At 55.4% G+C, this 57,671-nt stretch carries 47 protein-coding genes (2 of these 47 cut by a window edge); 13 read left to right on the forward strand and 34 right to left on the reverse strand.

Annotation, left to right across the window (positions count from 1 at the left end; genetic code table 11):
* Positions 1–562 carry the 5' end (the start) of an ABC transporter ATP-binding protein gene (locus J4772_RS30660; protein ID WP_209072806.1) on the reverse strand. It extends 1,190 nt beyond the left edge of the window, so only the first 562 of its 1,752 coding nucleotides appear in the window; it begins with the start codon at positions 560–562; its stop codon lies off the left edge, out of view.
* 206 nt (positions 563–768) lie between these two features.
* On the opposite strand from J4772_RS30660, the gene J4772_RS30665 reads away from it, so the two are divergent.
* Entirely contained in the window at positions 769–1,422 is a 654-nt protein-coding gene (locus J4772_RS30665) for a peptidylprolyl isomerase (RefSeq protein WP_209072807.1), read from the forward strand.
* A gap of 186 nt (positions 1,423–1,608) precedes the next feature.
* On the opposite strand, the gene J4772_RS30670 is transcribed toward J4772_RS30665, so the two are convergent.
* Both J4772_RS30670 and J4772_RS30675 read right to left on the reverse strand, forming a co-directional pair.
* Positions 1,609–2,256, reverse strand: a complete 648-nt coding sequence (locus J4772_RS30670; RefSeq protein ID WP_209072808.1) for a GntR family transcriptional regulator — start codon at positions 2,254–2,256, stop codon at positions 1,609–1,611.
* 192 nt (positions 2,257–2,448) lie between these two features.
* Positions 2,449–3,513, reverse strand: a complete 1,065-nt coding sequence (locus tag J4772_RS30675) for a stalk domain-containing protein (RefSeq protein ID WP_116065371.1) — start codon at positions 3,511–3,513, stop codon at positions 2,449–2,451.
* Positions 3,514–3,680: 167 nt separating this feature from the next.
* On the opposite strand from J4772_RS30675, the gene J4772_RS30680 reads away from it, so the two are divergent.
* Positions 3,681–4,640 carry a DNA-methyltransferase gene (locus J4772_RS30680; RefSeq protein ID WP_209072809.1) on the forward strand — a complete coding sequence of 320 codons (960 nt, stop codon included), beginning with the start codon at positions 3,681–3,683 and terminating at the stop codon, positions 4,638–4,640.
* 65 nt (positions 4,641–4,705) lie between these two features.
* A complete protein-coding gene (locus tag J4772_RS30685) occupies positions 4,706–4,918 on the forward strand; it encodes a sporulation protein Cse60 (protein WP_116065369.1) in 213 nt (70 codons plus the stop codon).
* A gap of 215 nt (positions 4,919–5,133) precedes the next feature.
* Here J4772_RS30685 and rnhA read toward each other — a convergent pair whose 3' ends face one another.
* The 3 genes from rnhA to J4772_RS30700 form a co-directional block, all read right to left on the reverse strand.
* The gene (gene rnhA, locus J4772_RS30690) at positions 5,134–5,772 is read right to left on the reverse strand and encodes a ribonuclease H (RefSeq protein ID WP_116065368.1); all 639 of its coding nucleotides are present in this window, start codon (positions 5,770–5,772) and stop codon (positions 5,134–5,136) included.
* A gap of 30 nt (positions 5,773–5,802) precedes the next feature.
* The gene (gene map / locus J4772_RS30695) at positions 5,803–6,549 is read right to left on the reverse strand and encodes a type I methionyl aminopeptidase (protein WP_116065367.1); all 747 of its coding nucleotides are present in this window, start codon (positions 6,547–6,549) and stop codon (positions 5,803–5,805) included.
* Positions 6,550–6,640: 91 nt separating this feature from the next.
* On the reverse strand, positions 6,641–7,921 hold the full coding sequence (locus J4772_RS30700; RefSeq protein ID WP_209072810.1) for a multidrug effflux MFS transporter: 1,281 nt from the start codon (positions 7,919–7,921) through the stop codon (positions 6,641–6,643).
* A gap of 114 nt (positions 7,922–8,035) precedes the next feature.
* Here J4772_RS30700 and J4772_RS30705 point away from each other — a divergent pair, with 114 nt between their 5' ends.
* Positions 8,036–9,184, forward strand: coding sequence for a ParB/RepB/Spo0J family partition protein (locus J4772_RS30705; protein WP_209072811.1), 1,149 nt, complete (start codon positions 8,036–8,038; stop codon positions 9,182–9,184).
* Between the two features lie 71 nt (positions 9,185–9,255).
* Here J4772_RS30705 and J4772_RS30710 read toward each other — a convergent pair whose 3' ends face one another.
* Positions 9,256–9,762 carry an alpha-amylase family glycosyl hydrolase gene (locus tag J4772_RS30710; RefSeq protein ID WP_209072812.1) on the reverse strand — a complete coding sequence of 169 codons (507 nt, stop codon included), beginning with the start codon at positions 9,760–9,762 and terminating at the stop codon, positions 9,256–9,258.
* Positions 9,763–9,812: 50 nt separating this feature from the next.
* On the opposite strand from J4772_RS30710, the gene J4772_RS30715 reads away from it, so the two are divergent.
* Positions 9,813–10,631: a helix-turn-helix transcriptional regulator gene (locus J4772_RS30715; protein WP_247740897.1), complete on the forward strand. Its 819-nt coding sequence runs from the start codon at positions 9,813–9,815 to the stop codon at positions 10,629–10,631.
* A gap of 76 nt (positions 10,632–10,707) precedes the next feature.
* Here J4772_RS30715 and J4772_RS30720 read toward each other — a convergent pair whose 3' ends face one another.
* The 4 genes from J4772_RS30720 to J4772_RS30735 form a co-directional block, all read right to left on the reverse strand.
* Positions 10,708–11,706 (reverse strand): hypothetical protein, encoded by a 999-nt coding sequence (locus J4772_RS30720; protein ID WP_209072813.1) that lies wholly within the window; start codon positions 11,704–11,706, stop codon positions 10,708–10,710.
* Positions 11,696–12,277: a sigma-70 family RNA polymerase sigma factor gene (locus J4772_RS30725; protein ID WP_116065357.1), complete on the reverse strand. Its 582-nt coding sequence runs from the start codon at positions 12,275–12,277 to the stop codon at positions 11,696–11,698. The genes J4772_RS30720 and J4772_RS30725 overlap by 11 nt, the downstream gene beginning before the upstream one ends.
* 90 nt (positions 12,278–12,367) lie before the next feature.
* Entirely contained in the window at positions 12,368–13,591 is a 1,224-nt protein-coding gene (locus J4772_RS30730) for an MFS transporter (RefSeq protein WP_209072814.1), read from the reverse strand.
* A 74-nt stretch (positions 13,592–13,665) separates the two neighbouring features.
* Positions 13,666–14,274 carry a TetR/AcrR family transcriptional regulator gene (locus J4772_RS30735; RefSeq protein WP_209072815.1) on the reverse strand — a complete coding sequence of 203 codons (609 nt, stop codon included), beginning with the start codon at positions 14,272–14,274 and terminating at the stop codon, positions 13,666–13,668.
* Between the two features lie 162 nt (positions 14,275–14,436).
* Here J4772_RS30735 and J4772_RS30740 point away from each other — a divergent pair, with 162 nt between their 5' ends.
* Both J4772_RS30740 and J4772_RS30745 read left to right on the forward strand, forming a co-directional pair.
* Positions 14,437–15,120, forward strand: a complete 684-nt coding sequence (locus J4772_RS30740; protein WP_209072816.1) for a Crp/Fnr family transcriptional regulator — start codon at positions 14,437–14,439, stop codon at positions 15,118–15,120.
* 70 nt (positions 15,121–15,190) lie between these two features.
* Entirely contained in the window at positions 15,191–15,604 is a 414-nt protein-coding gene (locus J4772_RS30745) for a carboxymuconolactone decarboxylase family protein (protein ID WP_209072817.1), read from the forward strand.
* A gap of 12 nt (positions 15,605–15,616) precedes the next feature.
* Here the strand turns inward: J4772_RS30745 and J4772_RS30750 are convergent, their stop codons facing one another.
* The 14 genes from J4772_RS30750 to J4772_RS30815 form a co-directional block, all read right to left on the reverse strand.
* On the reverse strand, positions 15,617–15,817 hold the full coding sequence (locus tag J4772_RS30750; protein ID WP_116065352.1) for a hypothetical protein: 201 nt from the start codon (positions 15,815–15,817) through the stop codon (positions 15,617–15,619).
* Between the two features lie 173 nt (positions 15,818–15,990).
* Complete coding sequence (locus J4772_RS30755; RefSeq protein WP_209072818.1) at positions 15,991–19,740, reverse strand: RCC1 domain-containing protein; 3,750 nt, start codon at positions 19,738–19,740, stop codon at positions 15,991–15,993.
* A gap of 817 nt (positions 19,741–20,557) precedes the next feature.
* Positions 20,558–21,820: an IS91 family transposase gene (locus tag J4772_RS30760; protein WP_247740877.1), complete on the reverse strand. Its 1,263-nt coding sequence runs from the start codon at positions 21,818–21,820 to the stop codon at positions 20,558–20,560.
* 122 nt (positions 21,821–21,942) lie between these two features.
* Positions 21,943–23,076 carry a site-2 protease family protein gene (locus J4772_RS30765; protein ID WP_247740898.1) on the reverse strand — a complete coding sequence of 378 codons (1,134 nt, stop codon included), beginning with the start codon at positions 23,074–23,076 and terminating at the stop codon, positions 21,943–21,945.
* Positions 23,077–23,205: 129 nt separating this feature from the next.
* Entirely contained in the window at positions 23,206–24,381 is a 1,176-nt protein-coding gene (locus J4772_RS30770) for an MFS transporter (RefSeq protein WP_209072819.1), read from the reverse strand.
* 12 nt (positions 24,382–24,393) lie between these two features.
* Positions 24,394–25,044: a beta-phosphoglucomutase gene (gene pgmB / locus J4772_RS30775; RefSeq protein WP_209072820.1), complete on the reverse strand. Its 651-nt coding sequence runs from the start codon at positions 25,042–25,044 to the stop codon at positions 24,394–24,396.
* 16 nt (positions 25,045–25,060) lie between these two features.
* Positions 25,061–26,134 (reverse strand): glycoside hydrolase family 172 protein, encoded by a 1,074-nt coding sequence (locus J4772_RS30780; RefSeq protein WP_247740899.1) that lies wholly within the window; start codon positions 26,132–26,134, stop codon positions 25,061–25,063.
* Positions 26,131–28,338, reverse strand: a complete 2,208-nt coding sequence (locus J4772_RS30785) for a glycoside hydrolase family 65 protein (RefSeq protein ID WP_209072821.1) — start codon at positions 28,336–28,338, stop codon at positions 26,131–26,133. Before J4772_RS30785 ends, J4772_RS30780 begins: the two co-directional genes overlap by 4 nt.
* A gap of 2 nt (positions 28,339–28,340) precedes the next feature.
* Positions 28,341–31,022 (reverse strand): glycoside hydrolase family 2 protein, encoded by a 2,682-nt coding sequence (locus J4772_RS30790; RefSeq protein ID WP_209072822.1) that lies wholly within the window; start codon positions 31,020–31,022, stop codon positions 28,341–28,343.
* Positions 31,023–31,033: 11 nt separating this feature from the next.
* Positions 31,034–31,858 carry a carbohydrate ABC transporter permease gene (locus tag J4772_RS30795; protein ID WP_209072823.1) on the reverse strand — a complete coding sequence of 275 codons (825 nt, stop codon included), beginning with the start codon at positions 31,856–31,858 and terminating at the stop codon, positions 31,034–31,036.
* A gap of 12 nt (positions 31,859–31,870) precedes the next feature.
* Entirely contained in the window at positions 31,871–32,743 is an 873-nt protein-coding gene (locus J4772_RS30800) for a carbohydrate ABC transporter permease (RefSeq protein WP_116065346.1), read from the reverse strand.
* Between the two features lie 93 nt (positions 32,744–32,836).
* Positions 32,837–34,117, reverse strand: coding sequence for an ABC transporter substrate-binding protein (locus J4772_RS30805; protein ID WP_209072824.1), 1,281 nt, complete (start codon positions 34,115–34,117; stop codon positions 32,837–32,839).
* 106 nt (positions 34,118–34,223) lie between these two features.
* Positions 34,224–35,867: a response regulator gene (locus J4772_RS30810; RefSeq protein WP_209072825.1), complete on the reverse strand. Its 1,644-nt coding sequence runs from the start codon at positions 35,865–35,867 to the stop codon at positions 34,224–34,226.
* On the reverse strand, positions 35,864–37,570 hold the full coding sequence (locus tag J4772_RS30815) for a sensor histidine kinase (RefSeq protein ID WP_209072826.1): 1,707 nt from the start codon (positions 37,568–37,570) through the stop codon (positions 35,864–35,866). Before J4772_RS30815 ends, J4772_RS30810 begins: the two co-directional genes overlap by 4 nt.
* 518 nt (positions 37,571–38,088) lie before the next feature.
* Here J4772_RS30815 and hflX point away from each other — a divergent pair.
* The 3 genes from hflX to J4772_RS30830 all read left to right on the forward strand — a co-directional run bounded on the left by hflX (position 38,089) and on the right by J4772_RS30830 (position 40,267).
* Entirely contained in the window at positions 38,089–39,375 is a 1,287-nt protein-coding gene (hflX, locus tag J4772_RS30820) for a GTPase HflX (RefSeq protein ID WP_371822785.1), read from the forward strand.
* Between the two features lie 164 nt (positions 39,376–39,539).
* Positions 39,540–39,707, forward strand: coding sequence for a hypothetical protein (locus tag J4772_RS30825; RefSeq protein ID WP_209072827.1), 168 nt, complete (start codon positions 39,540–39,542; stop codon positions 39,705–39,707).
* Positions 39,708–39,919: 212 nt separating this feature from the next.
* On the forward strand, positions 39,920–40,267 hold the full coding sequence (locus tag J4772_RS30830; RefSeq protein WP_209072828.1) for a hypothetical protein: 348 nt from the start codon (positions 39,920–39,922) through the stop codon (positions 40,265–40,267).
* A 272-nt stretch (positions 40,268–40,539) separates the two neighbouring features.
* On the opposite strand, the gene J4772_RS30835 is transcribed toward J4772_RS30830, so the two are convergent.
* Entirely contained in the window at positions 40,540–42,300 is a 1,761-nt protein-coding gene (locus J4772_RS30835; RefSeq protein ID WP_209072829.1) for a methyl-accepting chemotaxis protein, read from the reverse strand.
* A gap of 228 nt (positions 42,301–42,528) precedes the next feature.
* On the opposite strand from J4772_RS30835, the gene J4772_RS30840 reads away from it, so the two are divergent.
* On the forward strand, positions 42,529–44,181 hold the full coding sequence (locus tag J4772_RS30840; RefSeq protein ID WP_209072830.1) for an SWIM zinc finger family protein: 1,653 nt from the start codon (positions 42,529–42,531) through the stop codon (positions 44,179–44,181).
* Positions 44,181–47,165, forward strand: a complete 2,985-nt coding sequence (locus tag J4772_RS30845; protein ID WP_209077548.1) for a DEAD/DEAH box helicase — start codon at positions 44,181–44,183, stop codon at positions 47,163–47,165. The genes J4772_RS30840 and J4772_RS30845 overlap by 1 nt, the downstream gene beginning before the upstream one ends.
* A gap of 11 nt (positions 47,166–47,176) precedes the next feature.
* Here the strand turns inward: J4772_RS30845 and J4772_RS30850 are convergent, their stop codons facing one another.
* Positions 47,177–47,455, reverse strand: coding sequence for a hypothetical protein (locus J4772_RS30850; protein WP_209072831.1), 279 nt, complete (start codon positions 47,453–47,455; stop codon positions 47,177–47,179).
* Between the two features lie 91 nt (positions 47,456–47,546).
* Complete coding sequence (locus tag J4772_RS30855) at positions 47,547–47,903, reverse strand: LytTR family DNA-binding domain-containing protein (protein WP_209072832.1); 357 nt, start codon at positions 47,901–47,903, stop codon at positions 47,547–47,549.
* Positions 47,904–48,188: 285 nt separating this feature from the next.
* Here J4772_RS30855 and J4772_RS30860 point away from each other — a divergent pair, with 285 nt between their 5' ends.
* Complete coding sequence (locus J4772_RS30860) at positions 48,189–48,494, forward strand: helix-turn-helix domain-containing protein (RefSeq protein ID WP_247741246.1); 306 nt, start codon at positions 48,189–48,191, stop codon at positions 48,492–48,494.
* A 6-nt stretch (positions 48,495–48,500) separates the two neighbouring features.
* Here the strand turns inward: J4772_RS30860 and J4772_RS30865 are convergent, their stop codons facing one another.
* The 6 genes from J4772_RS30865 to J4772_RS30890 all read right to left on the reverse strand — a co-directional run.
* Positions 48,501–49,115: a hypothetical protein gene (locus J4772_RS30865; protein WP_209072834.1), complete on the reverse strand. Its 615-nt coding sequence runs from the start codon at positions 49,113–49,115 to the stop codon at positions 48,501–48,503.
* 15 nt (positions 49,116–49,130) lie between these two features.
* On the reverse strand, positions 49,131–49,862 hold the full coding sequence (locus J4772_RS30870; RefSeq protein ID WP_209072835.1) for a ZIP family metal transporter: 732 nt from the start codon (positions 49,860–49,862) through the stop codon (positions 49,131–49,133).
* Between the two features lie 175 nt (positions 49,863–50,037).
* Positions 50,038–52,809 (reverse strand): alpha-mannosidase, encoded by a 2,772-nt coding sequence (locus J4772_RS30875; protein WP_209072836.1) that lies wholly within the window; start codon positions 52,807–52,809, stop codon positions 50,038–50,040.
* A gap of 19 nt (positions 52,810–52,828) precedes the next feature.
* Positions 52,829–55,930, reverse strand: coding sequence for an alpha-amylase family protein (locus J4772_RS30880; protein WP_209072837.1), 3,102 nt, complete (start codon positions 55,928–55,930; stop codon positions 52,829–52,831).
* Entirely contained in the window at positions 55,923–57,248 is a 1,326-nt protein-coding gene (locus tag J4772_RS30885) for a glycoside hydrolase family 125 protein (protein WP_209072838.1), read from the reverse strand. The genes J4772_RS30880 and J4772_RS30885 overlap by 8 nt, the downstream gene beginning before the upstream one ends.
* 48 nt (positions 57,249–57,296) lie before the next feature.
* Positions 57,297–57,671, reverse strand: partial view of a carbohydrate ABC transporter permease gene (locus tag J4772_RS30890; protein WP_116062792.1) — the end only. The gene runs 540 nt beyond the window's last position; 375 of the gene's 915 nt are visible here — the last part of the coding sequence; the start codon falls outside the window, past its right edge — the gene reads right to left on this strand; it ends in the stop codon at positions 57,297–57,299.

The raw sequence follows: 57,671 nt of genomic DNA on the forward strand, positions 1-57,671 counted from the left end.
GACGATTCTGAACTCTGGCGAACATTTCGGCGGCTTTTTTCACCATCCACAAAATAAAAAGAACGAGAATCGGCACGGTCAGCACCAGCAGCGAACCCAGCTCCACCTGCACGATCAGCGCCATGATGACGCTTCCGATTACGACTAGCGGAACGCGCAGCATAAACCTAAGACCCATAAAAACAGTATCCTGTACTTGCGTAACGTCGTTCGTGAGTCTGGTAATCAGCGAAGATGGCGCAAAGCGGTTAAACACCGCGTAAGAGAAAGATTGCACTTTGCCGTATAGCTTCTCGCGAATGTCGTAGCCCAGACTTTGGCTGACATGCGCCGCATAGAAGGAGCTTAAAATTCCGGCGCCGAAGGCAAGCAGAGTTCCTCCTACCAGCACCGCTCCCCATAAAATGACGACCTGTGCGTTGCGCGGTCCGATGCCGTCGTCGATAATTCTGGAGATCAGCATCGGCTGAACCAGCTCGACGGCAAGCTCGACCAACATCAGGAATATCGCCGTAAAGGCGGCAACCCGGTACTTGCCCAACACTTGAAAAACGGATTTCATAGTTCGTTGTCCTCCGACGGACGGAATGCGTCCGCTTCCGTAACCCTATGTCAGCTTCTACATAAGCACTCCCTCCTATTGTACCCCTTCTTGTCCGAGGATGGGAGTCTTCGCGATGGAAAAAACCGCAGCGGCAGAAGTCAACATGATCATCGCTTCCTTAGTGGATTCCTGCTCGCGCAGATGATATGATACGAAAGGATATAATGGACAAGGGGGACTCGAGCTTGAAATCAGGAAGTCATCGATTGTCTGTATCTCTACTTGCGGTATTCGCGCTTCTGTTGATCGCAACGGGATGCGGAGGCAAACAAAAGGAGGATTCTACAATGGGCGGATCAAACAACCCGATCGTTACGATCGAGATGGACAGCGGCAAAACGATTAAAGTCGAGCTCTATCCGGAAATTGCGCCGAACACGGTTAACAACTTTGTTTCCCTCGTGAGCAAAGGCTTCTACGACGGAACGATCTTTCATCGCGTTATTCCCGGATTCATGATTCAGGGCGGAGACCCGGACGGAACCGGCATGGGCGGTCCCGGATATTCGATCGAAGGCGAGTTCTCGCAAAACGGCATCAAGAACGACTTGAAGCATACGACTGGCGTTCTTTCCATGGCTCGCTCGGGCAATCCGAACAGCGCAGGCTCCCAGTTTTTCCTTATGGTCGCCGACGCTCCGCACTTGGACGGCGCATACGCAGCCTTCGGCAAAGTCATCGAAGGCATTGAGGTCGCACAGGAGATCGTCAACACGCCGCGCGGCGCCAACGATCGTCCGAAAACCGATCAGGTGATGAAGAAGGTTACCGTGGACACTCGCGGCGCCGCAATCCCTGAACCTGAAACCATCAAGTAAGAATAAGGAGTATATACCTCCCTCCGATGCTATACGCTCCTGAAACCTGAATGGGTAAACCCGTTACAAGGTAGTTTCAGGAGCGTATGAGGCAGTCTACGGGCGGTGTATACTCCTTGCTTTTTGTTTATCGATCATCTTAATCAGTCCTGCTTAGGGGACAGCCCCTTTTTTCTTGGATATGCCTTAATCCATGCCGCCTCGAATTACTTCGTCCCGCACGTGCCACTTGGAATTCCGAAGCGTCTGTCTCGCCCCTTGAATATCCCCTTCCTTCAGCCGCTCGTAAAGCTCCGTATAGACGACTCTTCCCGTGAACGGCCGATTCGGCCGCTTGTAGGAACGATGAACGACGACGAAAAATAAAATTTTGTCCTTGTAAGCGTCGAAGGTTTGAAGAATATGACGATTATGAATCGTCTCCAGCAGCGTCCGCATAAACAGCAGACCGTTCTCGTAATAATCGCGATATTTTTTAAGGTCGCTGGCTTCGATCAACGCATCCAGATGCGTTTTCATTTTCGGCAGGTTAATCTCGCCGCTATACTGCTCCACGACGTCTAGCGTATACAGATACAGCGCGGTCAGCAGATCGAAAATATCGAACAGTTCCTGAACCTCGATCGCGTTCACGCGAATGCCGCGCTTGGACAATGTCTGCACGAAGCCTTCCTTCTCCAGCAGCCGGATCGCATCGCGGATCGGCGTACGGCTCATATTCAATTGCGCCGCCAGCTCGCTCTCGGATAGCAGCATTCCCGGAGCGTAATCCGCGTTCAGCAGATTGTGACGTATTTGTTCATAAGCGATTTCAACTAGTGGAGAACCGGACATGCGAGAGCTCCTTTTATCGTTATCCTATTAATTATACCGATCAATGTCATCGGAGGATTAACTCGGCGGCGTTTTGCAGTTATCTACTGGAAAAAAAGACTGCCCCTAGCAATCGTCCCATCCGCCCAGCCGGCGGTGAGAGTTTGCTTAGGAGCAGCCTATTCGAAGACCTATATTACGGCGGTCGGTCCGTTATTCAAACGCGGAATAAGGAATTTCGAACTCCGGCATTCCCGCCGCGTAAGGCGTATATTCGTACTGACCGAAATAGACGACGATGCCGTTATGCTTGAGGAAGAAATCGCGATCCGGCTCGATCGTCTTGAACGGAGCCAACAGTTGAAGGCCGCGCGCTTGAATCTGTTTTTGGATGTGAGAATTAATGATCGACACGTATTTGGCCTTGCCTCCGGTCACGTCCGCAAGGGAGAGCAGCTTGCCCGTCTTCAAATCGAACGTGTAGGTGACGCGGGCCGTCGACCCGTGAGCGCCCCCGGTATAGATATAATAATCGACGTACAGGCTCAGCTTGTCTTGCTCGTTGTAGGAAACCGTGTAGGTTCCATCGAAGGTAACCTCGTAAGAGCCGTCGTCTCCTTCAAGCGCATTGGCGAGCGACTCCTTGGCCAGCTCGACGTTCAGCTCGGCGTCCTTCTTCAGCAGTTCGTTGATTTTCTTCTGCGCGTCTTCGTTGGCATAGCCGGCGATTTGCGGATAATGCACCAGGATCGATTGGCGCTTTTTATCCTCCTTGATCGCCTGCGTCTCAATAGTCAGCGAATTTTCCCGGATCTCCTCGATTCCGATTCCTTTGGTCGCGGGGTCGTAGGCAACGCCGTAGCCCATTCGCTCAAGCAGAAATCTGAACGGAACGTAACTCGTGCCGCTCTGAACGATAGCCGGAAGGCCGTAAATTTGCTGATCGTTCAACACTGCGCTGCCGTCGCCCAGATTCAGCACAAGCTCCCGGTCGCGGCCGGTTACGGTGATCGTATTGCTTGTCTTGTTCCATTTCGTCGTCAAGCCGATCTGATTGTTAAGACTGCGCAAGGCGACATAGGTCGTGCCTTCCGAATTAATCGCAGGCAGGGTAACCGCCGTGCCGTTCACGTCGATCGCTTGCTCGATGATCTTGTAACGGCTCGCCGCCGCGTTGGCCGCATCCCCGGACGGGAGCAAAGGGGCGATCGCAATTGCCGCCGCAACGGCCCAGGTCATTGTTTTTCTCGACACTCTCAATATAGAAATAGGCTGCATCGAAATACTTCCTCTCTAAGAAATAAGTTTTCCCTCTTGTTATAGACGCAATTCCTGTCGAAAGGGTTCGGTCTTTCCCGAAAATAAATGCGCGCTGTTGATAACCCGCTCTAGTATCTTATATGATAGGGGAATCTAAGCTTACTAATGTTGGGAGGTGCTGCTCCATGCCCGAGAGTGGAAAAGAACGCGCGAAACGCAATAAAACGATGGCGCTCAGCGAAGCCGAGAGAACGGAATATCGCGCACGGCTGATCTCGTTGGCGGCGCCGATGGAGGCGGAGCAGCTGCTGAACCGCACGGTCTGCCAAAATCTGTTCGAGGCGATCGATTATTTGCCGGACGAGTTCGTAGATTTGCTGTTCATCGATCCTCCGTACAATCTGACGAAAAATTTTAACGGCCAAACCTTTAACCGTATGAATCATCGGGAGTACGCGGAATGGCTGGACGGCTGGTTCGGCAAGCTTATGCGCATTCTGAAGCCCGGCGCGACCGTCTACATATGCGGAGATTGGCGATCCAGCCATTCGATCTTCGAGATCGCTTCCAGCTATCTTAACGTCATTAACCGGATTACATGGGAACGGGAAAAAGGGCGGGGAGCGCTCTCGAACTGGAAGAACGCCTCGGAGGATATTTGGCACTGCACGAAATCGACCGACTACAAGTTCTATGTCGATCGCGTCAAGCTCAAGCGGCGGGTCATCGCCCCTTATCGGACGGCTCATGGCGTGCCGAAGGACTGGGCGGAAGGCGAGGACGGCAAGTACCGCCTTACGCATCCTTCCAATCTGTGGACCGATCTGACGGTGCCCTTCTGGTCCATGGCCGAAAACACGGATCATCCGACACAGAAGCCGGAGAAGCTGCTGGCCAAAATCATTCTAGCCAGCTCGGACGAGCGCGACGTCGTTTTCGATCCTTTCGGTGGAGCGGGCACGACGGCCGTCGTCGCCAAAAAGCTGAACCGGCAGTTCGTCACCGTCGAGATCGACGAATCTTACTGCTGCCTGACGGAGAAGAGACTGCGACTGGCCGAGCAAGACGCCTCTATTCAAGGGTACTCGGACGGCGTATTCTGGGAACGGAATACGCTGTCGCGCAGCGGGCAGCCTCGGCTTTAAAGAAAACGACGGACGTTCTGTCATCAGAGCTGGCTCCGTCAATGCTACGATTGGAGGGATTTCCCATGATTAGAGTCAAAGAATTTGTGGATAGCGACAGCTCCCTGGCCGAGAAAAGAGTGAACGAATTTCTCGCCGAGCTGAAGGACGAGCAAGTGATCAACATCTGCTACAGCTCGATCAGCAAACCGAGCTTGAACAATATCAGCGAGCAGCGCAGCGCGATCTTGGTCGTCTACAGAACGGATTCCGCTCCATCCCCATCCGCCAAACGATAGCGCGGATATCGGCAGCCGCACGGAATTCCGCTCCTAGCGGCAAATCCCCCTTGAGCGAACCGTCGGCGGCGCCGCGGTCATGGCGAGGGGGATTTGTTTTGCGTCTCTGCGATTGGCTATTTACGTTCGCCCACGTAAGATCGGAGCTTTCGTTGCCGCTTTACTCAATGCCTTCAACGCTATACCCCCGAATGCGAATGATGAATTGCCTATTCTTATTTCCGGCCGTAATCCGCTTTGATCTCGCCCCATTGCTTCGTCTGCCATTTGAGTACCTTGTTGGGGTAGCTGTTCGTCTTCAGCCAGCGGACCGCGCGGTCGATCAGATCCCAGATTTCCCGTGTCGTCTCGTCCCTCGGGAGCGTAGTGGATACTTCCTTCTGCTTGACCCATTTCATCGCGTTGACGGAGTCGCTGTAGACCGTTTTGCCGCTGCCGATTTTCTTCAAATAGGCCAGCGCATGCACGATTGCGAGGAACTCTCCGAGATTGTTCGTTCCTTTGGCGATCGGACCTACCGCGAACAGCACCTCCCCCGTCTTCGTGTCCACGCCTTTGTATTCCACCGGTCCCGGATTGCCTCTTGTGCCTACGTCGACGGAGATGCTATCGTAGTCGACCTCCCCCAGGCTCTCTCCTGCCCCGGCTTTGGCGGAGCCGGTCTTTTTGCCGCTGCCCCAATGCTTCTTCCAGCCTTCCCGGTACGCTTGATCCGCGGTCGCCTTGGATTCGTAGGACTTGTATTTCGCCTCGTCGAACTGGTTGATTTGCTTTTGGCACTCCGCCCAGCTATCGTACACCCCGGGCTTGCGTCCGACCCATACGACGTAATGCTTCGTTTTCGTTTTCGACATCTTTCGTTACTCTCCCGTTCCGTCAGCCGTTTAACAAACGGTCGTAATGATCGGATTGCCGTTCGTAATAATGATCGTATGCTCAAACTGCGCGACGCGGCTGCGATCGGGCACTTTAAGCGTCCAGCCGTCCGCCTGCTGGTCGACATAGGTCGCCCCCGTCGAGACGAACGGCTCTATCGTAATGACCTGGCCCGCCTTCAGCACTCTTCGGTCGCGCGGCTCGGAATAGGGCAAAATCTCGAAGGGCTCCTCATGCAAGCTTCTGCCTACGCCGTGGCTGCACAAATTTTCGATAATGCGGTAGCCACCCCGCTTTGCTTCCTCCTGCATCGTTTTGCCGATCTGGTTCAGCTTGACGCCGCCCTTCAAACCGGAGATTACCTTCATCATCGTCGCGTACGTATGTCGGCACAGACGATCCACTTCGGTCTCGACGGGAGCCACCTGAAACGATTGCCCGGCATCGGCGTAATAGCCTTCCAGCTCTGCAGATACGTCGACGTTCACCAGGTCGCCGGCTTGAATGATCCGGTCCCCGGGAATGCCGTGAGCAACCTCTTCGTTAATGCTGATGCACGTATAGCCGGGGAATTGCACGTCCTTCATCGGAGCGGACGCCGCTCCGTGCGACAGCAGTACGTCCCGGCCGATCAAGTCGAGTTGCCTCGTCGTCATTCCGGGCTGCGTCCGCTTTTTCATTTCCTCAATCGTTAGGGCCACGATTTTGCCGATTTTCTTCAATTGGTCGATGTCTTGAGGGGATTGCGCGATCATAGGCCGCTCCTTCCTGTGAAGAGAAGTCCCGTTGCATTCCGAAAGGGATCTAATCATTACAGTATCTCAGTTCATTTAATATATCTTAACCTTACAGCTTTTGACTCTTTTGCTCAACTGCGCGAACCATAAAGAGGTAACAAGCGACTGCGCCGACGTTCGCCGCGGCGATCAGCAGGCCCATAGGCAGTGCGTTCGCGCTTCCCGCTACGCCGACCAGCGGCGCCAGCGCCGCGCCGAACAGAAACGCCAGCAATCCGAGCAGCGCCGAAGCGCTTCCGGCCGCATGCCCATGCTTGCTCATCGCCAGAGTAAAACCGGCCGAGCCGACGAGACCGACGCTGGAGACGACGAAGAAGAGCGGCACGAGCAGCGCGATTAGACCTCCGCCTGCAAGGATGACGGCCAACAGAGCCAAGCCCCCGAGCATAGCGAGCAGCAGACCGGTCACAAACAGCTTCTTCTCCCCTATTCTTCCCGCCAATCTCCCCGCCGTTTGTCCCGCAATTATTATTCCTACGCCGTTAATGGCGAAAAACAAGCTGAACAGCTGCGGAGATACACCGTAAATGTTCTGCAGCACGAACGGCGAGCCCGAGATATAAGCGAACATGGCCGCCGTCACCAGCGCCTGCGACAACGCATACCCCATAAACAGCCGATCTCCGAGCAGGGTGCGGAACGTCGAGAATGTCGTCTTCAGCCCGCCCGTCATCCTTTTTTCCGTCGGCAACGTCTCGCGCAAACCGAAAAAGACGGCGAGCAGCGTGACGACTCCCCAAGCGGCGAGCACGATGAATAGTCCTTCCCATGACGTAAACTTCAGCAGCTGCCCACCGACGACCGGCGACAAGATCGGCGCTGCGCCGTTAACCAGCATGAGCATCGCATAAAATTTCGTCAGCTCGGAGCCGGAATACAGATCCCGGACAATCGCCCGGGAAATGACGATGCCCGCCGATCCTGCCAAGCCTTGCACAAACCGGAGCGCGATCAGTACGCCAATCGACGGACTGAAGGCGCACAGCAACGAAGCGACGGCGTAGACCGCCACTCCGATCAGCAGCGGTCCTCTACGGCCGCGAAAGTCGCTGAGCGCGCCGGCGAACAGTTGGCCGACCGACAGTCCGATCATACAAGCGGTCAAGCTGAGCTGCGCGTAGGACGAACTCGTGTGCAGATTTTCCGCCAATCCCGGCAGCGCCGGCAAGTACAAATCAAGAGATAAAGGTCCGAAGGCCGACAACGATCCGAGCAGCGCCACATACCAGAGCCGTCCGGCGCTGCCGCGCTCTCCCGTCCCAGCCGCAAGTCTGTCTTGATATCTGTTCAAAATAACGATCTCCTTGTCTATTTTGCATCCTCCTATCATAGTACGAGCGATTTTGAAACTTCAAGCTTTATTCCCATCGTCGCGTCGCTGAGCTATAATACAGATGTTCCCACTGGCTCGTCCTTATAAGAATTCATAGACAGGAGACCAAGCATGGACATTATTCCGATTGCTACGCATTTAATCGATGAAGATAAAGAGCAGCCCCGCTACCAGTTCGACGACGAAGCTCTGCAGGAGCTAATGAACAGCATTGGAGAGATGGGGCTGCTATCGCCCATTAAAGTCCGCAAAACCCCGGACGGGCGCTACAAAATCATTTACGGCAACCGGCGTTACAAAGCTTGCACCGCGCTGAGCCTGCCGACGATTCCGTGCATCGTATCCGAAGCGACGGACGAGATGGAAATCTATCTGGAGCAGATCGCGGAAAACTTGACTCGGCAAGGCTTCTCTCCGATCGAGGAAGCCGAAGCTTTCAATAAGCTGCTGACCGATCCGAAGTTCAGCAGCTCGGTCAAGTATTTGTCCAGCAAGCTGGGCAAGCCGGAAAACTATATTAAGAACAAGCTGGAGCTGTTGAAGTTCAGCCCCGCCGTCCGCCAACTGATCTCCGCCGGCACCGAGATTAAGAAGGGACGGCTGACCGAGGATCAAGTGATAGCGCTCAAGGACTTGCCAATGGAATATCGCGATTCTCTGGCGCTTATCATGGCCGAAGACGAGATGCCCGTCACCGATGTGAAGCGGATCGCGCGCTTGTTCAAGGATAAGGAAATTTCCGACGCGACAAAGGGCAAGCTGCTGTTTAAGACGGGATACCAGCTGCTCGAAACCTGGTCGACGTACGAGCACAACCGCAAGGAAAGAGCCAAAAGCGCGATGCCCAAGGAGGGGCCTTACATAGCGCCTCCGGAAAATTCGGTAGTGGAGAATGGCACTCAGGCGCCGGTTCCACCCGCGGCGGAGGAAAGATCGGCTGTCGATCTGCCGAGAGCAAGGGCAAGAGTAACTTCCGAAACCGTTCAGCTCGCCATGCCTATGCTCTCCGGCCTGGCGGAAGAGACGCCTGAATCGGATGAAGACGAGGAGCCTACGTCCGGCAGCTTCGTCGAGGACATGCTGAACCTGCTGCTTGCCACCTTGCCTCCTCCCGGCCCGCTGTCTCCGTCCGACCTGCCGGAGCTGGAAGGCATCGAGCTGCAGCAATTCTCCCGGGACGTGGATACGCTGATCGCCGATCTGGAGAAGCATCTCGCGGAATGGCGCTCGGTAAAGGATATGCTGACCGTCAGAAAATAAAAGAAAAACCCCTTTTGGGTAACGCAGGCGATATAAACGTGTCGCTTCATCGACGCTGTCTGACGATTTAGCTAGTTTACCTGAGCCAGCTCAACCGCAAACGCTTCGAACGGCTGGAGGTCTAGTTGCGCAAAATCCACCAACGTTCTCTCATAGTTGGCAATGATGATCGCTTCGCTGTGACCCAACCAGGGAACGCTAGCCGATATCGCTGCGCCGCCGAAGTTAGCCGCGACCGCCCACGTACGTCCTTCGTACCGACGGAGGTACAGGAATAACTGCTCCGGTCCTTCCTCGATCAACTCGTAGTCGCCCCATACGATAATCGGATTGGCTTTGCGGAGCGCAATCAGTTGTTTATACGTATGGAATATCGAGTTCGAGTCAGCCAACGCGGCAGCCGCGTTTATAGATGCGTAGTTGGAATTCACCCGCAGCCACGGAGTCCCGGTTGTGAATCCGCCGTTCGGCGTATCGTCCCACTGCATCGGGGTGCGCGCATTGTCCCGTCCCTTAGCGTTGATGGAGGCGATGATGTCCTCGCGGTCAAATCCCCAGGAGCCATTCGCCCGATGCATCGACGCTTGAACAATTGTGCGACTCGTTCATTCAACAGGCGAATCAGTCTTTGAAGTGCGATGCTTGCTGCATCGTCGGAGTAGCTGCCGCACTTGAAACCGTCAGCGGCGGCTTCCGCCAACTGCTGCAGTTGAATGAAGGGTTCGCCAAACGTCGCAATCAGATTTTTCTCGTGGAGCGAGGCGACCACCCATCGGAAGAAGTCTATACCCCGCCGGATCTCCCCCGACTCGAGAGTCATTTAGAGCACCACCGGCCCGATGCTTTTCTTCAGGATACAACACTATATCTCAATCAACATTCCAATGAAAATCACGTCTCAACCTCTACGCTCGCTCTGTTCCGGATCGATATCATGCAGCTCGTGTACGCCTTCCTCAAATCCAAAGGCATTCAGGCGCATCAGTTGTACAAGGGCAAGGCCAAAGAGCAGCTGCTGGCCCGCTCCTTGAATTCTATCGAAGATATGGAAGCTTATTTGCAGGATCTTGTCCGGACCGCGATGTCATACCGCGACTTCGCCGACCAGCCCAGAACCGTGGCCGAGGAGATCAAACAATATATTCATTCGCATTACGGGGAAGACTTGACCCGAATCAGCCTGGCCGATGTTTTTTTCCTTCATCCCGACTATTTGGCCCGCCTGTTCAAAAAAGAAACCGGCGTATCGCTCGGGGCATATATCATTGGCGCACGAATCGAAGCCGCCAAAAAGCTGCTCGCCACGACGCAGCTCTCGGTATTCGCCGTGGCCAACAAGGTCGGGTACGCCAACTATTCCTACTTCGCCAAAGTGTTCAAGCAAGAGACCGACCTATCTCCGAGCGAATATAAGCAAGCAGGGAACGCCGGAGCGTGCGAGAACTGACATTAATAAAGAAGATCGCCCTCCGCCTGGCCAAAGGCCAAGTAGAGGGCGATTATGGTTTGAGGCAGCTTCAGCCCTACGCGGCCGGCTTTGCCTTGATTTGTTGGGCAGCCATGGACTCGGCAACAGCGATCAATCGCTCCTTCGTCATCGATAGCGAGAAGCTGCCGAGCGTGTACAGGACGGGAGACTCCGCCTGCGTATCGACCCAGCTCAGGCTGACATACCGGTTCGTATCGCTGTACAGGAACTTGTCGTTAAACGCATACAGCGCTTCACGGCCGTCGCTCAGCTTAAGCTTCTCCGACTGGGCCTGCGTCAGACTGACAAACTTGGAGCCTTCCTTATTAACCTGGACGGTGAATGACAGCTCATCTCCGCTCGCGTCCTTGTAGGACGACGTATACGAGTCAAACAACGACTCGCTTCTCGTGATCTTCTCCCAAGCAAGCGCCGTCCCCTTGTCCGCCACCTCTGTCTGCAACCGCTTGGCGACATCCATTTCGGTCACGAACCCTCCGAAGGCCAGCTCGTCCTTCCCGCTGACAAATACAAGCCCGCTGCTCCGCTCGTCCGGAAGGACAAGCTGCGGCACGAGATCGGCCAACCGTTCCTTCCACTGCCCATAGTCCGTAAACAGATACGGGTTACTCACATATTCCGCATAATATAGATTCTTGCTCCAATAGTCCGGTAGCAGCGACTCCATCTCCCGGGAGTAGACGAGCGCCTTCTCTCCGACCGCCAGTTGGTTCCTTACCGTCTGCAACTGCTGCCGTACAAGATTTGCCGTGTGCGCGTCAAACTTAACTTCGTCGACAATCGCCATCTCCATGCTGAAGCGATCGTCTCCGATCCGCACGAAATATTGCGCAGTAAATCCCATCACCAGCAGGGCAAGCGATCCGGCCAAGGCCCACTTAACCGCTCTGCGGCTCAGCGTCGCGCTTCTTCCCTGCTTCGTCTTGAGCAGCCGTTCGATCCGCGCTCTTGCCCTCTTATCGGCCAAAGCCGGTACGGAAATTGCGCCCGCCTCTTCGCGATAAGCGACTTTTATCCGATCTTCAATCCGCATGAACCGCAGCCTCCCCAAGGAACATGTCTTGTCCGATCCACTGACGCAGCTTGCCGAGCGCCGAATGATGCCTCGACTTGACCGTACCGACCGGAATGCCCAGCGTCTCTGCAATCTCCTCCAGCGAATACTCGCGATAGTGCCGAAGCACGACGACTTCCTTCAGCTTGTAGGGCAGTCTGTCCACCAGCGTCAACAGCTCCAGGCTCGACTCCTTGGCAAGCGTTCGCTCTTCGGTCGGCCAATCCCCCTCGGGGCTGCCGCTTACCGCGCTCACCCGTTCGAACAGGCGCATTCTGCGCCACAGCTTGCGCTTCCAATTGCTCGCCTGACGCACTGCGATACCGTTCAGCCATTTGCGAAACGACTGCTCGGGCCGATAGCCGGACAGCGAACGGTGCAGGCTGAGATATACCTCGCTCATCACATCGCCGGCGTCTTCCCTGTCGTTCAACAGAAAGACGAGCAAGCGATAGACGTCGTCCTTGGTCAGCTCGTAGATGCGGCGAAAAGCATCCCCGTCTCCCTGGATCATCCGTTCGAGCCACGGCTGCAATTCGCTGTCCTGCATAAGGCACCTCCTGATCGGTTCTCGTCTATATTGGTCCGGCGGGCGAAAAAGGTTCGAAGTCGCCGAGCACGGATGTCGGCCAGATAGAGATTAACTTTGGGCGACAGTCCCTTTTTCCTCCTCCACGCCGGGAGACTTCTGCATCAATCTCAGCCCGAAGGTGGGCAAGGCTGACAGCGCGCACAGAACGGCCGCTGCGAAATACGCGATATAGATGCCCGAGTAATGGCTCAAGGGACCGGACATCGTCGTTCCCAGCAGCAGAGCTCCCATCGAGAGCGGAGTGACGATGCCGCTCACCCTTCCGACCATCTCGCCCGGAATTTTCGCGATCACATAGCTGCCAACTGCAGTATTAAGAATCGCCAGCAAAACGCCGTTCGCAAAACGGAATACCCCTGTCAGCACCGGCCAGACCGACAATGCCTCGACGACATAGGTTACGCCTAGAAAAATAATCGCCGTCGGGAGCAGATAACGGGCGTTCAGCAGCTTCGCGAAACCGGCTGCGATCAAAGCCCCGAGCAGCAGGCCGAAGCCGTCCGCAGCCGCGAACCACTGCACGTTGTCGGGAGACAGCCCCAATCTCTCCGTCACGATGAACACTTCCAGCGGCTGTACCAGTCCTGCCCCCAGGCCGATTAACGCGAAGGAAAGAAACAGCTTCTTCAGCCCGCTCTCGGACTTTACGAAGCGAAATCCCTCGCTCATATCGTCGCGAAGCGTGGAATTGGACTTTTCCACAGCGCCGACGTCTCTGGGCAGCAAGGCCAGCACCGCAGCCGACATCAGGAACAGAACGGGCAGGACGATCAAGGACGCCTTTAACCCGGCCCATTGGTAGATCGCGGTCCCCGCAACCGGACCGAGAATTAGGAACAACGAGCTCATGCTTTGCGTCAGCCCGATTGCTGTCGGAACCTGATCTTCGGGGATGCGGGCCTTAAAAATTTTAGCGGAGGATGGCTGTGAAAATTGGCTAAGGATTGCGGATATAAAGACCGCGGCATACAAGGACTGCCAAGCATCTGCGGCGATCAAGGCGATAATGACGAGAATGGACGCCGCGCTGAGCAGGTCGCCCGCGATCATCGTCCGCTTCGGGTTCCATCTGTCGGCGAACAGCCCTCCTACGATGGAGAAAACGAAGATCGGCGCGTATTCGACGATAGACAGCAACGACACAGCGAACTTATCCCCGTTCGTCCGTTCCAGCACAAAATACAGCAAAGCCATATTGCGGATCCAGATGGCCATTTGCTGAAGAAGATCCGATGCGAAAATGAGACGAAACGTGCGATTTTTGATTAGCATAGCTCTCTCCCACCTTTTAGACCGACCATTCGGTCTAGTTAATAGCTATAAAAAAATGCCAAGCTGTCGAATATTTAATTCCGCTTGGCACGAATGCCTTCCAGCAATAGCTTAACCGCATCCCGGTAATACGGTCTGATCTTGTCCTGATCCTTGCCAAAATCGGGCATGTAGATCAGCTTGCCCAATCCCTCCATCATGCTGCTGACCAAGATGACCAAGCGATCAAGATCCCCGTTGGTCAGTTCGCCCTTCTCCATTCCTTCGCGCAATACGCTTCGACATGCCTGAGAATTGCTGTCGGCAATTCTCAGCAGCCTCTCCAGAACTTCATCGGTGATAAGTCGACTCCGGGAATATTCCTCCTGGGCCGTAAGAAGCGGATTCTGAAAGTCGTTGGCATAATGCTCGGCCAACGCATAGAACTGGTCTTCCACGCCGCCCGCCTCTACCCGAAGCCGTTCCCACTCTTGGCTCCACTGCTCCGAATCCTCTTCTAAGACTTGCAGGAACAATTCGTCCTTACTCTTGAAGTGGTGGTACAGGCTGCCTTTGCTGACCTCGGCCGCCTCGCATACTTCGTTCATCGACACCGCTCCGAAGCCTTTACGGATAAATAGCTGCTTCGCTTTATCGGTAATTCTTCTTTTCGTTTCTTCTCCGTCGGACCGTCCTCTGACCATGCTTACAACCCCCTAGACCGACCAGTTGGTCTAATTATAACCGAACGGATGTCAGGAATGCAATGGGCTGAGGTTCGCCTTTTCGGCTAAAAGGATTCGCCGCGCAAAAGTGGAATGTTTTATAGCATGGCGCCATTTATCTCCTAAGGAGTCTCTATTCCTATGATTAGTAACGCACAGCTGTCCCGCATTCGTCTGCTGTTCCCCTGCTTTGCATCCGTTCCCGACGATAAATGGCGACGCTCTGAGCTCGTCTCGATCACGCCCGATACTCCCCACTCCGTTCGGGAAGGCAAGCTGCTGGAGCACGCCCTGTTTATCGTCAGCGGCGGAGTTCGCATCTACAAGTTATGTCCTTCCTCGGGACGGGAAGTCACGCTATATCGCGCTTTCGGCGGAGAATGCTGCCCGCTAATGATGGCCAGCGTGATCGGAGAGACGGAATACGAAGCTTCCGCGGCGATCGAGGTGCCTACGGAGGTCGTCGCCGTTCCGGCTGCGGAGTTTATCTCTTGGATCGACGAATGCAAGCCGATCCGGCAATTCGTCTACAGGCAGCTCGTCGGCCGGATTACCGACGTCGCCTCGCTGCTTGGCAAAATCGCTTTCCAGCCGATTCCGGTCCGTCTGGCCGATTTTCTGCTCGCGCAGGCTCAGCTTCAACATTTCGACGCTCCCTTGCGCCTGACGCACGATCGAATCGCGGCCGAGCTCGGCACCGCCCGGGAAGTCGTCTCCCGTACGTTAAAGGCGTTCCAAAGCCAAGAAGCGATTCAACTGCAGCGGGGGCAAGTCGTCCTGCTGGACCCGGCAAAGCTGCAGCGAATCGCCGATTCGCGAGTGTGACTTAGTCACGGCAATCGATTCTTCCTTGCGATATGATCAAGACGAAATCGATAATCCAAGGAGGATTCATATGGACGCTTATTACAAGCCAGCGAATTTGGAGCGGATTCCGGAGCTGATCGGGCTTGCCCCGAAAGCCGCCGATTCGTTCCTGAAATTCGAGAACGACGTCTATCAGGCCTCGAACGTCGTTCCCTTAAAAACAAAGGAATTAATCGCCGTCGCCGTTGCCCACGTGACCGGCTGTCCCTACTGTATCGATAACCATGTTCGAAAATACCGGAAGCTGGGCGGCACGCGCGAAGAAATCGTCGAGGCCGTGCTCGTCGCAGCTTCCACGCGAGCCGGAGCGGTGCTCAGTCACGCTACGCACGCCTTGATCGCGTATGAACGAAGCGGCGGTTTGCCTGAGAACGCCTCCTCCCCAGTTGAGAGCGAAGCTTCGACGGCTCAGAAGGGCGGCGAACCGGAATGTCTCTGCTGAGCCGGGGCGAGCCTATTTCAGCATCTCTTTAATCCATTTCAAAGGAAGCCCCGTATGCCGGACGACATCCATGAGCGTTGATCCAGGATGATTTTTGACATATTCTTTGACGAGATGCGACTCCGCGAGATAGACCTGCTGGCATTCCTTGCAGAGCATATCCAGTCTTTGCACATGAAGCTTGCCGCATCTGTCGCAATTCATCAGTTCCATCGTAGCCCACCCTGAAGTTAGTCGTGACTTCAACCTGAACCGGCAAGCCATCTCTTACCTTATATAGTATCATCGGCTGAATGAGGGCTCATCTTTAGGCAAAAAGAACGGAAGCCGCCCCCGGGTCTCAAGACCCAAATGAGGCGGCTTCCTTTGTTATATAGCAGATATTGTCAGTCGATAAGGCCGGAACACTGCAGCAATCGGCTGACGATAACCGCCGTTTCCGCACGAGTGATGGCATTCTTGGGCAGCAGAGCCGCCTGGTTTCCTTGCAGCAGACGCTCGTGTACTCCGAGTGCCAGCGCCTGTCGGGCCCACGGGCTAACGTCTCCCGCATCCCGGAATTCGGCCAGCTTCTCTGACACGAACGAGTCCGAGGCTGCGCCTCCGTCGTTCAGTCCTGTCAGCTTCATCGCCCGGGCCAGCATAACGGCCGCCTCCTCCCGCGTGATCGCCGCTGAAGGCCGGAATTTGCCCTGTCCGTCCCCCTCGACGATTCCGTATTTCCGTGCCTGCGCCGCAGCCCCCGCGTACCATGCGTTCGCTGCAACGTCCGAATAACCGGTGGACCCCGCTCCGTGCTCGGGCAGTCCGAGCGCCCTCGTCAAAATCGCCGCGAATTCCGCTCTTGTGACCGAAGCTCCAGGCAGAAACTCTCCGTTATCGTTGCCCCGTACAATCAAACGCGATGCCAAGTCGTTGATTTCGCTTTTTGCCCAATGATTCGCAGCGTCTCGGAACGCTGACGAATGCGAGACAAGCGCGTAAACGCTGTTCGTCAAACTGCCTGCAATCGCTGCCCGCTGCCCCCCAATCGTCTCAATTCGGGTTGGGACATGTCGGATCGTGCCGTCCGGCTCGAGTACGACCGCGGTCGTTACGCTATCCGTTCCCGCCGGAATCGGAAGCACCCGTTCTACATAGCCGGCAAACTCTTCGATCTCGGCATGCGCTCCCGCGTATTCGGCGATAACGGAGAACTCGATCGGATGGCCGACGACATTCGGATGACCGTATTTTGTCCCGTCCGCCTTTGCAATCGAAATACGCACAATGACCTCGTTTAACGCGTTTTGTCCTCCGACCCGCTTAGAGAGCGTCGCGATATCCAGGGCGGCTGCAGGAATGCGATAGCTACCGATCGATGTGCGAACCTCTAGCGTAGCGGAACGGTTCTCCATCGCTTGCACGATGCTGCCGGTCAGCTCGACCAGCAGGTTTGCATTCGTCCCGTCCGCCTCAACGATAATCGAAGGCTTGTCTGTCCCTGCAGCCAATCGCTCCAGGAAAGCTTCCGTGCGGATAGAAACTGCTAAGCCGTTCGGAGTTTCCCGTTCCGTAGCTACTCCCGACAGCGTTTGACCGCTCAACGTGGTCTTGACTCCGGACGTCGACGGCGTCGGCACATCGCCTCCCGCTCCGCCGCCAGCCCCGCTTCCGCCGCCGTTTCCGCCGGAGCCTCCTGATGAAGGACTCTCGCGGAACACGACGAGGTCATAGCCAAGCTCGGTTCCGTCTTCCGCCGTCACGTTCAGTCCGATTCGGTTCAACCCCGTTTGCAGCGGGAGCTGCGGACCGGGAACGCCGCTTGTCAGCGCGACCGGCCCGAATGCCGGAAGACCGTTGCTGCCGTATACGCTTGCGGTCACGCTAGCGTGCGAATCATACGTCGCTGCCGTCACCGTCACCGACGACACGGCATTCGCCACGCTGGCCGAATAAAATTTATTGGCCCTGGTGAACGCAGGACTGATTGGAACGACGGTTCCTCCCGAGCCGGTCAAAGTCAGCGAAGCCAGCGTAGCGTCGCTGCTCAGAGGTTCCGTCGGTTCTCCCTCGGTCGTAAATGTCCATGTGGCGTTATCGAGGATGCCTGCGTAGGCGTTGCCCGAGGCATCCTCGAATGCGCCTGGTTCGATGCTGACGGAATACTCCGCGGAACGATCAAGTTCAACGGAAGGTCGGATCGTCACTCTGGCGCCTGCTACCGTCACTTTGGAGGCATCTGTCACTTCGTAAGTCTCCAGCCAGCTTCCGTCCATTTTAGTTAATGTGATAGTCTTGCCCGCAACGGCCGTGACAAGCTCGTTAAAGCTGATCGTCAGCGGCCCGCTTACGGATACACCGACGGCATTCGGAGCCGGTTCATACGCGGCTACTTTCGGAGCCGTCGTATCGGGTCCGGCGATCCAGCGCGCGTACAGCGTCACATCGGCCGCCGGCATCACAAGCGTATCCCCTGGAGCATAGGCGATTCCATTGCCGTTCGGAAGCGTATTCCAGCCTCCGAACGTAGAATCCGTCTTTTCCAGACCGCCCAGATTGCCCAATACTTCGGCATACTCGTCAACCCAGTATTCATAAGGATCGAGAGGGGGCTCTCCCCCGGTATTGCCGTTGCCTTCGTATATCACGATATAGGTCGGCACGGGCAGCGTTTTGACGGCCTTTTGGGCATAAATGCTCTTCTGGCCGGCTTTATCTTTGACCACCACCGCGTAGTGATAGGTTTTTCCTCCGGACATACCGGTAATCTGCTTGGTCGAAATATCCGCCTCGTAGGGTCCCATCGGCGTTCCGTTTTCGACGGCGGCGACCGTATCCGCGGTATTTCCCCCTATTCTGTAAACCCGGTACTCCAGCTGCGGGGATGGGGTTAGGTTGTCCGCGGCTTTCGTCCAAGACAGCGTCGCATCGGAATGGGTGAGGTCGCTTGCCGTTATTTCGCGATTGGCTAGCGTCGGCGGAGTCACATCCACGATAGCCTTGTTAATTACGGGAATTAGCCGATCCGCGGTCGTACCGTCCCCGAGCTCCCCGCTTGAATTCAGCCCCCATCCCCATACGGTTCCGTCCTTTTGCATCGCGAAACCCGAAAACCCGCCTCCGCTGACGACTTGAACGTCCGTCAAACCCAATATCGGCACGGGGGCGTATCGCGTATTGGTCGTACCGTCCCCGATTTGGCCTCTATTATTCAATCCCCATGCCCACACCGTTCCCGAATCCGTCAACGCGTAGCTGAAATGCGCTCCCCCAACTACGGTCAAAGCATCGTTGATCGAACCGGCCCTAACGGGAAGCGAACGGCCCGTCGAAGTGCCGTCTCCCAGCATCGCCCAACGGTTATCGCCCCAGCTCCACACCGTCCCGTCCCGTTTAACAGCCAAGCTATGCGAGTTTCCGGCGGAGATCGACATCACCTCGGCTATTCCGATAGGCGCTGGAACGGCGCGATTCGTTTTCGTACCGTCTCCGAGCTCTCCGTATTCATTGTTTCCCCATGTCCAGACCGTCCCGTCGGACTTCAGCGCCAAGCTGTGCCAGCCGCCCGCAGCGATCGCGACAACGTCGTCCAACCCCGGCACCTGAACGGGAGAAGTGCGATCGGTCGTCGTCCCGTCTCCGAGCTCTCCGCTGTCGTTGTTCCCCCAAGCCCACACCTTCCCGTCGTCCGTAAGGGCAAGCGTATGGTAACTGACTCCGGTTGACAACGCGATAATATTGCCGGTTACGCCCGTGATCTGCACGGGCAGCAACCTGTCGATTGTCGTCCCGTCCCCCAATTGACCGTCCCCGTTTTGCCCCCAAGCCCACAAAGTCCCGTCGGCCTTGATCGCATAGCTGCTTCGAATACCCGCGGCGACCATTTTCACTCTATCGAGATTTTTGACTTTGACCGGCGCCATCCTTCCCGCGGTTTCCCCGTTTCCCAGCTGTCCTTTCGTGTTCTGTCCCCATGCGTACACCGTTCCGTCAGTGAGCAGCGTAAGACCGTGATAATAGCCCTGAGCAATCTGCGGAGCAACGACATAAGGTTCCGCTGCCTTCGCGGCTTTACTGGGCAGTAACGGAATCATCGCCAGCACCAGCAACAAACTCATACCTATTTGAGCGAATCGCGACATTTTCCCCTTCATTCTTCCTCTCCCTTTCTGTAGCCTGTACATACCTCCTCCCATTGTACGAAGAGAAAATAAGCAATTCGATTGACGAAAGTTAACTCCGCTAATTAATAATCCTGGCTATCTTCGGACAAGCACATTGCCTTAGGCCTCCTTGGACGCTGAAGCAAATTGCTTAGACGATACAGACAAGGATGAGCGTGAAGACCGAGCGTTCTGCTCAAGCTGTGGATCTGTTCAAACTGTGGGTCAGCTCATCCCAATCCCTCAGGGTGTAGATAGCTTGTTAATCTAAGGCGGAAAAGCCTCCTTAAAAGTGCTGCCTCCCCCTTTCGCGGGTCGAATAAGGCGGATTTCCAACCTTAATTTTGAAAATCACCTATATTTTCAAAAATAGCACGGGTTTCCCGCTCTAAATCGATGGTTTTCTCCTATTTGGAGGAAATAAGCCGGGTTTTCCGCTCTAATTCCGTCCTCGCTCGCCCCGCCTGACAACAATCGAAAAAGCTCCCCTCTTAAGCAAAAGCGCCTTCGGCTGAATCGTAAGAAAAACCGTCAGGGAAGTTCACCCTGACGGTCCTTGTCGTTCATACACCGATATTGCACTTATGAGTTACATACATCTTCAATTCGGTACTCGTGCCCGTGGATCCCTTTGTAGTATTCCGGATACATGTTTCCTCCACATTCTTCACACGTGAATTGTGGTGGGTCCAGCGGATCTCCTCCATCCATGGCATCAAAGTTTCTCACCACTTCATAGGGGATCTGTTCTTCGTTTTTACACGTCAAACAGATGTATTTTACCGCTAGCTTGTCCTGTAAGTACTTACTAAGCGGCGCGCTCCCTGCTTTCTTTTTCTTTCCCTGCTTCTTGCGTGACTTCGACACCGGCGACATCCCGAATCATCCTTTCCAACACGGCTTTACTATTCGCACTCAACGCAACCTTCACCACAAGTTGCCCATCCTTAAGACAGGCTTCTCCCTTGTACTCATAATAACATCCACACTTCGGGCAGGTCATCGGATCACTCCCTGTCTTCTGGACGATCCGCTCTCGCCACGTCTTACGTCGTATTAACCGCTTCGCTCTTACAATCCATTTCCGGGCCGTCTTCTGCCACTGGCTCACCATTTTCTTGCATAACCCTTTTAACCGCCTGGAATAGACTCCATAGTATCGGATTGTCTTAAAGTGCTCATCCGGGATATGTCGAATCAAGCGGGATATGAATTCTTCCACCGTGATCCGCTCCGTTTTCTCTTTCCCATCCGTCTTATCCACGTATCGGAATTCCACCGTTTCTCCATCATAATCCACGATCCGACTTAGGGCTATCGCCGGTCTACGAATGTATCTCCCTATGTACCCTAGTTGCACTTTCACATTCCCCTTCTGTTTCGGTGCATACACATAGAAGCCTTCCCCGTTCTTCGAGTAGGCCTGCTGTAGTCTAGCTTGTACAAGCTTCTTTTCCTCTGCACTTAAGTTTTTCCGGATGAGCTTGAGCACCACCGTCTGCCACTGCTTCCGCAACATCTCAAACGGTATGAAGTCGTAACTCTTCCACTCCCCGTCTTGCTTCATACCGCCCATCGTCACAAGCATATGTATGTGCGGATTAAAATTCATTCGTGAACCAAACGTATGGAGTCCGGCGATGATGCCCGGTGTACTCTTATGCTTCTTCTCGAAATATTCCTTTATGATTCGCACCGCTTCGTCCATAAATCCTTTGAGCAAATCACGGTGCTTCAGAAATACGTCTCTTAACCCTTCATCCATCGTCATGATCACATGACGATGATTGACCTGAAATACGTCATGCTCAAGTAGCCGACTCCATTCCTCGGTTTCCCCGCAAGAACATGTCGTACAGAATCGTCCTTTACACCGATAAGGGACTCGCTTTATATCGTGGCATCCTTCGCAAACCAGCAACTTAAAACCATTCTTCGGGTCACCACATCCGCGAAATTTCGAGACTTCCTTCAGCACGTTTGGACGGATCTTCTTTCCGTGCTTCTCAACAAAGCGATCCCAGTGCTGATTTTCATCGAAGAAGATTCGTTTCAGTACATTCGGCTCCATATTCCAACCTTACTCGATAATGTCAGAGAAGTGAACTCCCCTTTACCCCTTGAAACGATATAAATTCTTATATGTCAAAAAAAGACGCCGCCGATCGTTCGGCAAGCGTCCCTCTTATCCTTCTATCTATGCAGTTCCATGATCCGATGCCCGTACAGCATAAACACGGACAACACCCCGGCCAGCAGGAGATAGGCGGCCAGCACCTTCCACTTTACGGAAGCCGGCGCCTCGTAGTACGTACGGTACCGCTGAAGCTCCTCATCGACACCGGCAATCACCTCTTCCGTTTTGCGTACTTCGTCCGTAAGCAGGTGGGACGGAATCGGTTTGTCGGGGTCGCCGTCTTCGTACTGTACCGGCTCGTACTCCCACTCCTGAAGCAAAGCAAGCATCCGCTCGGCAAATTGGCGATCCATGCGAACCTGCTCCCGCGCCAGCTTCTCTTCGTCCTGCAGGAACGGGATCAGCCTTCTACCGCCATTCTCCTCCTCCGAGCGCCTGGCCGTCTCAATCTGCGCGATGAGCGATTGCTTCAAGTCCCAAGTGCTCGTCAGATTCGGCCAACGCAGCAGCTCTCTGCGGAGCTCGGTTAGTTTCCGCTTCTCGTAAGCAAGGAGTCCTCCCCTATAGCTTTCCCTTGCTCGATTCCACCAGCTGAACGCCCCGATAATAAAGATAAATACCACGATCGGGCTATGCGAGATAAAAGCGTAAACTCCAAGCAAGATCAGGCCGATCAGCCAAATCTTCGTCGATAATACGGACACGATGCGGCCCCCGTCCAACGGAGAGACCGGAATCAAGTTAAACAGATTAATCATCGCCCCCAGAAAAACGACCAGCGCCCAGAACGGCTCTCCCGTCCACTCGTACAACGCGACGGCAGGCAAAAAGGAGATCAGCCCGGCCAGCGGCCCTCCGTAAGCCAAATAAGCTTCCGTAGCCGCGTCTCTGGGCATCTGCTTCATCGAGATAAACGCCCCCATAAACGGGATAAAAAACGCGGGCGACACCTCGATCCCCTTGCGTTTAGCCGCCACGACATGTCCCATCTCATGAACAAAAATGAGATAGACAATCGCAACCCCGAATTTCCAGCCGTACAGAGCTGCATACGCCCCCAGGCTCACCATCATCGTGACCAGCGTGCCGCCGAATTTGGTCCACTTGAGCAGGGCAAGCACCCACTTGAATTTCGCCAATAAGAATACGCCGATTCCCATCAGCAATGATCTGCTTTTGGATTTATCCACGTCGGACTCCCTTCACCGCACTTTCGCGAGAACATTCTGAACCCATTATCTCAATAATACGGTTCGGAAGAAAGGCGGGTTTCGAATCCTTTGTGAATAGGCGATCCCACGCTCTGCTGTCGCAGTCGCTTATCCGGATGCAGTCTCTCCCGAGGATTCGACGAACCGGCTCCGCTTTCCAGGAGGAAGCCCGAAAATGCCGATCGCAATGACCGCGACGCTTAAAGCGAAGTTCGTCGTGTACATCGCCCCGTATCCCCCATAGTTTTGAATGGCGGCAAATAGCGGCGGGTACGCAAGGTTCGAGACGCCGAAGACGAGCATCGAGACGATGCCGTAGCAGCTGGGAACGAGTTCGTCCGGAACGAGGCTTCGCAGGTATCGGAACACCGTAACGAGGAACAACGGAAAAGCCAGTCCGTGAAACTGGTCCCCGAGCACCACCAACGGCAGTTCCCCCGTCGACAGGAACAAAAAACGCAATCCGGAAAAAACGAATACGCACACGAACGCCTTTTTTACGTCTACGCGATTAAAATACAGCCCCAGCAGCGTGAAGGTTACGAATTCCAAGAAAACTTTGACCCCCGTGCTCACGCTGAAAATTTGATTGGAAGTTGTCACGCTGCCTGTTAATTCGGTCAAATAGGAAGAGAACGCAAAATCCACGCCGATATAACTGCCAAGACCCAGGAAGCTCATCGCGAAAAGAACGAGCACGCGTTTGTCGGCGAGAGCTTTCCTATAATTCATCTTCGGCCGTTCTGCGGAATCTTCGACGGTTTCGAATTTCCGGTAGACGATCCACGCGCATGCCGCCAGAAAAACCAGACTGATCGCATGAAGCAATTCGAAGCCGGCCAATGCGATCAAGCTGCCCCCGACGAGCGTGACGCTTCCGAGGCCGATCGATCCCCATTTCCGGATTTTCGAATACATATAGCCTCTTGCCGAAGAAATTTTTTCAATATAAATTTCATACGTTCCGATCAAAGGCAGAGCCAGACATCCGTACAGGATCGCGAACAGATATATCCGCTGTTCGTCGACGAACAGCATCGCGACGTTCACAATCGCCAGCAAGCCGAAGTAGACGATCATGAACCTTTTCTTGTTTCGTGATTTCGCGAACAGATGACTAAGGTAGGGCTGCGAGACGAGCGAGAATAACGCTCCGAAAGCGATCGCCTTGCTGACTTCTCCCAAACTCAAGCCCACGTCCTGGGACAAGAAGGGGAAGTAAAACGTCGACAATATGCTCGCCACGCCGAAATAAAGAAAGGTAACCAGGTTATAGCGCAGCAACTCGATGCCTCCTTATGCGAGCTTGTCCAGCAAGGAGAGATCGACGCCGACGAAGCTTGGAATAACCAGATCAGCCGCGCGGAGCAAGTCGGCCCTGCCGACGCCCACGCACTTCATGCGGGCGTTCTTGGCCGCTTCGATTCCTGCGACGGCATCCTCGAACACAATGCAACGGGAAGGCTCCACCCCCACCGCCTTGGCCCCTTCCAGGAAAACCTCGGGATCGGGCTTCGCTTTGGCGATTTTCGTCCCGTCGATGATTGCTTCGAAATAACCCTTGATCCGGAGCCTATCCAGAATCAAATCCGCATTTTTGCTCGCCGAACCCAGCGCGACGCGAATGCCGGCCTTCCGCAGCGATTCCAGAAACGGCTTAACTCCTTCCAATAGCTCCTCTTCTCCGAGTCGGGAAATCGACTCGACGTACCATTCGTTCTTGCGTTCGGCCATCCGGCCCTTCGCCTTCTCGTCTGCGACGACACGTCCGACCTCGAGCACGATATCGAGCGACTCTCGGCGGCTGACGCCTTTGAGCCTTTCGTTGTCCTCTAACGTTAAAACGAAACCCAACTCGTCCGCCAACCGTTTCCAAGCTTGAAAATGGTACTTGGCGGTGTCGCAGATCACGCCGTCCAGATCAAACAGACAGGCTTGTATGCTCATCCCTCTCTCTTCCCTTCTAGATGACTTCCAATCCGTTGCGGTCGGGCAGAGGCTTGAAGGGCCGATGAGGCTCCGTCTGATACCAATAGGCGACCGTGGCAATATCGTCCTGCAGCGGTAAGAATCGTTTTCCGCTTCTCCATCCGAGCGCCTGCATCGTCACCTTCAACTCTGATTCAAAATAAATCGGATCCGGCACATGGAACCGGTACATGCCGAATCGTTGGTTGGCTCGATACAACCCATCCGGCTTCAGCACCTGATGGAGGCCGTGATAGAGGTTGCTGAACTCTCCGTACTGCCCCTTCGATTGTTCGAAATTCCAGGCCCCGCCGAAATAATCCTCGGTTCCGGTTCCGCAGATCGTCGGAAATTCCCGATCCCCGTCCATGTAAAATTTGACTTCCCCTTCGCCCCACCAATCGTTGCTGTTGACCTGCCATGCCGCGTAGGTGCCGACGTATTGCCCCTTGCCCTCGATGCCGTCCACGATCGTGTAAGGCGCCATGTAGCTAACGGGATTTTCCCGGCGGAACGAAGCATGAAAGTAAGCAGCGCTCTCGTCCACCTCGGTCAATACATAATCGATCTGGTAGAAAAACATCCGCTTATCGAAGCCGATGTTCTCGATGACGATTTTAGCCGATTTCCGGAAAGGCATCTGAAAGTAGCAGTTGAATCCCCCGGCAGGATTGACTGAGATCGGCATCGAGCTTACGTTGGCCCGCTCTCCCCACCCGTTGCAGTAGAAATCCCCAATCGGCGCTTCGACGGAGGGTTCCTTTTCCCCATCCCAATACATTCGCAGAATCAAGTGCCGCCACGCCTCCGGAAACGTCGTCATCCACATATGGTTGACGATGCCCGGTCCATCTATCTCCGCGATCACCACTTGCTCCCCGGGTTCGATGTCGATGGATGGCCTGACCTTCCACCCTTGCCCGAGCTCCCTGGCCGGATGGGCCGCGTCGTTCGGATCGACGAGAGCCATGCCGCCCTTCCCGGGCTCTCCAGTGGGGTTTTCGGCTGTGATCGAACGGGATTTAGCCGACGTTAAACGATACAAATTGCCCAGCCCCGGATTAATCAAACCTTCCTCCCCCTCTCTTCAATAAGCTCCTTGACTTGCACTCCCTCATGGGTTGCCGCAACGCGATGCCATTTCCCCCGAACGCAGACGTTGTATTCGAGGGCCCGGATCGAATCGGGCAATCTAGGCTTGACGTCGAGCAGATCGGAATCGGCCAGCCCCCTGAATCCGCCCATCCCCAGGACGACAGCCTGCCAGATCCCTCCGCTATTGGCGATGTGGATGCCCTCCGCCGCCCCCTTGCGGCCTAGATCGAGCTCCAGACTTTTCTCCAGAAAGGCGTAAGCCTTATCCCTATCGTCGATTTCGTTGTACAGCAGCGAGTGGAAAATATACGACAACGACGAATCGTGCGTCGTGATCGGCTCATAATAGGCCAAACAGTTCCTTTTGGTTTCCTCATCGAATCTGTCGCGGAACAGGTAGAGCAGCGCGACGACGTCGGCTTGTTTAAGAGCTTTGCTTCGGTAGTTCCGCTCTTGGGATATAAACTGACCGAAAGGCTTGGAGCGGTCGGTCCATACGACGTCGAAATCCACATCAAGGAAATCCTCGAACCCGGCGCATTGCGCGACGAATTTACGCTCCGCATCTTCGCCAAACGCCAGTTGATTCGCGATCTCCGCGAACATCGTCCTCTCTTCGGCGGTCACGCCGAGCGGTGCTGTGCAGTCCGGCTCCCCCGCCGTTTTCGCAAGCTCAAGAGTTTCCAACGTCTTCCTTAGAGAGAATTTGACCATATAATTCGTAAAAGCATTATCGTGCGTATACGGCAAATATTCGTCCGGGCCCATGACCCCCATCAGTCGGTACTCGCCGTCGATTCGATCGATCCGGCTTACCCAGTAACGCGCCGTTTCGACCATCATCTCCAAGCCAGGACCAAGCAGGAACTCCCGATCTCCCGTCGCCTCGCAGTAGTGAGCCAACCCGTAGACGACATCCGCGGTCACATGGATTTCCAGATCGGCATATTGCCAATTCGAGCATTGCTCCGTTCCGGTAACGCAAGATTCCCAAGGATACCTTGCTCCCGCATAGCCGTAGCGCCTTGCGTTTTCCCGGGCCCCTTGCAGCGTGCGATACCGGTACGCGATCAGTTTCTTGGCATATTCGGGCTGCGTGTAGATGTAGAAAGGAAGCAGGTAGATTTCCGTATCCCAGAAATAATGGCCGAAGTACGCTTCTCCGGCGTATCCCTTGGCGTCGATGGCAACCTTGTCGCTCTCGTTTGCCGACCGGAGCAGGTGGTAGATGCTAAATCTCAAGCTATTCTGAAGCTGCTCGTTCCCTTGGATGACAATATCCGAACGGTTCCATTTGTCCTTCCACAGTTTTTCGTGTACGGAAAAATCCGCCTTATCCGGCGCCGAAGCCCTGACGACCGCAGCCAAATGTTCTTCAATTCCCCCGCGATAGTCTTCGTCCGCGCTTGTAGCGACCCACACGTACTTGCGAATCGCCACCGTCTCTCCGGCCTTCAAGCCGACGCGAAACGTCTCGCGGATTCTGCCGTTTACGTCCATCGGCTCGAAGCGTGCCTCGCCCAGCGCGCGCCCGAAGCAACGGCTCGCCATGCCGATCCGTTGCCCCGAATCCGTACTTGCGTATAGCTCCAAGCCGTCACGATAGGCTCCGCACCGATCCGTAAAGTGCGAGTAACCATTCGTCGTGACGCCCGCGTCCATGAAGCTCTCGAACTCGAGCTCCGCGTTTGACGCCGAGCAAAGCTCGACTTCCTGCACGATCGTATGCTTGTGCTGAAGACTGCAATATCGACGGAACGTCACGGCAATATCGCCTTCCGGACTCCGCCAGACCAACGCTCTCGTAAGCAGGCCGTTCGAGAGATTCAGACTCCGCGAGAAATCTCCGTAATCCGACTCCTCCATATCCAGGCGTTCGTCGCCGCTATAGAGGTTGATGCCGATTCCATACGGCAAGTTCACGATTTCCTCTCCTAGAATCGGATGGACTCCGTATACACCCGGGACGTACAGCCCCCACTTGCTCTTCGGGTGTCGCGCTTTCTCCAAAGTTACGTTCGCGGGCAGCCTCCAATACAGATCGTTCTGCGTCGCTCCGGACAAATCTTCCTCGAACGCCGCCCGGAGGTTCAAATAACCGTTTCCCTGGGTATAAGCCCCCTCATAATGCTTGTTGTCTTCCGCCGAATATTTATTGTTGGTCAGCAGCCGTTCCATGGTCATGCTCCCCCTTGCGCCTCTACTTCCAGGTAACTGACTATCTCATGTAGAAGTCGTATCGCGAATACATTGTGCTTGAAGCTATGCGGTTGGCTTCCCTGGCCTCCATCCAGATTCAGCGTTGTGGCCAGAAAACGTCCCTTACCTTTGCGATACTCCAGCAAATAGTCGCCGGCGGCGAATTTCCTCGCGTCGTATCTCCGCACGATTGGGGTATAGGAGGAACCGATTCTCTTCTCCGCTTCCAGCTTGTCGAAGTATCTGTCCGTCCCGACTCCGTAAAATTGCATGCCTGCATAGCCGAGATGCTTCAAATCCGCCGTTGCCGGGTGGTCGAACACCTTCTTGACGCTTTCCCGGTAGAAAGGATTGTAAGTCAACGGGAAGAAGCCTTCGCCTTTCTGAACGAAGAGGACTCCGATTCCCCGTTCCACGGCCAAGCTCTCGATCTTCTCGTCGAAAGCCGTCGTCAGCAGAATGTCCCCTTCGCCGAGCTGGACGGCTTGTTCAGCCGCAGCCAATCTCTCGATCCGGAACAGGCTGTCGATTCCGGCGAAGCACCCGGCAGGATCGAACAGATGGACCCGCTTGGCGGTCAGCTCTCGCGGATACAACCAGAGGTCCCACTCGTTCGAATACTCCCCATCGGCATAAACCAGCTTAACGGAGAGCTCGCACCGAGCGACTTCGTTAACTGTCGGCAGCTTGATCGCTAATTGGGCGATCTGTCTGACCCGGTGCTTGGGGGCGGAGAAAACGTCCCGGTGACGGAACAACACGCGATCCCCCTCGCGAAGCGTTACCTCGTATTCGCCCTCGAGCGGATCCGCGCCTCGGTTGGATAACGTGATTCGCCCCGCGACCGTATCTTCGGAAAAGTAGTTGTACATGTCCTTGTTAAGAAAACGATCCGCCCCGTTGTCCCATATCCTAGTCAGATCCTTGTTGAACGAGAGAACGATGTCGCCGTTCACTTTGCGCAGGCTCTCGGGGTCGATCTTTGGATTCATCTTGTCGTCGAAGATGCCCGAGGTCGTGATCGGCACGTCTTTGATCGTCGTAATATTGTAGCCTTTGATTTCGTCGTAGCTCCGGGTCAGCTCCAGAATATGCTTGCGAATACTATGCATCTGTCGATAGCTCAGGTCCCGCAATTGGTTCGCCTCTTCGGCGATGCCGTATCGATCCAGGATGGCCTCCTGATGGTAGATCGGCTGATCGGAGCCGAAGCCCTTGTGGACCTGCCGCAACGGATTGACACGTTCGTCTGAATCGACCCACCATGCGTTCGCGAAAGCCTCCCTGGTCTCGCGAGTCAGCCGGTACGTATCGGCGTCATTGTACTCTCCGAACAGCCAAGGCTTGATGTCTCTGTAGCTTCTCGTAAACTCGTTGATCAACCCGTCCAGATGGTAGAGCTCGGCATAGAAATGATAATCATAGATGTCCGAGCTGGAATTGCTTACGCCTTCGAAGCATTCCCCTGAGCCGCTGTTGTCGCAGATGATCATGGCACGATCCTCGGCTTTGACCATGGCGTACAGAGCGTTCAGCGTGTCGCCTTCGATCGTGGCGTCCAGCTCACAGCCCAAACTGACCAGCGACACCGAAGGGTAGTGCATGAACAGCTTTAGCATTTTCGGATACTGCTCGTAAATTCTCGGCAGCATCCTCTCGTTGGCGTATGGAAGCCATAGCGGCAGCTCCTGCCAAGTGACGATGCCCATCTCGTCGCACAGCTCGTAATAATAGGACGGCGGAAAATATAAACAATGCTTGACGGCGTTAAAGCCGGCAGCTTTCAGCTTGATCAGTTCGTCTTTGACTTCGTCGTAGGTCGGGTTCGGAGCGAACTTCTCGGGATAACAGCCCCAATGGATTACCCCTCTCATGTAAAACGGCTCTCCGTTTATCGCAATTTCTCCGTCCCGGACCTCGATCCTTCGGAAGCCGGCTTTAATTCGGTAGACGTCCGCGACATTTTCCCCATCCATCAACCGGACTTCGACTTCGTACAGGGACGGCGACGACGGGGACCAGACGCTAACGTTGTCCACGTCGACCGCTACCAGCTCTTCATGGGGGTGTCTCGTTACGGCAATGTTTCCGTCAGGATCCCTGACGGACACGGAGAGAACGAGCCCGCTCCGGACACCGCTGCCGGCCAGACGGCTTTCCGTGACAATCCGGCCATGCTCAGTATCGAACCGGCACCGGATTTCCTCGAAATACGCCCTTCCTTTGACCTCCAGAAAAACGTCCTTCCAGATGCCCCCGAAAGGAAGCATAACGTCCGGGATGAAGCCGAACAGGACGGAGCGGAAGAAGTACGGGCTTTCCTTGTCGAAATCGGGTTTAATCACCTTAACCGTTAACTCGTTTAATCCTTGCCGGACCAGTCCCGTCACATCTGCCGCGAATCCGTCCCAGATCCCTTCGTGGGAAACCGCCTCTACGCCGTTGCAGATGACTGCGCAAGCGTAACTTACGCCGTCGAAGCGCAGCACGTAGGAGGCTCCTTCCTCAACGTCATCCAGTTCGAAGCTCCTCCGGTATTCGTACGGCCCGGGATAACCGCGGTCCTCCGCCACGCTCTCGACAACGCCCGGCACTTGAATCGGACGCCGCTTCGTATCGCCGAATCCGATCGTCCATTGACCGTTTAACTCGATGGTTCTCATTCTGCTCTCCCCTATCCTTTCACGCCTGAAGAGACGTTTACGTTAAGAATCTGCTTTTGCCCGAAGAAGAAGGCGACGATCGTCGGCAAGGTCATCAGGACGGTAATCGCCATAATCGAAGTAAAGTCCGTCGTATAGGCGCCCTTGAACAAGGACAGTCCGATCGGAAGCGTGAATTTGTCCGAATTCGAGATGTACACCAGCGGACCGAGATAATCGTTCCAAACGACGATCATATACATAATGGCCGCCAAGGCGAGCTGGGGCTTCATCAACGGGAGGAAAATCCTCGCGAAGATCTGCCAATCGTTCGCTCCGTCCAGGTAAGCCGATTCTTCGAAGTCATGGGGAATGCCGCGCAGAAATTGACGCATCAGGAAGATGTAGAAGGCGCCGCCGAAAAAAGCGGGAACGATCAAAGGAAGCAAAGTATCCAGCCAGCCGAACCAATTGAACTGCATGTAGAGAGGTATTACGAGCACGTCCCAGGGCACCATCATCGTCGACAGAAGCAGGAGAAAGAAAAATTCCCTTCCCTTGAAGTTGTACCGCGAGAATCCGTAAGCGACGATCGCGCTGGAGAGAGTCATTCCGCAGACCGATAACGTCGTTACAATAACGGAGTTGCCTAAATAGCGGCTGAACGGCTGCGCTTGCCAAGCCTCCGCGAAATTATCGAATCGCCATTCGTTCGGAAGAAACTTCGGAGGGTAAGCGCCGGCTTCCGCCGCCGACCGTACCGCTGTGAGAAACGCCCAGAGGAGCGGAAAAATAAAAGCGACCGATAGAAGCGCCAGCAGCGCGTAGATGCCGATTTTCACCGTTTTTTGGCTCATCCGGATCACCTCCTATACTTCGTAATAAGTCCATTTCTTGGAGAGATAGAGCACTCCGCCGGTAAGAGCGAGAATGATCAGGAACATGACCCAGGCGCTGGCGGCCGCGTAGCCGAGCTGGAATTTCTTGAACGCATTCTCGTACACGAACAGCGCGTACAAATAAGTCGACTTGAGCGGCCCGCCATTCGTCAGGTTCATTACCACGGTCAATTGCTGGAAAGAAGCGATAATCGCCATAATCAGGTTATAGACGATCGTCGGACTGAGCAGCGGCATCGTAATCGTCCTGAACCTGGTGAAGCCTGTTGCCCCATCGATCATTGCGGCTTCGTTCACTTGGGACGGGATCGCTTTGATTCCGCTCAGAAAAACCATCATCATAGCTCCCTGCGCCCAGATGGTCGTCAGCACGACCGCCCACAGCGCTGCTCCCGGGCTTCTGAGCCACGGCACGGCATCCAGTCCGACCGCGGTCAGCAGATGATTAAGAATGCCCTTGTCCTTCAAGATCCAGGTCCAGATCAGCGCGAGCGCGACTCCCGAGATGATGCTCGGCAAGTAAAACACGGTCTTGAAGAAACCCGCTCCCCGGCGGATCGCGCTCAGAAGGAGCGCCAGCACCAACGCGATTCCGACGTTAAGCGGAACGAGAAGGGCCGAATATTTGAAGGTCACGTTTAACGAATGGGCGAAGTTATCGTCTTGGAACAGCTTCGAAAAGTTGCCGAATCCGACGAACGTTTTCCCCCCCATGATGTTCCAATCGTGGACGCTCATGAATAAAGAGAAGAGCAGCGGAAAAAGCGTGAACACGAACAGTCCGACGAGAAAAGGGGAGATGAATAGATAGGGAACGATCTTGCGTCTGCCCTTGAGTTGCATCGCGATACCTCCGTTCTGGCCTCGATAACGAGAGATGGCCGCCCTTGCGGGAACGCCGGGCAGCCATCTTTCACACTCGTACAGGCGGTATTGTTATTTCATGATGCCTTCGACTTTGCTTTGCGTTTCGTCCAAGATCGCCCCGATATCGGCTTTGTCCTGGGCGAACACCGCTTCTAGAGCCGCTGCCAGCTCCGCGCTGACCTCGGGCCATTTCGCGGTTTTGACCAGCGACGGCCTCTTCGAGACGGAACGCTCCAACATGGTGTAGAACGGTTTGATCTGGGCGTCTTCCAAGTAGCCGAGGTCCTTCGCTACCGCTTCGCGAACCGGCATTTCAATCTGACCCAGCTGTTTGACGGAATCGTAGGACGTGTAGTACTTAATGAATTCCCATGCCGCTTCGGCGTTCTTGCTGCTGTTCGTGACGGACAGGAAGGAGGCGTGAACGACGCTCATGCTCGTGCCGTCCTTGAAGCCTGGCATCGGAGCGATGCCCAGATCGACGCCGGCATCCCTAATGGAAGGAATGAACCATTTGCCCATCTCGCCGAAAGCATATTTGCCCGAGCCCATCGCTTGTCCGAAATCGTCCGAAAGATTGGCAGCGTAGGCGGCTTTATCTTTGTAGATCAAATCGTGCATAAATTGGAACGCTTCCTTGTTTGCTTCGCTGTTAACGACGGGAGCGCCGTTGTCGTCGATCCACTCTCCGCCGTTGGACCACAAGATCGATTCGAACGCATAAGGATCCGGATTGTAATAGAAGTACAAGCCCATCACGTCGTCCTTCGTCGTCGCCTTGGCAGCCTCCCTCAAATTCTCCATCGTCCAGTTTTCTCCGACCGTTACGCCCGCCGCATCGGTCAACGTTTTGTTATAGTGGAGGGCCCGGGTCGAAAAGCCGATCGGCATGCCGTAAATCTTGCCGTCCATGTTGGCGTAGTTGAACAACGTCTCGTAAAAATCCTTCTTGTCTTCGAGTGCGTTAATCTTGTCGTCAAGCGGAACTAGGCTCTGATAGTAAGCCGGGAAGTTCCACATTTTTACGACGTCCGGCGCGTTCTTCGCTCCAAGCGCGGCCGTCAGCTTCTGGTCGAAGGCCGTACCGTAGGTTTCCAGCTTGACTTCGATTTTGTCTTGCGACTCGTTGAAGCTTCTGACGATATCCTCCTGAACCGCAACGGCGGGACCCGAATCTCCCGTAGCATAGCGGATCTTGATCTTCTCGCCCGATGCGTTCCCGCCCGGCGAAGCCGTTCCGGAAGCCGACGGAGCGGCGTTATCCCCGCCGTTACCGCATGCTGCCAAAGCTCCCATCAGCAGTGCCGATGCCAGAGATAGCGATGCGATTTTATAAACTCGATTGTTCATTGTGCATTTCCCCCTCTAATTTCGCGATAGTAGTGTTCCCTTGCGTTGCTTCCCCATTATAAAAAAACGCGAGCCCCTAGAAGGCTACACGTTTTTGGTTTCTACTCTATTTTTTTGTGGTTTGCCGCTCATATTCGGTCGGCGTCAGCCCCGTGACTTGCCGGAATACCTTAAAGAAGTAATTGTACTGGTTAAATCCGACGCGGCCGTAGATTTCTTTGAGCCTGTATTTGCCCGTCTCGATCAACCGTTTGGCTTTGTCGATTCGGTATCCGCTTAGAAATTCCGTAAAGTTGTGCGACGTATCGGCCTTAAACACTTTGCTCAAATAGGTGTGATGAACGCCAAGCTCGTCGGCAACGTCCTGCAGGGAAATCGCCTTCGCGTAATCCCTTTCGATGATTTCGATCGCCCGAATCGTATGCTTATTGTAATTCCGTTCCTGCATCCGCTTATGTTCCAGCGCGGCGTTGGCAATCGCTTCGTAGAAATCGAGAATAATCCGCTTCATCTCTTCGATCGTCTCCGCCGCATGAACTTCCTGGTACAGCAAGTTAAAGCTATATTCCTCCTGCAGCTTAAGAAGCTCCCGGCTTTTGATCGCCTTGAAACCCGCGTTCAGGAGATCGACCAGATGCAATTGAATGATCTGAAGCGGAATCTTCCCCTCGGAGAAGCGTTGGAACAACCCCTCGATCGTATCCCGATAGCCCGTGCTTCCTTCGGTCAATTCCCCGTAAATCTCGTCCTGATTAATCGGAATCCGCGCCGAAGAGCCGTTCCCGGCTCCCACCGGCTTGGAGAGGGTCCGTTGAGCGTCGAATACTTTGCCAGCTCCTTCGAACAGCTTGTTGTCCAACATGTCCAGACACTTACGGTACGATGCGGGAATGTCCGCGATATCCGAGCATAATCCGCCAATGCCGACCGAAAGCTTGATATTGAGCATTTTGCCGAGCGTAGAGATCAGCCGTCCGCAGTATTCGTACGTAGCGTTGTAGATGAATAAATGGCTCTTCACGTGCGGGTAAGAAAGAATCAGCGCATATCGCCCTTCCTCCGCTCGCACAATTTCTTTCTCGGGCACTTTAGCAAGCACGCGTTCCATGAGATCATGAACCGAGCTCAAGAAAATGGACTTATCCTTGTCCTCGAAGCCTTCGACCGTCTTGCGGTAACCGTCGATCTCGCAGGCGACAACGATCGCGCTCCCCAGTCGAAGGTGAATGCCGTGTTTGTCCATTCTCTCCCGAGCCTCGTCCGCCTGAATCTCACCCTTGAGCAGAAGCGTTAGCAATTGATTCTTCAGTGCTTGCCGGCTTTCCGCAGCAAGCCCTTCATCCAGGGAAGGCGACGTCCGGTCCTTATTCTCTCTGATTGCATGAACCCGGGCTATGGCTTCCATCAGCGCTTTCGTCAAGCTCTCCTCGTTCAACGCATGCTTTAAGATATAGTCGATGCTGCCCTCTTTAAAGCTCATCTTGACGTAATGAAAGTCCTCGTAGCTGCTGACGGCGATCAATTGAACATCCGGCTCGGCTTCCTTGATTCTTCGTATAAGCTCGATCCCGTCCACCTTCGGCATTCTCATATCCGTAATGAGAATGTCCGCCTTTTCTCGCTTCAGAAACTCCAGCGCCTGTTCCGCCTGCGTAAATTCCCCGGCCACCTGAACGTCTTCGAGCCGGATCAGCTGCTTGAGTCTCGTCAGCGCGAGCACGTCGTCGTCGACGAGTACGATGCGGATCATGGTGTGTCCTCCCTCCGGTACGGGATACGGATGTGTACGGTCGTCGACTCGTGGGGAATGCTCTCGATCCGGATTCCGTATGCTTCGCCGAAACGGGCTTTGATGCGCCGATCCGTATTGGAAATCCCAATGCCGCTGAACCCGATCCCTTCCTGCGGATCGAAGCCTTGGCCGTTGTCGTAGATCGTAATCTCGATATCCTGCCCGTTTCTGAACGCTTTAATATAGATGAGTCCGTTTTTGTCTTCGTCGTTGGCTTCGATGCCGTGAATAATCGCGTTCTCGACGATCGGCTGAAGCATAAATTTCGGAATCTCGGCATCCTTCGCTTCCTCGTCGACGTCGACCACGCATTCGATTTCTTTGACCGACTTGTAGCGGTAAATTTCCAAGTAATGCTCAACATAGGCGATCTCCGTCTCTAGCGTCGTCTCGCTCGTCCCCTTCGCCATGCTGATATTCAGCAATTCCATCAACGCTCCGACCAACCGGTCGATATTCGTGACTCGTTGAATATACGCAAGGTTTTTGATCGTATTTAGCGTGTTGAACAGAAAATGCAAATTGATCTGTCCTTGAAGGGCCCGAATTTCAAGGTCCAGCTTTTCTTTTTCCTTCGCCTTGACGTCTTCCAGAAGCTGTCGGATGCTGCGGGTCATTTCGTTGAAGGATTCCGCGACCGCGCTGAATTCATCGTTGCTGCGAATGACAAGCGTCCGTTCCAGGTCCCCTGCGCTGAACCTCTGCATCGCATTGCTGACTTTGGCGACGTTACGTCCGATATAGTTCGATACGAAAAAAACGATCACGAGCAGCAATCCGAACAGCAAACACGTAATGTACAAAATATCGGCGAATTTGCTCTTGATGTTAGCCAGAATATCTTCCATCGGCACCGCCACCTGAACCGTCAGGTAGCCGGAAGCGACGTTCTGGCGAATGGCCAGCCACTCCTTGCCCTGCTCATCCTTCACCAAATGCTTGCCCCCGGCCTCCGATTTCTCGAATAATTTCGCGATCGTTTCGTTAGGCGATTCCTCGGAGTAACCGGAAGTGTACAGGGCTTGGCCTTGAGCGTTTCTAACGGTAACGATGGCGTTTTTGAGAAAAATGCCCTCGTACGTTTCCTGAAGCGCTCCGGAAGAAATGCTGATCATGGAATAGCCGATATTTTTCCCGTAATAGGAAAGCGCGCGATAGAACATGATTTCTTTGACGTTTTGTCCTTTGTCGTAATAGGGCAGAACGAGAAGTTCGTCGGGACTTTGCGCCAGCAAACGGTCGATTCCTTCCTCCCTCAGATAAGGGGACCCTCTGCGGATGCCCCTGCCGTAAAAATCCCCGCGGTCGTTTCCCAACTCAATCGCTTGGATAGACAAGCTTCCGGAATACACGCTGTCGATATAGCTGTTCAGCTTCTTGTTCGCTTGCGAATTCAAGAAGGGGTCTTTCCACTTATTGCCGAGTCCCCTGTCCACGTTCGCGTTGTTGACGGACAACAGCCGACTTTGGTAATCGATCCCCGCGATCGTCTTGCCGATCTCCCGGTTCCGTTCGTTCAGGAGAAGCTCCGTCGACTGCAGGATCGTGTCCGTAATCAGGTTTCGGGAATGCGCATACCAGATCGCGGAGATCGTGACCGATGCCAAGAGAAGGATCGCGATCAAGGATAAAAAAAGCTTGTATTTGAAATTGATGCGCATGGCGTTCACTCCAGAATGTCCGATAGAAAAACGCGGGCAGAATTAGGATATATAGACAGGCTTATATTATGCTCATAAGCATAGGCGCGACCTCATGACGTGTCAACTTGCCTTAGCGAAATCTTGCCTTACCGCTTTACCTGAAAGCCCGACTGTGCTACACTAACTCATACTTACAGGAAATGGAGGGGTTACGTGTGGTAGACTTCATCCGAGTTAGATCCTTGCGCGGCTAATTGAATAGCGCTTAAGGCTCTGCCTGCGTGCAGAGGACTCTGGATAAGTCTGTCCTATAACCCTTTTATAACGGCAAACGGAACGGATATGTGCGGAACGGATGATGGATGGCGAACGGTGATCGCCATCTGTTTTTCGGGCATGTTCGTTTGTATTGCGCCGTTGGTATAGGTATGGTCCGTTCGGAACCTCTATCGTCATACGACCGCACAGGCAGAGAGATGTCTGTGTTTTTTGTTGCGTTTTTTTACGAAGGGATACGAAAATGGAGGAATTAATATATGGAACGAATAGAACAAACGAGAGATAAAGCGATCGCGGTCGGAGTTCAACTGAACCAGGCGCCCGGCTTCCGCGCTTCGATGGAGGAATTGCGCAGCTTGGCCGACGCCTGCGAGCTGGAGGTTGTCGGAGAGGTAACGCAAAAAGCGGAAAAGATCATCACCGGAACCTATATGGGAAGCGGCAAAATTGAGGAATTAAAAGAGGCAATGACGGCCAATCAGGCCGGTATCGCTATCTTCAACGACGAGCTGTCTCCCTCGCAAATTCGCAATCTCGAGGCGCAGTTGGACTGCCGAGTCATCGACAGGACGCTGCTTATCCTCGATATTTTCGCCAGCCGGGCCCAGACCCGAGAAGCCAAGCTTCAAGTCGAAGTCGCCAGACTGCAGTACATGCTGCCGCGTCTGATCGGGCTGCGCGAATCGCTCGGCCGCCAAGGCGGCGGGTCGGGCTTGAAAAACCGGGGCGCGGGCGAAACGAAGCTGGAGCTGGACCGCAGACGCATCGAGGACCGCATCTCTGCGCTGCAGGACGACCTGGAGAAGCTGGTGGCCAGACGCCAAGTCCAACGAAACCAGCGGCGCAAAAACGAAATTCCCGTCGTTTGCCTAGTCGGCTACACAAATGCGGGGAAATCCAGCTTGATGAACGCGGTCATTCGGAAGGTCGATCCCGGCTCCGACAAGGAAGTGCTGGCCAAGGATATGCTGTTCGCCACGCTGGAGACTTCGGTGCGCAGCATCGCGCTGCCGAATCGGCGCTCGTTTCTGCTTGCCGACACGGTCGGCTTTGTCAGCCAGCTGCCCCACCATCTGGTCAAAGCGTTCCGCTCCACGCTCGAAGAAGTAACGGAAGCCGATCTGCTGCTGCATGTCGTCGATTGCTCCGATCCGGAGAGCGCCAAGCGAATCGATGTGACGAACGAGACGCTGCGCGAGCTCGGAGCCGGGGACATTCCGTCCTTGTACGTCTATAACAAAGCGGATTTGGCGGAAGGACAAAGCTATCCCGAAGAGGCCGACGGCGGCATCTACTTGTCAGCGGGGAAAGGCGTCGGGGTCGACGAGCTCGTCAGCCTGATCGGCAAACGGATTTTCACGGACGATAAAACCTGCGAGGTGCTGATCCCGTTCGCTCAGGGAAGACTCGTCTCCTACTTCAAAGAGAATGCGGTCATCCACGCGATGAGCCACGAGGAGAACGGAACCCGGCTGGAAATGACCTGCCGGCAGGCCGATTACGACAAGTATCAAGATCTGTTCGCTGCTGTGGAACAAGCTTAGTCTTTGCCGGGGCTGTCGAGATCGTTGAGATGTACTGTAAGGGGATGTGCCTGCTTCCGCTGCTATACACTCTATTGTGAATCCAAGGATTCACAATAGAGTGTAAGCCCTCTTCCGTGATATGATGGAGATAATCTATTCGTCATAACAGGATGATGCTTATTTTGAACTTGGTCGATCAAAAAAAGAAGGCTGCGGAGCTTGTAGCTTTCATGAAGCAGGATGTTCCCGTATGGAAGCCAGGTTCAGATCAGCATCACTTGAAGCGGCGAAAACGTAAGGGGCATCTGCCGGATGATTTTACGTTAGATAACTACAACGGCTTGTCGTAAGCTATGCACGTCCTACGAGCATGTAGTCTATGTGTATCATTTGCAGGGCTTTGATCAGAACTATTACGTGTTCGGTGACGGGGTTTACTGGATAGCCATCATTGGTGAGAATGGAATAATGGAGACAGCGTTTCCGCCAGACTCCTATTCCGACTACTTGGCCCCTGAAGACGGCTATCAACTATTAGGAACGATCAAGGAGGTGCTCCAATATGTCTAGGCAAAACGATATTCATCAATACGGGATGGATGTGCAAGACTTGGACGCCAGCCCTTTTGAAATGATCGAAATGTTACGGTCGCGAAGCAAGATTCATTCGTATTTCCGAGAATTGACGGACGAAGAAAAGCTGGAGGTCAATCGGTACGATTTGATTCTGCTGTTCAACGCCCAAGAATTCTACGATAAACTCAAACTCGTTCATGACTTCCAGCATTCCAATAAGCCTGATGACGAATGGTGGTGGCATCTGCATGACGTAGTACGGGCATTCAACAAGAGGAGCTTCTCGATCAGCTTTGCAGACACACATGGAGATTTGATGGTGAACATGATCTAAAAACCGCTGTTGCCAGCCAACCCTGCTACTTGATGTGAGGTTGGCTTTTTTTGTGCGCAATGTCTATCGCGTACAACTGGTTGCACAGTTTATTCATCTCTGGCGGCCTGGCGAGTCGGTCCCGGTCGAATAAGTACGCGAGGAGGCGGCCATATTCCATCCGCCCAAGCCGATGTCTACAAACATGCCCCCTTTGTTACGTAACAGGAGATGTCCCATAAGTCATCTTACATGACTTATGGGACATCTCCACCGAATCTATCGGCTCAGCTTCAGCTGATTTTGAAACGGCTGGCGAGCTCCTTCATGTTCGTGGACATTTGGCTCAGCCGTTCGGCGGACGAAGCGATCTCGTCCATCGCCGCCAGTTGCTCCTCGTTCGCCGCTGTGATGGAGCCGGCTGTCTCGGCCGACTTGGCCGAGCCTCCCTCCATCTGCTGCAGCGATGCCGCAACCTCCTGGACGCTGGCGGACATTTGCTCGGCTGCGGCGGAAGCTTCTTCAGCCTGCTCGGCAACTCCGCGCGTCGCTTCGTAGATGCGTGCGAACGCCTCGCCCGTCTGACGGATCGAGGAGATGCCGATCTGCACTTCTCGTTCGCCCTTCGCCATGGAGTCGCCCGCCTTCTCAATGTCGCCGACGATCGCTTCAACCAGCTCCGTCACTTGAACGGCGGATTCGTCGGAGCGCTCAGCCAGCTTGCGGATTTCGCCCGCAACGACGGAGAAGCCTTTGCCGTGCTCGCCCGCGCGGGCCGCTTCGATGGAAGCGTTCAGCGCCAGCAAATTCGTCTGCGCCGATATTTCCCGGATCGCCCGGGAGATGTCGGCGATCTGCTGGGAGCGGTCCCCGAGCTGTCCGACGACTTGACCGATCTCGCCGACCGTATCATGAATCGTCCCCATCCGCTCGGAGGATTGATCGAGCAGCTCTCGTCCTTCCTCGGCTTGCTTTAACGTCGCCGCGGAGGCTTCGAACGTCATCCCCGCCGAATTTGCGATTCGATCGATGCCGACCGTCATCTCTTCCATCGCGTCGGCCGTTTCTCCGACTCCCTTCGCCTGCGCTTCATTGGCTGCCGCCAATTCGACCAACGATTCGGATGTCCGATGCGCGGCTTTTACCGTATCGCCGATAACGCCCGACAGTTGTCTCGAGGAAGCCGCAAGCGCGTTCGCGCTGAGCAACTGATTGCCCGCCAGCTCTCTTAAGCTGTGCGACAATTGATTAAAAGCTCCGCCCAACTGGCCGATTTCGTCGCGGTTGCGAATCGTGAGCTCCTCTCCGGTCAAGTCGCCTTGCGACATCCGCTCCGCCAGCTTTGCGATTCGGATGATCGGACGGGAAATATGCTCGCTGAAGAGGACGAGCGCAACCAGTCCGCCGATCAGACAGCTTGCCAACGTGATCGCAATAGCCCATAGAATCGCTCTTTGTCCCTCATTGTAATCCTTCATGTAAGAGCCGGCCGCGATGATCCAGCCCCAATTGGAATTGGCCTCGGCATAGACGATTTTGCGAGCTTCCTTATCCGAATGAGGCAGCGGCCAATCGTAGAAGGTGAAGCCTCCTCCGCCGAGAGCGGACGTTACAACATCGCGAATATAATAATCGCCGTCGGAGGTCATCTTATCCCATATGTTATCCCCTTCCTGGCTCGGATGGGCCAGAAGGGTTCCTTTGTCGTCCAGAACGTAAAAGTATCCATTTTCGCCCAAATCTATCTTTTTATTGATCGGTCTCTTATTGTCCGCCTGCTTCTCACCCAGCAGCATAATCCGTAAGCTCTCTTCGGCTTCCTCTCGCGTAATCGAGCCATGTTTGACGGACTCGTCCAGAGCGTTCAACATTTCGTTCGCCATTCTTACGTTGTTTTTCAAGCTTTTCTCGATCAAATCGTTCGTCTCGTCGGAAGCTACCCGATAGGCGACAACGCCGAGCACAAGAATCGGTACAATCAGCAGAAAGAAACAAACCGCCAACAGCTTTTTTCTAATCGTGAGCATGCGTGAGTATTTGGCATTTTTCGACATATTTAAGCCCCCGACCCAATCTATTAGTTAATTTTACCTACGGCATCCTTCAGAACATCATAGCAGAAGATTAGCCGAGCGATTTCTAGATTCTGGTCGGATTTAGGGCAAATGTGTGAACGATTCGAAAACCGAACACATGTACGAAAACGAAGGGCACAACTCAGCCGAACATGTTATACTTAAAGGATAGCTTTCTGATTTCGATGATTCGGGAGACCTTCAAATATGATACCGACCTATGAACTGGACGACGACCAATGGGATCGTCTCGTCCGCGACGTCGCTAAACATTTCAGCGAGGTCACGATCAGCAGAGGCTTCCAATACTTCAAACGGGGCAAAGTCGTGAAGCTGATCCTTCCCGCAGAGCGCACGGTGAAAGCCGTCGTCGAGGGAGGCGATCTGTACCATGTCTCGATTAACTTGGATTCCCTCTCGTCAAGCCGCTGCGACTGCCCCGTCGGCTACAACTGCAAGCATATGTTTGCCTCGCTTCTTCGGTATGCCGACATGCACAATCGCCCGGTCCATTCGCTGATTAACGCCAAATCGATTACGGGCGCTTCAGCCCCGCAAGCCCAATCCCGGGCAGCTTCCTACAACGAGGCCAGGCAGCTCGCGGCCAAGAAGGCCGCGGAAGATCTCGCCCTGCTGCAGAAGCAGGCCAAACGGATCGCCGAGCTGAGCGTGAAGGAATGGCACGAATGGTTCGAGCTGGCGACCGCGTCGCTCATGCAGAGCTCTCGCAATACGCAATTTATCAACGATGCCTTAGCCGCGATCTACCGGCATAAAACTTCCCTCCCGGCCGATGTCGACGCTTTTTTCCTGCTGCACGCCCATTTCTATGTGCTCGGGAAGCTGACCAAGCAGCCGCAGGACGTATCCGGCTATATGTATTCTTATTTGGCTTTTCACACGCACCATGCCGCTTCCGATCTGCAGGGCAAGATTGCCCAGCGCATCGTCCAGATGGTTAAGACAACCGCAAGCCCCGGCAACGAATCCAGAGCGAGGCAGACGCTCGACTACTTACGGCGTGAAATGCTCACAGAGACGCACGACAGCCGCTACTACCTTCATCACTACCTGCAGGTGTGGAGGGGCTGGTTTCTTTCCTCGACGAATAACGCCGCCTCCGCAAACGAGGAAGAAATCGCCCGCATCGACGAGACGGCGAACCAGCTAGCGCTGCCCTCTTCCCCCCTTGCCCTTAACGTTGCACAAGCCGCGCTAAAGACGTATCAAAGAAAAGACGAAGAGGCCTGGGAGCTGCTGCGGGCGGTCGACGAGCAGTCGAACATTCCCGAGGATTTTCTATTGGGTCTGCTTGAGCATCTTACGGAAACCGAAGATTGGCCGAGGCTCCCCGACTGGCTGGCGGAAATCGCCCCGCTGCTCAATCTCCGCAGAGCGAACAGCGTGCGCGTATATTCGGAATACTGGGACTTGGCTATGCGCCATCTTCCCGAAGCCGGACCGCAAATGTGGGATAGCCTCGTCTCTCTGCTGCCTCTCACCCGCGAGCTGTACGAGAAGAAGCTGCTCGAAACCGGCCAATGGCAGCGATGGATGGATTACCAGCTCAGCCTGGGCAGCGATCCGCTGGAATTCCGAGTGACCGATCTGGCGCCTATCGACAAGGGCGCGCCGGAAGCGCTGCTTCCTTTTTACCACCAGGCGGTTGAACGCTATGTTCTGCTCAAAAATAGAGACGGCTACAAAACGGCGGTCAAGCTGCTCAAAAGATTGGCCAAGCTGTATAAGAGGCTGAAACGGGAATCGCGCTGGGAGGAGTTCTTCGATGCGTTCGTGGACAGGCACAGCCGCCTGCGCGCGCTTCAGGAGGAGCTTCGGAAAGGAAAGCTGCTAATATGATGCACAACCGGACGGAACGAAAAATATATGTACGCGGCCTGCTCGGAGAATATGGCGACGTGCTGCTTCACGGCTATTACGCAGCCCCCAACGGCTCCGTGTCCGGCATCGCCCTGAAGCACTCCTTGTTCGCCTGGCACGAGGCCTCATTCTACGGAACGGAGCTGGTCGTCCATGCTTTGGAGGATATTGAGGCTGTCGTGCTGCCGTCCGAGATGGTCATCCCATACTTCGCCGCGCCTAAGTTGCTCGATCATATCGAGTGGGAGTGGGAAGATGACGCTAAGCGGTTGCTTGAGTTGGCCCCCCTGTTGGCCCGACAAATCGAGGAGAAAAAATACCACCCGAGCTTCGAGGCCCATTTGGCAGACAAGCTGGAGTGGGTATGGGACGAAGACTCTCTATCTTCGGAGGAGCGAGCTTCCCTCGAAGCGGCTGCAACGGACAATGAATTCCTAGTCAAACTTCGCGCGGCATTCTCAGCGGGAGTGTTTAGCACACATTACGGTCTGCCGACGTCGGCAGGCGACCTTCGCCGAGAATACCCGCTGCTCTTCTCGGACAAAAACAAACTCGACCACGCCGGAATGAGCGAGAACGACTGGCTCGTCTTTATCGGCTGGAAAGCGGACAACGCCCCTTTCCGTCCCGCCATGCAGCTGCTGGAGCCCGGCGAGCAGGAGGACGACTGGCGCATACGGCTCGTTCTTCAGGACAAAGCGGAGGAATCGGCGATCTTTCCGGCGCGTTTGGCCGCGACCGGCGAGCTGCTCGGCACATGGCCCGAGGGATGGTCGTCCTATATCTCCCAGCGTTCCGGGCAATGGCTGGAGCGATTGCTCGCCTTGCTGCCGGACGATCGCTTTAACGGTTCTCCTCGCGATCTATTTGCGGAGCCGATGGACGACGAAGCCGCCTGGCGCTTCCTGACGACGGACAGCCAGCGGCTGCTGGCGGCCGGTTGGCAGGTGCTGCTGCCCGCCTGGTGGGAGACGGCCAGCCGCAAGAAGCCGCGCCTGCGCGCCCAAGTCGGCGCCGGCGAAGGAGGCCGCGCCGGCGGGTCGCTGTTCGGACTCGACTCGCTAGTCGACTTCAACTGGAGAATCGCCATCGGCGACGTCGATCTGTCGGAGGCGGAATTCGCCGAGCTGGTCGCCAAAGGCGCCAGACTCGTTCGTTTTCGCGGCCAATGGATTCAGCTCGACCCGGCGCTGCTGGCGCAAATTCGCAAGGCGATGTCCTCCGTGGACAGACGCCAAGGTCTCTCGTTCCAGCAAATTCTTCAATTGCATCTGCTTGGCGGCGACGATGGCTGGGACGCGCAGCGAGAGGAGAACGAAGAGGAGCAGGACATTGACTGGGAGCAGCGCATCCGTCTGGAGATTGAGCTGAACGAGCATTTGACGGAGCTGATCGGCCAGCTGACGCAGCAATCGGAGCAGCCGAGGCTTCCCGTGCCCCTGGGATTGCGGGCCGAGCTTCGCTCCTATCAGCAGGAAGGATACGCCTGGCTCTCGTTCCTTCGCCAGTTCGGGCTTGGCGCCTGCCTTGCGGACGATATGGGCCTCGGCAAGACGGTACAGCTTATCGCCTACCTGCTGCATATTCAAGAAAGCGCGGCCGGAGCCGAGCGACCGTTGCCGTCGCTGATCGTCTGCCCGACCTCCGTGCTCGGCAACTGGCAGAAGGAAATCAGCCGCTTCGCCCCTTCGTTGAAGGTGATGCTGCATTACGGAAGCAAACGTCTAAGCGGAGAAGAGTTTACCGAAGCGGCCCGACAGGAGGACGTCGTGCTTACGTCGTACGCGACCTGTTCTCTCGATCAAGAGACGCTGCAGGAAGTAACCTGGACCTCCATCAGTCTGGATGAAGCGCAAAATATTAAAAACGCCCAGACGAAGCAATCGCTCGTCGTGAGAAGCCTGCCGGCCAGACATCGCATCGCACTAACCGGAACGCCGATCGAGAATCGGTTGTCCGAGCTGTGGTCGCTGTACGATTTCATCAATCCCGGCTACCTGGGCAGCTCGCGCGAGTTCCAGCAACGCTTCGCGGTGGCGGTGGAGAAGGACAGGGACGAGCAAAGCACGGCCAGCCTGCAGAAGCTGATCAAGCCGTTTATGCTGCGGCGCAAGAAGAAGGACCCGGCTATTCAGTTGGATCTGCCGGACAAAAACGAAATGAAAACCTATGTTCATCTGACCGCGGAGCAAGGCGCTCTGTACGAGCAGACGGTGAACGAGCTGATGGAGAAAATGAAGATGCTGGAGGGGATCGAGCGCAAGGGAGCGATTCTGGCCGCACTGACCCGGCTCAAGCAGCTGTGCGATCATCCGCTGCTGCTGACGAAGGAAGCCGTGCCCGAAGCCCCTTCTTCCGAAGAGAAGCCGCTTGATATCGATGCGCTCGTCGGACGCTCCTCCAAGCTGGAACGGTTGCTGGCCATGGTCAAGGAGCTTCGCGAAGAGGGCGACCGCTGCCTGATTTTCACGCAATATATCGGCATGGGCAACATGCTGAGGCGGGTTTTGGAGCAGGAATTGGAAGAGCCCGTCCTCTACCTGAACGGCAGCACGCCCAAAACGACGAGAGACCGCATGATCGAGCAGTTCCAATCGGCAGTCGCGGAACCTTCTTCTTCTTCGGAAGAGAAGCGCCCCGGCGTATTCGTACTCTCGTTAAAGGCCGGCGGAGTAGGACTGAATCTAACGGCGGCGAACCACGTCTTCCATTTCGACAGATGGTGGAATCCCGCGGTCGAGAACCAGGCGACGGACCGCGCCTATCGAATGGGCCAGACGCGGGACGTGCAGGTGCACAAATTTATCGCGCTCGGCACGCTGGAGGAGAAAATCGACGAAATGCTGGAAAGCAAACAACAGCTCAGCGATAATGTCGTCTCCTCTTCCGAGGGATGGATCACCGAGCTGTCGACGGAGGAATTGAAGGATTTGTTTACTTTGCGGCGCGACCTAGTCGGATGACGGCGGACGATTCAGAGGTGCCGCTGCAGCTCCGCTTTCCGAATGAGCCTGCGCGCCACGACGCTGCCACCGATCATTAAGGAGGAACAACAAAACAGGCCTACGGCCGCCACCGTTCGTTCGTCGGCGCCGAGGCCGGCCGCCACGGAACCGCCGGTTACCCCGCACGCGATTCCCAGCACGGCCGACAGCACGCCCAGCGCTTTGCCCACTGGGGACAAAGCGCCGATTGCGAGCGTCGTTATGCAAGCCAGAGAGGCCAACCCCGCCGATAACAGCAATAAGACCATACGATCACCCCGTCTAGTATATGAATTCCTTACTAGAATGGTCATGAATCGCACTCGCTAAACCGCCTATCGGCTATTTCTCTCTTAAGGATTACTCCTCGTCCGTTTTCACTTCGTTCAAGCTTTTCAAATAATGTTTAATTTGCTTCTGAGCCTTGCCCGACACGGGCGTAATCACCTCTCCGTTTCTCGTGCGCAGCTTGACGATATTCAAAATCCCGTCAAAAGCTTCTACGCGCTCCGGGTGAATCAGCGTTCCGCGATCCGTCCGTACGAACCCGGATTCCTCCAGCAAGTCGGACAATTCTTTAATCGTAGATATCATTTTATACTCGTCGTCATAGGAATAAATGGTCAGTTTTCCCTCTCCGTTCGTCTGTAAATAGACAATCTCCTTCACGTCCAGCAAGCGATGTTCCCCACTTGAGCTCAGCAACGGCAGCAGCATCCGTCTCCCCCCTTCCTGGCAGCTTGTTGCGCATAAGATTCTTCGGTACGGAGATGATACTCATTAATCGTATTAATTACAAAAAAAAGAACTGAATGTCTTGATTATAGCTTTAAATGCGATTTATGAATACTAATTTTCTAATAACTGTATCTTTCTACCGATTCATTACCTTTCTCCTCTTTTCTACACTGATAAGGAATGAATGAGAGGTGTGAACGATTGGCGAACGAGATTCTTAAGCTAGTCGGCCAACGCATACGGAGCCTGCGCAAGGAACGGGGAATGTCGCAGGAGCAGCTTGGAGAAAAGGGCGGCTTCCATTACTCCTATATTGGACAAATCGAACGGGGCGAGAAAAATGTTGCTCTGCTGAATCTGGCTAAAATCTCCGCAGCGCTGGAGGTTAGCTTGTCGCAGTTGTTCACTTATCTGGACGGGGAAGAGAAACGCACCGACTCGGAAAACGATCTTCAGGAAATCTTGTCGGCGCTGCGCTACCAGAAGCCCGATCAGGTTCGGTTGGTTCGCAATGTCGTACGGGAAATTCTCGGCGAAGGCGACCGCTATACGACGAACAAGCCGAATTAGGATTGGCTAATCCGATTTGGCATAGCGCAATATCGCGACAGCAGCCCGTTCTCGTCGGTCGGGATTATCGCTGCGAAGCGCCGCCTTAAGCACCGCCAGCGCCTCCGCGATCGTCTCGCGATCGACTTGCGGCAAGTCGCCGTCAGACGGCTTATCGAGCTGCGGGGCCAGCCATCGATCCAGCTGCGCTAACTGCGACGGATAAGCGAACAGCTTGAGCTGTCCGGGGGCATCCAGCGTGCCCTGTACGAGATCGTTCAGCTCCGAGCGAGGAATCCGACGCAGCCACGTCACTCCGCGGCGATGACAGGTTCCGTCCTCGCTAGTGTCGGACGACTCGACATAGAAATAATCCCCGACATCGCCGAGCATCACCGTGTCTCCATTCTCCAACAACACATAATCGCCGTCCTGCACGCCGTTTACGAATAGATCGATTTCCGCCGCCTCGCGTTCGCGCTCCGCAAACCCGCCGTCAGCCAATCTTGTCTCTATTTCGTGTCGGTCCGTACCTTCCAAATCGCCGATCCCCGGGTATCCGATGCTGACATAGTTGTCCTCAAGAAATTGTTTAACCTTTCCCTCAAGAGCCGGAATCGGCCGCAAACTATAGATTTTCATTCGCCGCGTCTCCCCTTATCCGAACCACTGGCTAATATACAGCATGATCAGCAGCCCCAAAATAAACGAGTAGGTCGAAACCCTTTCATACCCGTGCCCATGGCTTTCCGGAATGAGTTCCTTATAGGAGATAAACAGCATCGCTCCTGCGGCGAAAGCCAGCCCGTAACCGATCATGCCCTGAATGCCGCTTGCCGTAAAATAACCGACAACGGCCGAAACGGCCTCCATCAAGCCGGTGAAAAAAACGATGGCGAACGACCGCAACTTGCTGACTTTCGAGTTGATGAGAAATACGGCGAGGATAAGCCCTTCCGGCATGTTCTGAGCTCCGATCGAGATCGCCACCATCGGCCCTAGGCCATCGTTTTGACTGGCATAGCTAAAGCCCGTGCTCAGGCCTTCGGGAATGTTATGTATGAACAGCGCGATAATGACCAGCAGCGATTTCGAGTCGAAGGAGCTGACGCGGCTGTCGTTCTCGACGTCGATATGAGGGATGTTTTTCTCGATCAAATCGAGCACGACGACTCCGACCAACAGCCCGATCGTCAGTCCCAAAATGCCCGATTCCTTGATCGCCTGCGGCATAAGTCCGAACGCCGAGGCCGACACCATGATGCCTGCGGTAAACGCGATCAGAATATCCTTCCACTTCTCGGACAATCTGCGAATGAAAAAGATGGGAGCGGCCCCAACTACAGTAGCCATCGCCGAAATAAAGCTCCCCAGCAAAGCGGATTCCAAAACCGGATACACCCTTCCTGCCGATTACGTATGTGTCTTTTGATTCTAATTTGAAACGACCGCTATTGCAATGACCGCTTGCAGTTCCGAACCGCCGACCTATTCACGCACCTAAAAAACAGAGGGCCATCCCCCGGTCATCTCCTGACCGAAAGGGATAGCCCCCATAGCAAGCTTATTCAGATTGCGCAACGCCTAACGTGTAGATCTCGCATTTGCCGAGGCGAGCTTTCAGCGGCTCGTCGCGGTCGGCCGGCGTAACGTCCTCGCCTGCCTGTTCAAGCACATCGCTCTTATAGATGCGAGAGAAATCTCCTGTCATGTAGACGCTCAGCTCGCCTTCCGCCGGCTGCATGTTGTACCAGCGCAGCATCAGATCGCCGCTCTCCTCCGCAAGCTTCATCGACGAGAACGCGATGCCTTCGCCCTCCCAGTAAAGCGGCGCATTGATCGCAGCCAGCTTGCCGTCATGAATGTCGGTTTGGACAGCCGTCCACGGCACCTGGAACTGGTAGGCCAGCGCGAACGCTCCCGCGGCCGCCCCGTCGCCGGAATGCGGAATAATCGTCAGCTCGACCGTATGCTCGCCGAGACATTGCGCTTCCGGCGTCGGGAAGACGCCCCAGTCGCCAAGCTCGGACACGGAGCGCAGCAGCGTCACCGCAATCGTGTTGCGCCCGTCGCGCAGCACCTCGTACTCGTTCAGCCCGCGATTGGCGACCGTCAGGCCGCGCGAGCCGTCGCTGACGTCGGCGAACGCTTGCTGATGCTGCGTGTTGCTCGGGTTTTGCCACTCCGCGGACGGCTCGCTGGCGCGCACCGCCACTTCGAAGATCGCATCCGCGCGATGCTCGTTGGCCTGCAGATCGGTCGGGAACAGCGCGCGCACGCGATGATCCTTCGCCTGATTGTTGAACGTCGCCCGCACGCCGACGCCTTTGCCGTCACGCTCCAAGCTGACGACTGTACGAATAATCATCGGTACGGTATGCTCCACCCGCTGCGCCTTGCGCTCCGGATAGTAGACCGCCTCACGCTTTTCCTGCTCGAACAGCTCGTCCGCCGAAGCCGGAACCGCCCAATCGTGCACGATTTCGATCGAAGCGCGATACGGCGTATTTTCCAGCACCGTAATTTCCGCCGCCAGTCCTTTGGTCGTCAGCGGAGTCTCGCCATTCGGCTGCTTGTACATGTACTCGTTGCCGATGTCGCCCGTATCCTCGTAGACGAGCAGGTCGCGGTACACGCCGCCTGTCGCCTTGTCCTTCAACGCCAGCGAGCCGTCATCCGCGATCTCGACGCGCAGATGCTCGTTCTCCAGCACGCGGCTTCCGGACACCAACGCCGAAGCCGTCGCAGCTTCCGGCGCAACGCCGGCCTGAGCAGCCGCAGAGCCTTCCGCCCAAGCATAGGCTTTATGCCCAAGCGCAGGGACGCGATCGGCTTCGAGCACCAGCTTCACCCGACGCGCCCAGTAAGGCTGACGGAACTTGTCGTTCGGCAGATCGTAGCCGAATTGCAGACCAAGATCCTCCATCGTATGCGCGATCGCGCGACCTTCCGCATCGACAACGATGCGACCCGAAATATCCACCGCGTTCATGCGGCGGATCATCTCGTCCATCGCCACGCCGTCGCGGAAATAAATCCGTTCCGCGTCCAGCTCGATCTCCACCGTGCCGTCGCGCTCCCAGCCCGTCGTGTTGAACACGACGAACGGCACCGCACCGGCTCCATAGGCGGCAAACTCCGACGTATCGATCGCCTCGGCCAGCGCCTTCGCGCTCGCTTCCACAATCGTCTCGGCAACGTGCCGGCTCTTATCGAACCGCGTCACCATCTCGCGGTGAACCTCGTCCACGCTGCATCCGCAAATGCTGTCGTGCGGATGGTTTTGCATCAGCGTTTTCCACGCGTAGGTAAACAGATGGTGCGGATAAGTCGCGCCAGTCGCCGTAGCAGCGTAAGCGGCCAAAGGCTCGGCGACTTTCTCCAGCATCGCCTGCCCGAGCTGGTTCATCTGCTTCAAGTACACGCGCGCGGAAGCGGTGTTGACCAGCGTCGACCAGCCGTCCGTGCGCTGGCTGCGCAGCTCGCCCTTCACCACCGACAGCTCGGAGCTAAGCGCTCCCTCGACCGAAGCCAAATAATCCGCGAAGTTGGAGTGAACGAAGTCGGTGTCCGGGTACAGCTCGCGGGCAACGCGAATCGCCTCCGGCAGGTCGGTCTGAATCGGCTGGTGGTCGCAGCCGTTCATGTACAGCAGCTCGCCGGTAGACGCATATTTGCCTGCGTCGGCCAGCTTGCGTTCCCAGTAATCCCGAGCTTCCGTCGGATCGACCGGAACCTCGTTGCCGTTGCTGTACCAGTTGGCGAACAGAATGCCAAGCACGCGCGACCCGTCCGGACCTTCCCAGATCAGCTCGGAGAACGACGATTCATAATCGGAATCGGCGACCGTGTTATTGAAGCCCGTCGGCTTGACGCCGCGGCCAAAAATCGCGTTGCCGATGCCCGCCTGCCGCATCAGCTGCGGAGCCTGTCCCATGTTGCCGAACGTATCGGGGAAGTAGCCGACCTTGGAGATCGTGCCGTAACGTCCCGCATCCTGATGCCCGATCTGCAGGTTCCGCACATTGGCTTCGCTGCTCGTCAGAAACGCGTCCTGCAATATATACCACGGCCCGATATGGATGCGGCCTTCATGAATCAGCTTCTCCAGCCGTTCCCGGCGGTCGGGGCGAACCTGCAAGTAATCTTCCAGAATAATCGTCTGACCGTCGAGAAAAAAGCTGCGATACTCGGGATTGCTCTCGAGCGTATCCATCAGCGTGTCCATCAGCTCGATCAACCGGACGTGATGCTTCTCATAAGGCAAATACCATTCGCGGTCCCAATGGGTATGCGAGATAATATGCGCCGTTCTTCTGTTCGTGTTGTTTGTCATGCCGCAAGCTCCTTACCGTTTAGACATTTGCGGTTACGCGCACTTCCTCCGGCCGGTAGACGGATACGATCCGTCCTTCTCCGTCGGTTGCGAACAGCACCGCTCTTTCCCGTTCCACTTTGAAGGCGTACGAAACTCCCGTAAGCGTATCTCGAACTTGAACCGACGTATCGTAAGCGTACTCCGAGACGAAAACGAACAGCGAGCCGTCCCCGAATTTCAAGCGTCGCCCGTACACGCCCGGCAGATCGCCTTCGAGCCATTCCAAAGCCGCTTCATACCCGGACGCTTTCAGCGCGTAGGCATACAAAGCCGCAATCGGCTCCGAACGCTCGTTCAGCTCTATCGGCAGCGGACACCAGATCAGCTGTCCTTTGCCGTAAGCCGCCGCCACGACCGCGTCGGCCGCTACGATGTCTCCGCCGACCGCGCTCTCTTTGCACACTTCGGCGATACGGCGATTGCCGTAGGATACCGGATACAGCTTGTCTCCGATCAATAGCCGCTCCTCGCGAACGACGTTGCCCAGCTTCCGCTGACCGAACGTATCTGCAAGCCGGTCGACTGGCCGCCAGTAAGCATCGATGCCGAGCGGTCCCGTGTACAGCAGCGTCGCTCCGGTGCGAGCCACGTAGTCGAGCAGCTCCGCGAAAGCCTTGTCGTCCACGTTATGCGCCGAAGGCACGATGACGAGCTTGGCTGGAGCCGCTTCCAGCTCGTGAAGATGATACTCCGACACGCCGCGGAACGGTACATTCAATTCATAGCCAAGCACCCGCGTCAGCCGCGTCGTTGCTTCGAAGGCCAGCTTGCGGTTCGAGAAATCGTTAGAGTACGGGAATACGACAGCGATGTCCTCCAGCTCCCGATCCCGGAACAAACGACCGGCTTCCGCCATAAAGCTGCCGAAGCGATAGGAGACGTCCGCTTCCGGCTTCTCCGTTCCGTCGGCACGCAGCGCGCCGATATGCGACTCATTGGCGTTGTCCATGTAGAAATTCGTATTCCAGATCCAGTGGATGGCGCCCGCCCCGCCCGTTGCGAAAGCATAGGCGTACTTGCGCTCCAGCATGGCGCGCAATTCTTCCTCGCTGCGCTTGGCCAAGCCTTCCGGCGTCTCCACGTACATGATGCCCGTTTCCTGAACGACATTCGGCTTATAGGCCGTTTTGGCAAAAATGCCGTCCCACAGCAGATGGTCGTTCAGCCACCAGCTATGCACCGTCGTATAGTCCGCCGCTTCCTGGTAGAAGAACGGCGAAGGCCGCTGCGCTCCAAGCGCCTCGTCCTGGCCGACCGTAACGAGCTGGTTCGGACATTCGTCCTTGATCGCATCGTACAGTTCTTTCGCCCAGCGATTGTGCATGTCCATCGAGAACAGCACGTAGTCCAGCCAGCGCGTGCCTCTTTTGCCCGAATGCATATCCTGCACGTCGAAGTTGATCTCTCCCGGCTCAGGGAGGGTCGCAGCCGCGAAATTCGGCAGCTCGGCCGGCGTCATGCCCCAGTGCTCGCGCAGCTCTTCGATAGAGCCGTGACGCTTGGCCAGCCATTCCGCATATGCCGCCTTCTCGAATTCGTCGTGACAGGACCGAGGCCCGCTTGAAAAAATACGCTCCGGATCGAACATCGAAGGCTCGTTGATCAAATCCCAATCGATGTTCGCCGTCTCTTTGTGACGGCTGACGATCGCGCGGATAAAGCGCTTCTGCGCCTCCACGCTGCGCGGATCGAGAAACGGGTTTTTCCCTTCCCACGTCTCCGGCGTGAAAGAGAAAAACGTAAACGTCAGCTGCAAATCGTTTTTCTTAGCCGTCATAATGAAGGCATCGATGGCCCGCAGCACTTCCTCCGAAGCATGTCCGTCCACCTGCATAATATTGCGGTAAGCGGTCCAGATGCCGGTGCGAATCCAGTTGATGCCGGCTTTGCGCATTTGCGCCATATCCTTGTCCCATACCGCGGCATTCGGCAAAAACAAAAATTTACGAGCGACGTCGGACGTCATATACGTCATGCCGACAACCGGCATCGGTTGCCCGTCTTTCTCGAAATAGTCCCTGCCGGCGCGAATCGGGCTGCCCGATTTCAGCAGTTCCGCATCCGCCCCCCAGAAGCCTTGGCGCAGCGTGCGCCGCTCGCCGTCGGAGGCTTCCGCCTCGCACACGACAGCGTAGAAGCCGCCCTCCAGATCGATCGGCAGCGGAATGCGCTGCGCGCGGAACCCGTCCCCAACCGTTGCCGTCAATCGCTCATCATGCACGATCTTTCCGTCCGACTCTCGCACGACCCGCAGCGCAAACGTCCACTCGCGAGCCTGTCCGCCGCGTCCAAGCTTCTGAGCCTGAAGCGTCAGCATCGGCCGCTCGTGCAGCTCGTAGGAAGCGTAGTTCGGCTTCACCCACAGCTCGGTAACGCCCGCCGCGCAGAACGAAGCCCATTGCGCCAATGCCGCAAAGCCGCCGGATTCGGCGAAAGTATGCCCAAGCGGCTGGTTGACGAACAGCCAGCGTCCGCCGGCGAATTCGCCTCTCATGTTCTCCCACAGCACGACGGGGGCGGCCACTTCCCGTTCTTCGGACGAGATGCCCTTGACCAGCGGGTAAATCATGGCGTCCATCGGACCGGCCGAACCCATCTGGTGCGGCAGGTCGCTCGATTTGGTTACGTGCGGTACGAGGTTCCACGTATCCGCAACGTCCAGCAGCGCCTCGCTACCCCGGAACAACGGCAGATCGCCCGCCGCTTCCAGCTTCGCGACAGGCGCTGATTGAACCGGCAGCATCTCGTGAATGCGGAGCTGCCGATGGTATGCGGTTTGTTCGGCGCCGACCCGCCACTCGCCGTCCGCCAAGCGGACCGGGCGTCGGAACGGCGCGCCGCCGGCGCTGACCAGACCGCCGCCCCGTTTCAGGTAGGCGAGGATGGCTTCCCAAGCGTCGGCCGGAAAATAAGGAGCATGCAGCGTAACGAAGCTGCCTCCATCCAGGGTGGCAAGCAGCTCCGGCAGGCCGGCTGCGTCCGCAACCGTGCCCAGCTCCCGCAAGCGCTCCAAAGCTTCGCTTCCGAGCGCGGCCGCGCCCGGGAACGAAGGATCGTAAAAAATTATCGTATTAGTCATCCAGCAATCCCGCCTTCATCGCCTTATAGACAAGCTGAGAAAACAGACTGTTCGACCACGCGAACCATTTTCTCGTAAATTGGTTCGGATCGTCGGCATGGAAGCCTTCGTGCATATAACCTGTATCTGCGTCCGTAGCTTCCAGCAAAGCGATCATTTCCAGCTTTTCTTCCGCCGTTTGAGCCGTCAGCCCCTGCATGGACAGCGCCATATGCCAGATATAATCCGGCGGCGTATGCGGACTGCCGATGCCTTTGGCGACTTTGCCTTCGTAGTAGAACGGATTTTCTTTGCTCAGCGCAAAACGCCGCGTATTCTGATAGATCGGATCGTCCTCCGACACATAGCCCAAATAAGAAATCGAGATCAGTCCAGGCGTGCCCGCGTCGTCCATCAGACAGTAGTTGCCGAAACCGTCCGTCTCATATGCGTAGATCGGACCGAACTGCGGATGCCGGTAAATGCCGTACAGTTGAATGCCGTGATTCACTTCGCGCTCCAGCTTCGCCATCTCCTGCTCGAACGACAGGTCGCGGAATACGAACTCGGCGATTCCCCTCATTTGACGCAGCGTAACGACGAGGAACATGTTGTCCGGAATGTTGTAATGGAAATCGCAAGCGTCGTCGCTCGGACGGAAGCCGGACCAGACCATGCCCGTATAATTGATCGGCATGCCCAATCCGTCGTTCATCAGCGAATCGGTCGGAATGCCGTTATTGCGCTCGAAGCGGTAAGGAGATTGCTCGAAATGGCGCTTCTCTCTTTTCCACAGATCGACGGCTGTCCGCATCGCCTTCTTGAACTCGGAATCGAAAATGTCCGCCAGTCCCGTCTCCTTCCAATAAGCATAAGCCAGCCGCATCGAGAAGCAGATCGAGTCGAGCTCGAACTTGCGCTCCCATACCCATGGCGACGCGTCCGTAACGTCGTCCGCGTTCCAGTGCCAATCGTTATCCATTTCATTAAACGCATTGGCGTAAGGGTCAATCTGAATCAGCTTCATGTGCTGCTTGATCAGCCCGGAAATAATCCGCTGCAGGTCGGCGTCATCCTTGGCCAGCGGCACGTAGTGCATCACTTGCTCAACGGAGTCGCGCAGCCACATGGCCGGGATGTCTCCGGTGATGACGAACGTCGTGCCGTCGTCCTGCAGCTTGGTCGTTGTCTCCAGCGTATTCGGAAAACAGTTCTTGAACAGCTTTAGCAGTTTAGGACGGTGAGCCAATTTTTGCTCCGCTTCGGCGAGCACCTCTTGTACCGCACGCGGCAGTTCCAGCTTGGGCATAGCGATTTTGGGCAGTCGAAATTGTTCCATAGGTGTATGAATCCCTCCATAGCAGTAACATTTCTTCACACAGAGGCGTTATTCCTTCACAGCGCCTACAGTCAAGCCTTGAATAAAATAACGTTGGAAAAACGGATAAGCCAGAACGATCGGGCCGGTAGCCAGTACGACCATCGCCATCCGCGAGGTATCCTGAGGCATCGATTGCAGTACGCCTATGCCGATCGACGGATTGCTCGAATTTTGCAAAATAAACTGCATGCTGTTCTCGATGCGCATCAGCATCGACTGCAGCGGAACAATGCTCGGGTCCTCAATGTAGAGCAAGGCGTTAAACCAGTCGTTCCAGTAGCCCAGCGTGCTGAATAGGGCGATCGTCGCAAGACCGGGCAAAGCCAGCGGAATGACGAGCCGGAGGAAAATGCCGAACTCCCCCGCGCCGTCGATCCGTCC

This window comes from Cohnella sp. LGH (genome assembly GCF_017671885.1).
Lineage (GTDB): Bacteria > Bacillota > Bacilli > Paenibacillales > Paenibacillaceae > Cohnella > Cohnella phaseoli.

What these genes read in the sequence shown, in the direction of transcription:
- J4772_RS30665 (WP_209072807.1), top strand. Translation starts at nt 769, where the DNA reads ATGGACAAGGGGGACTCGAGCTTGAAATCAGGAAGTCATCGATTGTCT.
- J4772_RS30670 (WP_209072808.1), bottom strand. Translation starts at nt 2,256, where the DNA reads ATGTCCGGTTCTCCACTAGTTGAAATCGCTTATGAACAAATACGTCAC.
- J4772_RS30675 (WP_116065371.1), bottom strand. Translation starts at nt 3,513, where the DNA reads ATGCAGCCTATTTCTATATTGAGAGTGTCGAGAAAAACAATGACCTGG.
- J4772_RS30680 (WP_209072809.1), top strand. Translation starts at nt 3,681, where the DNA reads ATGCCCGAGAGTGGAAAAGAACGCGCGAAACGCAATAAAACGATGGCG.
- J4772_RS30685 (WP_116065369.1), top strand. Translation starts at nt 4,706, where the DNA reads ATGATTAGAGTCAAAGAATTTGTGGATAGCGACAGCTCCCTGGCCGAG.
- rnhA (WP_116065368.1), bottom strand. Translation starts at nt 5,772, where the DNA reads ATGTCGAAAACGAAAACGAAGCATTACGTCGTATGGGTCGGACGCAAG.
- map (WP_116065367.1), bottom strand. Translation starts at nt 6,549, where the DNA reads ATGATCGCGCAATCCCCTCAAGACATCGACCAATTGAAGAAAATCGGC.
- J4772_RS30700 (WP_209072810.1), bottom strand. Translation starts at nt 7,921, where the DNA reads ATGATAGGAGGATGCAAAATAGACAAGGAGATCGTTATTTTGAACAGA.
- J4772_RS30705 (WP_209072811.1), top strand. Translation starts at nt 8,036, where the DNA reads ATGGACATTATTCCGATTGCTACGCATTTAATCGATGAAGATAAAGAG.
- J4772_RS30710 (WP_209072812.1), bottom strand. Translation starts at nt 9,762, where the DNA reads ATGCATCGGGCGAATGGCTCCTGGGGATTTGACCGCGAGGACATCATC.
- J4772_RS30720 (WP_209072813.1), bottom strand. Translation starts at nt 11,706, where the DNA reads ATGCGGATTGAAGATCGGATAAAAGTCGCTTATCGCGAAGAGGCGGGC.
- J4772_RS30725 (WP_116065357.1), bottom strand. Translation starts at nt 12,277, where the DNA reads ATGCAGGACAGCGAATTGCAGCCGTGGCTCGAACGGATGATCCAGGGA.
- J4772_RS30730 (WP_209072814.1), bottom strand. Translation starts at nt 13,591, where the DNA reads ATGCTAATCAAAAATCGCACGTTTCGTCTCATTTTCGCATCGGATCTT.
- J4772_RS30735 (WP_209072815.1), bottom strand. Translation starts at nt 14,274, where the DNA reads ATGGTCAGAGGACGGTCCGACGGAGAAGAAACGAAAAGAAGAATTACC.
- J4772_RS30740 (WP_209072816.1), top strand. Translation starts at nt 14,437, where the DNA reads ATGATTAGTAACGCACAGCTGTCCCGCATTCGTCTGCTGTTCCCCTGC.
- J4772_RS30745 (WP_209072817.1), top strand. Translation starts at nt 15,191, where the DNA reads ATGGACGCTTATTACAAGCCAGCGAATTTGGAGCGGATTCCGGAGCTG.
- J4772_RS30750 (WP_116065352.1), bottom strand. Translation starts at nt 15,817, where the DNA reads ATGGAACTGATGAATTGCGACAGATGCGGCAAGCTTCATGTGCAAAGA.
- J4772_RS30755 (WP_209072818.1), bottom strand. Translation starts at nt 19,740, where the DNA reads ATGAAGGGGAAAATGTCGCGATTCGCTCAAATAGGTATGAGTTTGTTG.
- J4772_RS30760 (WP_247740877.1), bottom strand. Translation starts at nt 21,820, where the DNA reads ATGGAGCCGAATGTACTGAAACGAATCTTCTTCGATGAAAATCAGCAC.
- pgmB (WP_209072820.1), bottom strand. Translation starts at nt 25,044, where the DNA reads ATGAGCATACAAGCCTGTCTGTTTGATCTGGACGGCGTGATCTGCGAC.
- J4772_RS30785 (WP_209072821.1), bottom strand. Translation starts at nt 28,338, where the DNA reads ATGGAACGGCTGCTGACCAACAATAAATATTCGGCGGAAGACAACAAG.
- J4772_RS30790 (WP_209072822.1), bottom strand. Translation starts at nt 31,022, where the DNA reads ATGAGAACCATCGAGTTAAACGGTCAATGGACGATCGGATTCGGCGAT.
- J4772_RS30795 (WP_209072823.1), bottom strand. Translation starts at nt 31,858, where the DNA reads ATGAGCCAAAAAACGGTGAAAATCGGCATCTACGCGCTGCTGGCGCTT.
- J4772_RS30800 (WP_116065346.1), bottom strand. Translation starts at nt 32,743, where the DNA reads ATGCAACTCAAGGGCAGACGCAAGATCGTTCCCTATCTATTCATCTCC.
- J4772_RS30805 (WP_209072824.1), bottom strand. Translation starts at nt 34,117, where the DNA reads ATGAACAATCGAGTTTATAAAATCGCATCGCTATCTCTGGCATCGGCA.
- J4772_RS30810 (WP_209072825.1), bottom strand. Translation starts at nt 35,867, where the DNA reads ATGATCCGCATCGTACTCGTCGACGACGACGTGCTCGCGCTGACGAGA.
- J4772_RS30815 (WP_209072826.1), bottom strand. Translation starts at nt 37,570, where the DNA reads ATGCGCATCAATTTCAAATACAAGCTTTTTTTATCCTTGATCGCGATC.
- hflX (WP_371822785.1), top strand. Translation starts at nt 38,089, where the DNA reads ATGGAACGAATAGAACAAACGAGAGATAAAGCGATCGCGGTCGGAGTT.
- J4772_RS30830 (WP_209072828.1), top strand. Translation starts at nt 39,920, where the DNA reads ATGTCTAGGCAAAACGATATTCATCAATACGGGATGGATGTGCAAGAC.
- J4772_RS30835 (WP_209072829.1), bottom strand. Translation starts at nt 42,300, where the DNA reads ATGTCGAAAAATGCCAAATACTCACGCATGCTCACGATTAGAAAAAAG.
- J4772_RS30840 (WP_209072830.1), top strand. Translation starts at nt 42,529, where the DNA reads ATGATACCGACCTATGAACTGGACGACGACCAATGGGATCGTCTCGTC.
- J4772_RS30845 (WP_209077548.1), top strand. Translation starts at nt 44,181, where the DNA reads ATGCACAACCGGACGGAACGAAAAATATATGTACGCGGCCTGCTCGGA.
- J4772_RS30850 (WP_209072831.1), bottom strand. Translation starts at nt 47,455, where the DNA reads ATGGTCTTATTGCTGTTATCGGCGGGGTTGGCCTCTCTGGCTTGCATA.
- J4772_RS30855 (WP_209072832.1), bottom strand. Translation starts at nt 47,903, where the DNA reads ATGCTGCTGCCGTTGCTGAGCTCAAGTGGGGAACATCGCTTGCTGGAC.
- J4772_RS30860 (WP_247741246.1), top strand. Translation starts at nt 48,189, where the DNA reads ATGTCGCAGGAGCAGCTTGGAGAAAAGGGCGGCTTCCATTACTCCTAT.
- J4772_RS30865 (WP_209072834.1), bottom strand. Translation starts at nt 49,115, where the DNA reads ATGAAAATCTATAGTTTGCGGCCGATTCCGGCTCTTGAGGGAAAGGTT.
- J4772_RS30875 (WP_209072836.1), bottom strand. Translation starts at nt 52,809, where the DNA reads ATGACAAACAACACGAACAGAAGAACGGCGCATATTATCTCGCATACC.
- J4772_RS30880 (WP_209072837.1), bottom strand. Translation starts at nt 55,930, where the DNA reads ATGACTAATACGATAATTTTTTACGATCCTTCGTTCCCGGGCGCGGCC.
- J4772_RS30885 (WP_209072838.1), bottom strand. Translation starts at nt 57,248, where the DNA reads ATGGAACAATTTCGACTGCCCAAAATCGCTATGCCCAAGCTGGAACTG.